Below are 55,926 nucleotides of genomic sequence, written 5' to 3' on the forward strand. Positions count from 1 at the left end.
CGGTGCACCGCGCGGGGCCAACGGCGAAAGCCGAAGGTGAGGTTCGCCAGATGGTTTTCCAGGCTGATGCCCCCGGCGCGCGGGGGATCGACCGGCAGCCCCGCCGGTTTGTCGATGATCAACGCCTCGCCATCGAGGAACAATACCCGTTCATTCAGCATGAGACTGCCCTTGCCATCGCGACCGCGCGGAGGCCAGAGAGAGACACGGATGCAACCACACCTTCCTCTTTCTCTCGCCGCGATCGCACTTGTCGCCGGTGGGCCGGCGCAGGCGCAATTGTGCAATGGCGTCAGTATCACCAAAAGCCCGGACGGCCGTGCGCTCGGCCACTTTCCCTATGGCGATGCTGCTCCCGACGCTCTGATGGCGGTACTGCCGTCGATGGCGATCGGCGCATGCCGGTTGCGGCCCGAAGCCGCCGCCGCGCTGCAGCGCCTGCTGACCGCCGCGGCGGGGGATCCGGCGGTGCAGGGCCGGCTCTACGCCTTTTCCTGCCACCGCTCGCTCGTTCACCAGCAATGGACCTTCTGCCGGACACGCGAAAGCGCCACTGGCGTCGATCGCGCCATCTCCGCCGCGCCGCCCGGGCACAGCGAACATGGCACCGGCTATGCCGTGGATTTCACCGTGCGCCCGGCCGACGGCTGTCCCGATGCCGAGGCGTGCATGGCGGCCAAGCCCGCGTTTCGCTGGCTCGCCGCCAATGCCCCGCGCTTCGGCTTCGAACTGTCCTTCCCCACCAGCAACAAGCAGGGCGTGAAATGGGAGCCGTGGCATTGGCGCTGGGTGGGCACGTCGAGCGCACAGCCCGGCGCTGCGCGCGCGCGCTTCCTGTTCGCCAAGGCGCGGGCGGCCTTTCCCGCCAATCCGGCGATCGACCCGGTGTTGCCGCGCGTCGTACCCCCGGTGGTGGTGCGGACGATCGAGCAGGCGCCCGCTGACGAGAAGGGCAAGAAAAAGCGGCGCCGCAAGGAGCGACGCCGCGACTGATGTCTTCCCCCCGCACGCCAAGGATCGTGCAGGAGGGAAGCTCGTGATCAGGCCTTCAGCTTGGCCGCAACCTCGGCAATGCGCTTGCCCTGGTAGCGCGCGCCGCCCAGGTCGATGTCGCTCGGCTGGCGGCTGCCGTCACCGGCGGCCAGCGTCGTCGCGCCATAGGGCGAACCACCGTGGATCGCCTCCATGTTCATCTGCGCCTGATAGCCATAGTCGAGACCGACCACCGTCATGCCGAAGTGCAGCAGGTTGGTGATGATCGAGAACAGGGTGACTTCCTGGCCGCCATGCTGGGTTGCCGTGGAGGTGAAGGCGCCGCCAACCTTGCCGTTCAGCGCGCCCCTCGCCCACAGGCCGCCGGCCTGGTCGAGGAACGCGGCCATCTGGCTCGGCATGCGGCCAAAGCGGGTCGGCGCGCCAATGATGATCGCGTCATAATCGGCGAGCGCGTTCACGCCCTCGATCTCGGGATGCGAGGTATCGACCTGGAAGCCTGCGGCCTCCGCCACCTCCCTGGGGGCAGTCTCCGGCACGCGGCGCACGTCGACCGTGACGCCCGCCTCGCGCGCGCCCTCGGCCACAGCGTCCGCCATCTTCGCCAGGTGGCCGTAGGACGAATAATATAGCACCAGAACCTTGGTCATCGTGATTGCTCCTTGCTCCCTTTCCGCGCCGGAAAGGCGTTTGATTTGCCGGGCCAGCGGCCCGATTGGGTGTAGAACGACCTATTGCGGCCGGTTGACCCGCCTATTCGGCGTCGACCAGCACCAGTTCGGCATCCTCGCGGGCGACGATCTCGTACGTGCCGCCGCCGAGCGCCGCGCCGTCACGCGCGTCGAACGGCTCACCGTCGATGGTGATCGCGCCGCGCGCCGCCACCAGATAGGCGTGGCGCCCCTCACCCACCGTATAGGTCACCTGCTCGCCGGCGTTCAGCGTCGCGCCCATGACGCGGGCGTCGGCACGGATCGGCAGCGCGTCGGCATCCTCGGCAAAGCCGCTGGCGAGCGTGACGAATCGGCCGGAGCGGTCGCCCTTTGGAAAGGGCTTCGCGCCCCAGCTGGGGCTGCCGCCGGTCGAGCGCGGCTCGATCCAGATCTGGAACAGCGTGGTAGGCTCATTCTCCAGATTATATTCCGCGTGGCGCACGCCGGAGCCCGCGCTCATCACCTGGACGTCGCCGGCGCCGGTGCGGCCGGCATTGCCCATCGAATCCTGATGCGTGATCGCGCCGCTGCGGACGTAGGTGATGATCTCCATGTCGCGGTGCGGATGCGGCGGGAAGCCGGTCTGCGGCGCGATCGTGTCATCGTTCCACACCCGGATTGCGCCCCATCCCATGCGGGCGGGATCGTAGTAGTTGGCGAAGCTGAAGTGATGCCGGGCGTCGAGCCAGCCGTGGTCGGCATGGCCAAGCGATGCAAAAGGCCGGCGTTCGATGCGGGTGCGGATGTCGGTCATGAGAACCTCCGAAGTGTTGCTGCGGAGATAGGATCAACCCTGCATCGCGAAAACAGAAACGATTGAAACGTATTGTTTCCGTAGTGAGGTTGAGGCTATGCGGGGTGACGTTCTTTGGAGACGCCACAGATGCGCTTACCCGACCTCGAGGCCTGGGCCATTTTCGCCACCGTGGCCGAACACCGGTCATTCACCGGAGCAGCCGAGACCCTGGGCCTCAGCAAGGCCACGGTGTCGAAGGCGATCGCGCGGCTGGAAAGTGATCTGGGCCAGTCGTTGTTCCACCGCACCTCGCGCCGCCTGGCGCTGACCGAGGCGGGCCGCCCGCTCGCCGAACGTGCCGCGATGATCCTGGCATCGGCACATGCGGCGGAAGAGGCGGCACGTGACGCGGCGCGCACACCGGTAGGCCGGGTCCGTCTGGCCGCGCCGATGACGTTCGGGGTGAGCAAGGTCGCGCCGCTGCTGTCCGACTTTCTCGCCGCCCACCCCGGCGTCGAGCTGGAGCTTCACCTGTCCGATGCGCGGGTCGATATCGTCGCCGAGGGGTTCGACGTGGCGCTTCGCATCGCCGAACTGCCCGACAGCTCCTTGCGCGCGCGCCGGCTCTGCACGATCCAGTCCTTTCTGGTCGCCGCCCCCGCCTATCTCGAACGGCGCGGGTCCCCCAGCCATCCCGGGCAATTGGGCGAACATGACCTGCTGGGCTATACCAACGTCTCCGGCCCGTGGCGCTTTCGCGGCCCCGGCGGCGCCGAGGTATCGGTGCGCGCGCAAGGACCGCTGGCCGCGAACAGCGGCGAGGCGCTGATGCCGGCGCTGGTCGCAGGCCTCGGCATCGCCCGGCTCCCCGCCTTCATCCTGGGCGATACGATGGCGACCGGGCAGGTCGTCGAGATCCTGCCCCACTGGCGGCCAGCGCCGGTCGGTCTTCACCTCCTGACCCCGCCAAGCCCGCTGCGCCCCGCGCGGGTCGAGGCACTGATCACCTTTCTTGGCGAGCGGCTACGCGACTGATCGAGCCGCGCCCCCCCTGCCCCGGCGCACCGGTCAGAAGCGCGCCATCAGTGTGACGCCATAGGTGCGCGGGTCACCCGGCTGCCCGACGATCAGCCCGGTCGAACCGGACTGAGTGGCGAGCAGCTCGAAATATTTCTCGTCAAAGGCGTTCCGCAGCCAGGCGAACAGGTTCAGCCCATCGTCGGTCTTGAAGCCGAGGCGGAAGTTGGACAGCGAATAGCCGTCGACCCAGGTATAGGCCGAGGGCGAGGGATTGGACGAGAAGCGCGACCGGTAGCTGCCGTCATAGCCGATATAGACCTGCCCATCCCCCCCGGCGATTGCGGTGGGGAATCCGTATTCTGCGCCATAGCTGAACGCCCATTTGGAGACGCCCGGCAGCACCTGCCCCGAAATGTCGCACGACGGCGGGCTGAGCGCGCCCGGGACGCCCGCCGGCCCGGGGCGCTGGCTGCCCGTCGCGGTCGTTCCGCCGGCCAGTTCGGGCGGGCATGGCGCATCGACGAAACGGACATATTTGGCGTCGGTATAGGCGCCGTTGACGTAGAGGTTCAGGCCGTTGAGCGGGCGGAAGGCGCTGTCCACCTCGATCCCGCGCGTGCGCACCTTGCCCGCATTGGCGAGATAGCCGCGCAGCACGCCGACCTGCTGGTTGTTCACCGTCGCCTGATAATCATCGATCTCGGTCCAGAAGGCGGCGACATTGACGGTGGCGCGGCGATCCCAGAACTGGGTCTTCAGCCCCAGCTCGAAATGATTGACCGTTTCCGGATCGATCGTCTGAACCGCCAGGATCGGATTGTTGGCCGCGTCGAGCGGCAGGCCCGACAGGTTGATCCCGCCCGACTTATAGCTGTGCGCATAGGTCGCATAATAATGAATGTCGGGAGTGAAATCGTACGACACGGTGATGTCGCCCGAGATGTTCCAATTGTCGAATTCGGGCTGATAGCTCTGCGGCGCCAACACGCCGCGCTGGTCGTTGGTCAGTACCGGGCTGCCGCTGCCATTGGTGACGGTGGCGACATAATCGCCCTCCTTCTTGTCGTAATTGACGCGCAGGCCCGGCGCGATCTCCAGCCGGTCGGCGGCCTGCCACGTCAGCTTGCCGAACAGCGCGGCCGAGGTGTTCTTGAAGCCGATCGTGTTGCGCGAGGTCAGCCCGTTCAGCACCGCCGGATTGCACGCGGCGGTCGTCGGCGTGGCGCAGCCATTGCGGCCGAAGGGCGGATTGCCGGGATTGAGCAGGAAGCGGCTGGCCGCCGACCCTTGTGACTGAAGCCCCTGCGTGTCGATCGTCTGGTAGAAGTAAAATGCGCCCACCGTATAATCGACCGGCCCCTTCGTATCCGAGGCGTAGCGGATCTCCTGCGTGAACTGGCTCTGCTGCGACGGGTTGGCCGAAACAGGGGTGATCGGCAGCCCGATGAAGTCGCGGTCGTTGGATGGGTTCCAGTGCCAGAAGCGCCACGCGGTGACCGAGGTCAGCGTGCCCGAGCCGAGCGCCCAATTGGCCAGCGCCGATGCGCCGCCAAGCTCCTGCTCGGCGCGCAGATCGGTATCGACGTCGGTCAATCGGTCAAAGGCGTTGGTCGACGGCGGCGCATAGCCGAAGGCGGCGGAGAGGGCGGCGAACTGCCGGCTGACCGGGCGCTGCGTCGTCCCTACCCGCGCATAATATTGCACGCAGCAATTGGGGTTCTGGCGGTTGTAGTCGGCGAACAAGGTGACATCGAGGTCAGGGCTGGCGCGAAACAGCATCTGGCCGCGCAGCCCGACATTGTCCTGGCTGTTCTGCCATTCGCGCTGGAGCGTGTTGTACACCGTGCCGCGCCGCGTGGTGATCGAGCCGGAGATGCGGGCGGCGACCACATCGGCGACGATCGGCCCGGACACCGAGAACTTGCCCTGGAAGAATTCGTAATTGCCGCCGCTCACCTCGACCCGGGCCTCGGGATCGAAGCTGGGCCGGCGGGTGGTGATGTTGATCGCGCCGGCGGTCGTGTTCTTGCCGTACAGCGTCCCCTGCGGGCCGCGCAGGATCTCGATCCGTTCGGTGTCGGTGAAGTCGAACGTCGCAGACGCTATGCGACTGTAATAGACCTGGTCGACATAGATGCCGACGCCCTGCTCGATCCCGTCGTTGGTCAGGCCGAACGGCGCGCCGAGCCCGCGGATGTTGGCCGCCGAGTTGCGCGGATTGGTCGAATAGAATTGCAGCGTGGGCTGAAGCTGGGTCAGGCGATTGACGTTATAGGCGCCCGTTTCCGCCAACGCCTCACCCCCGATCACCGACATGGCGATTGGCACGCTTTGCACCGTTTCGGCGCGGCGCCGCGCGGTGACCACGATGTCGCCGCCGCCCTGCTGCGCGGGGCCGAGCCGCCCAGCCGCCCCCGTCTCCGTCTCCGGCACTGATGCAGGGTCCTGATCCGCGGCCGGCGCCGGTGACTGTCCCTGTGCCGTTTGCGTCACGCTTTCGGATGGAGAAGCGGCCGGAGCGGCCAACAGGATGGCAAGCGTAATCGACATCGACATCGTCCCCTGAACTGTTGATGCAACGTCCATCAACAAAGTGGGGATTGCAATACCCGATCAACTTAGAGGGATTTTGAGAGGCCTCTTGAAATATGTCTTGACCTTACCAGATTTCCTCCGTGCGGCGCCGATGCCGGGCCGTACAGACGGTGGCGCGACGCTGGTCGTGCGCCTCCGCTTTCAACTCGCTCATTGGAGGAATTGAAGATGCGTCTTGACCTTACCCCCTACCGCCGTTCGACCATCGGCTTCGACCGGCTGTTTGACTTGATCGAAACCAACGCCCGCAATGCGAGCGACAATTATCCCCCCTTCAACCTCGAGCGCGTCGCTGATGATCGCTACCGGATCACGCTTGCCGTGGCCGGCTTCTCTCGCGACGAGATCGAGATCACGGCACAGCAGAACCTGCTGCTGGTGTCCGGCAAGAAGGACGACAAGGCCACTGGCCCGAACTTCCTCCATGTCGGCATTGCCACCCGCAGCTTCGAACGCCGGTTCGAACTGGCGGACTTCGTCTTTGTCGAGGACGCTCGGCTGAACGACGGTCTGCTGGTGATCGACCTGGTGCGCGAAGTGCCTGAGGCGATGAAGCCCAAGAGCATCGCCATCAAGACCGGCCAGAAGCCGACGGTCGTCGAGGACAAGTCCGGCGAGACCGCGCAGGCCGCGTAACTGTTCGGCGCCTCTTTGCTCCCTTTCGAGGCGTCGTGGGGCGTCCGGGCCAATCGGCTCGGGCGCCTTCGCTTTGTCGGGATCACGTGGCGCGCGTCGCTTGCGCTCAATCCAGCGGCGCGGCCCAGTGTTGCGGCAGCGCCATGGCGAGCGCGGCAACGTGCATTGCGTGTACGATCGCGCCGCTGCGCGCCTGCGCGATTACCTCCGCCACCGGCCTGATCGACAGGCGTAGCCGCTCGGTCGGCTCGTCCACCGGTTCGGCCAGCCGGCGAACGCCCGTGGCGAGAACGGTGTGGCAGCGGTTCGTCTGAGTCGCGGGATTGGGCGCGAGCGTCGCGGCCAGCCGCCACGCGCCGCCGCCAAAGCCGGTTTCCTCCAGCAATTCGCGCTGGCCAGCGGCGATCGGGTCCGCGTCCTCGGGATCGATCGCGCCGGTCGGCAGCTCGCGCGAGGTGACGCCCCAGCCGTGGCGATATTGATCGACCAGCAGCAGGTCGCCCGCCTCGTCCAGCGCGACCACGATCACCCAATCGGGATATTCGGTGACGAAGAAGGGCGCGATCCGCACCCCCTCCGCCGTCACGCAATCATCGGCGCGCACCCGCAGCCAGCGGTCATCGACCACCAGCCGCGATGCCTCGACCCGCCATGCCGGCAGGTCGCCCTCGCGCGTGTCAGACAAGCCGGCTCTGCTTGACCGCCGCGGCGATGAAGCTGGCGAACAGCGGATGCGGATCGAACGGCTTGGACTTCAGCTCCGGGTGGAACTGGACGCCGACGAACCAGGGGTGGTCGGGCCGCTCGACGATCTCGGGCAAGGTGCCGTCGGGCGACATGCCGGAGAACACCAGGCCGCCCTTTTCCAGCGGTTCCTTATACGCCGTGTTCACTTCGTAACGGTGGCGGTGACGCTCGTAGATCGTCGTGTCGCCATAGATGGAGGCGACGACGCTGTTGCCGGCGAGCTTCGCCTCATAGGCGCCAAGCCGCATCGTGCCGCCCAGATCGCCCTCGGCCTCGCGCTTCTCCAGCCCGTCGCGGCCCATCCATTCGGTGATCAGGCCAACCACCGGCTCGGTCGTGGGGCCGAATTCGGTCGAGGATGCTTCCTTGATCCCGGCCAGATCGCGCGCGCCCTCGACGCACGCCATCTGCATGCCGAAGCAGATGCCGAAATAGGGAATCTCGCGCTCGCGAGCGAAGCGCACGCTGGCGATCTTGCCTTCCGCGCCGCGCTCACCGAAGGCGCCGGGCACCAGGATCGCGTCGCACGGCTCGAGCTGCGCGGCGATTTCCGCGTCGTCATTCTCGAACAGCTCGGCGTCGATCCAGTTGATGTTGACCTTCACCCGGTTGGCGATGCCGCCATGGACCAGCGCCTCGTTAAGCGACTTGTACGCATCCTGCAGGCCGACATATTTGCCGACCACGCCGATCGTGACCTCGCCTTCCGGATTGGTCAGGCGATCGACAATCTCGGTCCAGCGCGACAGGTCCGGCGCGGAGGACGGGGTGATGCCGAAGGCGCGGAGCACCTCGGTATCCAGCCCCTCGCCATGATATTGCAGCGGCACGGCATAGATGCTCTTCGCATCGAGCGCCGGGATGACCGCGGTTTCGGGCACGTTGCAGAACAGCGCGATCTTGGCGCGATCCGACGGCGGCAGCGGCTTTTCACAGCGGCAGACCAGAACGTCGGGCTGCACGCCCAGCGCCGCGAGCTCGCGCACCGAATGCTGCGTCGGCTTCGTCTTCAGCTCTCCGGCGGCGGCGATGTATGGCACCAGCGTGACATGGACGCTGATCGCATTGCCGCGGCCAACCTCGTTCTTCAGCTGGCGAATCGCTTCGATGAACGGCAGCGACTCGATGTCGCCGACCGTCCCGCCGATTTCGCACAGCACGAAATCGAGGTCGTCGGTCTGGTCCTTGGCGAATGCCTTGATCGCATCGGTGACGTGCGGGATCACCTGCACCGTTGCACCCAGATAATCGCCGCGCCGCTCGCGGGCGATGATCTGCTGATAGATGCGGCCGGACGTAACGTTGTCGCTCTGCCGCGCCGCGACGCCGGTAAAGCGTTCATAATGGCCAAGATCGAGGTCGGTCTCCGCCCCGTCGTCGGTGACGTACACCTCGCCATGCTGGTACGGGCTCATCGTGCCCGGATCGACGTTCAGATAGGGATCGAACTTGCGGATCCGCACGCGATAGCCGCGCGCCTGAAGCAATGCGGCGAGGCTCGCCGCCATGAGACCCTTGCCGAGCGAGGAGACCACGCCGCCGGTGATGAAAATAAACCGCGCCATGGGGATATCGACTTAGCCTCGAACAAACATGGGGGACAAGCGCCCGCTTTCACGGACGCGATAAAATTCCGGCGAACCGGGGGGATCAGCGGGCGAGCGGAACGCCGTTGTCGGCCGGGGCCGTCTGGTTCGCCGCCGCTGCCGCCGCCGCGGCTTCTGCCGCCGACAGGCCGGCATCACCCTCGGGCTGCGGCGCCGTCTGGCTGACCGGGGCACGCCGCTCGAGCGAGGTGTCGACGCTGGTGCCGCCACGCGTTGCCGCCAGCACCGCCAGCGCGATCGACATCAGCACGAACAGCGCCGCGAGCACCGAAGTCGCCCGCGTCAGGAAGTCCGCCGCGCCGCGGGCCGACATCAGGCCCGACGGGCTGCCGCCCGTGGTCAGGCCGCCACCTTCCGACCGCTGCATCAGAATCACCGTCACGAGGGCGGCGGCAATGATCGCCTGAACGACGAGAAGGAAGGTGAACATGTCGAATCCGATGTTTGTGCCGGCGCTGGCTGGCCGATGCGCGCACATAGGCGCGGCGCGCCGCGTGATCAACCATTGGTCGATTTCGTGACAGTACTGAAACCAGCCGCGCAGGCAGACGTTATCTGTCGCGAACGGCGCGCATAAGCCGCCTGGTATCCGGATGACGCATGGTGGCAGTTCTCGCGAATTCCGAATTGAGCTCTTGGATGAACACCCTGGTGGACTATGTCCGCTCGGGCGAGCCGGACCTGACGAACCGCCAGATGGCGCTTCTGCTGGTCGTTTATCTGAAACCGGGCCCGCATACCGTGCGCGGCCTGGCGCGGATCCTGAACGTGTCGAAGCCGGTCGTCACTCGCGCCTTGAACAGACTTGGCGCGCTCGGCTATCTGCGCCGCCAACGCGACGACAGCGACAAGCGCAACATCTTTGTCGCACGCACATCCGAAGGGGCAAATTTTCTTGAGGAGTTCGGCCAGTTTCTCGGCGACGGCGATGAGCCAGTCCCCAGCCGCGCCAGCGCAACCGCAGGTGCCAGCGCGTAGATCGTTCGCGCTGGTCGGCCGTTCGCGCACGCTTGATCCGACTCGTTTTGCCGTGCGCAGCGACCTTGCCGACGTGCGGCTCGCCGATCAGGTATTCGCCCCGCATTATGCCGCGCACCAGCCGCGCCGTGCCGCCGTTGCCGCCGATCTGCGCACTGCGCGCGCGGCCGATTCGGGTGTGCTCGCGACCCTCGCGCCAGGCGATGCGTTTGAACTGCTCGACGTCACCGGCGACACGGCATGGGGCATTGCCCCCGCGTCCGGCTTTGTCGGCTATGTTCCGGCCGCGGCGCTCGAGGAGCAGCCATGACTGCAACCGTTTACATCGATGGCGCGGTCGGCACGACGGGGCTTGAGATCCGGGAGCGGCTGGAAGGTCGCAGCGACATCAGGCTGGTCACGCTGGGCGAGGATCAGCGCAAGGACGTCGCCGCGCGGCGCGAAGCGATCAACGACGCCGATGCCGTGATCCTGTGCCTGCCCGATGAGGCGGCGAAGGAAGCGGTTACCTTGGTGGAGAACCCGCGCGTTCGCGTGATCGATGCGTCCAGCGCGCACCGCGTCGCCGACGGCTGGACCTATGGCTTCCCAGAGCTTGGCTTCGACGTTGCCGGCGCGCAGCGCGTGTCAAACCCGGGCTGCTACCCCACCGGCTTCCTCGCGCTTGTCACCCCGCTGGTGCGCGCCGGGCTGATCAAGCCGGACGCTGGCCTCGTCGTGCACGGCACGTCGGGCTATTCGGGCGGCGGCAAGGCGATGATCGCGGAGTTCGAGGCGGGCAATGGCTCGGCCCACCGCGCCTATGCGCTGCACCTCGGGCACAAGCATGTGCCGGAAATGACGCGCCACGCCGCGCTTGCCTGTGCGCCGATCTTCCTGCCGTCGGTCGCGAACATCCACCGCGGCATGGTGATCGAGGTGCCGCTTCACGCGGCGCAGCTCGCCCCCGGCACCACGGTCGCGGCGATCCGCGACGCGCTGGCCGCCACCTTCGACGATACGCCGCTGGTGCGCGTGTCGACCGACGACGTGACGCTGATCCGGATCGAGGATGACGCGGGCACCGACCGCATGACGCTGCACGTGTTCGGCAGCCCCGCGGGGGATCAGTTCCGGCTCGTCGCGACGCTCGACAATCTCGGCAAGGGAGCGTCGGGTGCTGCGGTCCAGAACCTGAACCTGATGATCGGGGCCGACCCGCTGACCGGGCTGGTCTATTAAGCCGCGACCGGCATAAGTCGTCGCGCGTTCCCCGAGGGCGAACGCCGACAGCCAACAGGAGAAGCAAACATGCAGCGCAACCCGGTCGGGAAGCTATTGTTGTTTGGCGCGACGGGCGACCTGGCGCAGCGCATGCTGCTGCCCTCGCTCTACGGCCTCCACGCAGACAAGCTGCTGCCCGATGGGTTGACGATCACCGGCACCGCGCGGTCGGAGCATGACGACGACAGCTTCCGCGAGTTCGCGCGCAAGGCGCTGGACGAATTCGTGCCCAAGGATCGCTGCGATGCGGACACGATCGATACCTTTGTCGCGCGGCTGCAATACCAGCCGCTCGATGCCACCGACACCGACCATTACGGCGCGCTGGCCAAGAAGGTCAGCGACGTGTCGGGCGGGCTCGCCATTTTCCTGTCGACCGCCCCGTCGTTGTTCGAACAGGTGATCCGCGGGCTCGAAGGCGCGGGCCTTGCCGGCGAGACGGTGCGCATCGGGCTGGAAAAGCCGCTGGGCTATGACCTCGCCTCCAGCCGCGAGATCAACGACACCGTCGCCACCGCCTTCCCCGAGGAGCGGATTTTCCGCATCGACCATTATCTGGGCAAGGAAACCGTCCAGAACATCATGGCGCTGCGCTTCGGCAATTCCTTCTTCGAACCGGTGTGGAATGCACGCGGGATCGACAACGTCCAGATCACCGTCAGCGAGACGGTCGGGCTGGAGGATCGCGCCAGCTATTACGATGGCGCCGGCGCGCTGCGCGACATGGTGGCGAACCATATCCTGCAGCTCGTCGCGCTGATCGCGATGGAGCCGCCGGCGCGATATGACGTGGCCGAGATCCGCGACGAAAAGGCCAAGGTGTTCCGATCGCTTCGCCAGCTGAAGCCGGAGGAGGTCCCGCAGAACAGCGTGATCGGCCAGTATCTGGGCGGTGCGATCAACGGCGAGATCGTCAAGGGATATGACGAGGAGCTGGGCAAGGATTCCAACACCGAGACGTTCGTCGCGCTGAAGGCGCATGTCGACAATTGGCGCTGGCAGGGTGTCCCCTTCTACCTGCGCACCGGCAAGCGGATGCCGACCCGGCGCAGCGAGATCGCGATCCAGTTCAAGCCGGTGCCGCATTCGATGTTCGCCGGCCGGGGTGGCCTGCTTCAGCCCAACATGCTGATCATCCGCCTGCAGCCGGAGGAATATATACAGCTGCTGGTGATGGCGAAGGAGCCGGGGCTGGACCGCGAGGGCATCCGCCTGCGCGAAGTGCCGCTGAACCTCAGCCTCGACGCCGAATTCGCCGGCAAGCGCCGCCGCATCGCCTATGAACGCCTGCTGCTGGACCTGATCGAGGGCGACCAGACGCTGTTCGTGCGCCGCGACGAGGTGGAGGCGCAATGGACCTGGATCGACGCCATCCGCGAAGGGTGGAAGGCGAACGACATGAAGCCCAAACATTACGCTGCCGGCACCTGGGGGCCCGCCGCCTCGATCGCGCTGACCGAGCGTGACGGCGTGAGTTGGCAGGACGATTAACAAGCGGGGACCTTGCATGGTCCCTCGGCCGTTCGTCCCCCATCATCGGGGGCACGGTTCCAGAACAGGGTCCGCCCCGTGCGGAACAACGAAAGTGACATCATGAGCGACGAAATCGAATGGTGGGAATATGAGGACGCACAGGAGATGGCGGAGGCGGTAGCCGGCGACATCCAGTTCATCATCGAAAGCGCGATTGACGCACGCGGCGCGGCCGTCGTCGCGCTGTCGGGCGGCAAGACCCCCATCCCGATCTACAAGAAGCTGGCCGAGGCGAAGCTCGACTGGAAGCGCGTGACGATCGTGCCGACCGACGAGCGCATCGTGCCGCTCGGCGATCCGCTCAGCAACGTGACGATGATCGGCAAGACCTTCATCCCCAAGGGCGCGCGCGTGATTCCGATCGTGCCGGGCGCGACGGACGACTACAAGGCCGCCGGCCGCTCGGCGGATGCGCTGATGCAGGACCTGCACTGGCCGCTCGACCTGTGCCTGCTGGGCGTGGGCGGTGACGGGCACACCGCGTCGATCTTCCCCGGCCCCGACTATGACGAGGCACTGAACGGCCCGCGCGAACGCCGCGCGCTAGGCGTCATGCCCGATCCGCTGCCGCCGGAGGCGCCGGTCGCCCGCGTCACGCTGTCGCGCGCGGGAATCATCTCGGCCAAGGCGCTGATGATCGCGGTCACCGGCGCCAGCAAGCGCAAGGTGTTGGAAGACGCAATCGCTCAGGGCGCCGGCTCGGCCTATCCGATCGGCCGCGTGCTGGCCGACGCGGAACTGCCGGTCGACATCCACTGGGCCGAATAGCGCCTGGCGGGCGCTGGCGCGTCATCAGGCTCGTGTGAACGGAAGTAGAGTGCAACAATGCCCCAGCTGAACGCCATCGTATCCGCCGTCACCGATCGCGTGATCGCGCGATCGCGTGACAGCCGCGCGCGCTATCTCGACCTTCTGCTGCGCGAGCGCGACCAGTGGATCGGCCGCCCGGCGCTTGGCTGCGCCAACCTTGCCCATGCCTATGCCGGGACGGAGGAGGACCGCCCCGCCATGCGCACGGGCGAGGGCATGAACATCGGCATCGTCACCGCCTATAACGACATGCTCTCGGCGCACGCGGTCTATTACCGTTATCCCGAGCAGATGAAGGTGTGGGCGCGCGAGGTCGGTGCCACGGCGCAGGTTGCGGGCGGCGTGCCGGCGATGTGCGATGGCGTGACCCAGGGCTATGCCGGCATGGAGTTGTCGCTCTTCAGCCGCGACACGATCGCGCTGTCCACAGCGATCGCGCTCAGCCATGGCACATTCGAGGGCGCGCTGCTGCTCGGCATCTGTGACAAGATCGTGCCCGGCCTGCTGATGGGTGCGCTTCGCTTTGGTCACCTCCCGATGCTGATGGTGCCGGGCGGCCCGATGCCGAGCGGCATTTCCAACAAGAGCAAGGCCGAGGTGCGCGAGCGGTTCGCCGTCGGCGAGGCGGATCGCGAGGAGCTGCTCGACAGCGAGATCGCCGCCTATCACACGCGCGGCACCTGCACCTTCTTCGGCACCGCCAATACCAACCAGATGATGATGGAGGTGATGGGCCTCCACATTCCCAACGCCGCCTTCGTCAATCCGGGCACCAAGCTGCGTCAGGAGCTGACCCGCGCCGCCGTGCATCGCGTGGCCGGGCTTGGCTGGCGCGGCGAGGATTACCGCCCGATCGGCCATTGCGTCGACGAACGCGCGATTGTGAACGCCGCCGTGGGCCTGCTCGCCACCGGCGGTTCGACCAACCACCTGCTCCACCTGCCCGCCATCGCGCGCGCGGCCGGCATCGTCATCGACTGGGAGGACATGGACCGGCTGTCGAGCGAGGTGCCGCTGATCGCGCGCGTCTATCCCAATGGCGCCGCCGACGTGAACGGCTTCGAGGCGGCGGGCGGCATGGCGTTCGTGATCCGGGAGCTGCTCGCCAGCGGCCATCTGCATGGCGACATCCTGACCGCGGGCGGCACGTCGCTGGCCGATTATGCCGCCAAGCCCGTGCTGGAGGATGACCGGCTCGCCTGGCGCGATCCGGGGCCGAGCGGCGACGACACGATCCTGCGCACGCCGGACAAGCCCTTCTCCGCCGACGGCGGCATGCGCATCCTGGCGGGCAACATCGGCCGCGCCTGCATCAAGGTGTCGGCGGTCGACCCTGACCGCTTGATCGTCGAAGCGCCAGCCGCCGTCTTCTGCGACCAGGCAGCGGTGCTCGCCGCCTTCCAGCGTGGCGAACTGGACCGTGACGTGGTGGTGGTCGTCCGCTTCCAGGGGCCGCGCGCCAATGGCATGCCCGAATTGCACAAGCTGACCCCGCCGCTCGGCGTGCTGCAGAACAGGGGCTATCGCGTGGCGCTCGTCACTGACGGGCGCATGTCGGGCGCGTCGGGCAAGGTGCCCGCGGCGATCCATGTGTCGCCGGAGGCGCTGCCGGGGCTGAATGGTGTCAGCGGGCCGATCGCGCTGATCCGCGACGGCGACATCATCCGGGTCGACGCCGTGGCGGGAACGCTGGAGGCGCTGGTCGACCCCGCGGAGTGGACCGCGCGCACCCCGGCCGAGGCGCCGCCCGCGGCCGACGGGTTCGGGCGCGAGCTGTTCGGCATGTTCCGCGGGCTGGCGGACGAAGCGGAAAAGGGCGCGTCCGCCGTGCTGGCAGGTGCCGGGCTGTAAGCCGAAGCCGCGCGCGATGACCGCCGCGCGTCGATGACAGTGTTTTGCGTACGGCGGTGCCGCGCGGCTTGGGAGTTTGAATGATGGACATCGTTTCGGTCGATATCGGCGGCACGCATTCCCGCTTCGCCATCGCGGAAGTGGAAAACGGCCGCGTCGTGTCGCTGGGCGAGCCGATCACGCTGAAGACCGCCGAATATGCCAGCCTTCAGACCGCGTGGCAGATGTTCGAGAAGAAGCTGGACCGTCCGGTGCCGCGCGCGGCGGCGATCGCGGTGGCATCGCCCGTCACCGGCGACATCATCCGGCTGACCAACAACCCCTGGGTGATCCGCCCCTCGCTGATCCCCGAGCGGCTGAACGTCGACAGCTATACGATCATCAACGATTTCGGCGCGATCGGCCATGCGGTGGCGCAGCTTCCGGACGAGAATTTCGATCATCTGTGCGGCCCCGAAATCCCCCTCCCCTCCAGCGGCGTGACCACCGTCTGCGGCCCGGGCACCGGGCTGGGCGTGGCGCAGGTATTCAAGACCGGCGGCAGCTATCACGTGCTGCCGACGGAAGGGGGGCACATCGATTACGCCCCGCTGGACGATATCGAGGACGCGCTGCTCAAGCGGCTGCGGCGCAGCTACACGCGCGTGTCGGCAGAGCGGATCTGCGCGGGCCCGGCGATCGTCGCCATCTATGAGATGCTGGCCGAGATGGAGGGCCGCCCCGTCCGCACGCGCGACGACAAGGCGATCTGGACCGAAGCGCTGGAGGGCACGGACCCGATCGCGCTCGCCGCGCTCGACCGCTTCTGCCTCGCACTCGGCGCGACGGCGGGGGACCTCGCGCTCGCGCATGGCGCTAACGGCGTGGTGATCGGCGGCGGTCTTGGCCTCAGGATCAAGGATCGGCTGCTGCGTTCCGGCTTCGCCCACCGCTTCGTCGCCAAGGGGCGTTTCCAATCGATGATGAGCGGCATTCCGGTGAAGCTCGTCACTCATCCGCAGCCGGGCCTGTTCGGTGCCGCCGCTGCCTTTGCACAGGAACATACGGCATGAGCGAGATCGGCACCATCATGCGGACGAGCGCGGTGATCCCGGTGCTCGTCATCGACGACGCCGCCGCCGCACGGCCGATGGCCGAAGCACTGGTCGCCGGCGGGCTGAAGGTGCTGGAGGTGACGATGCGCACCCCCGCCGCGCTCGATGCTATCCGCGAGATGAAGCAGGTGCCCGGCGCGATCGTCGGCGCCGGCACGGTGGTGACGAACGAACAGTTCGTTCAGGTGATGGATGCCGGCGCCGAATTCATCGTATCGCCCGGCCTGACCGAGCGGCTGGCCGATCCGATCATCGCCAGCGGCGTGCCGTTCCTGCCCGGCATCGCCACCGCGGGCGACATCATGCGCGGGCTCGACCTCGGCCTGACTCACTTCAAGTTCTTCCCGGCCGAGACATCGGGCGGGCTGAAGGCGCTGAAGGCGCTCGCCGCGCCTTTCTACCAATGCCATTTCTGCCCGACCGGCGGGATTACCGAGGAAAGCGCCCCGACCTGGCTCGGGTTCGATCGCGTGCTGTGCGTCGGCGGCAGCTGGGTCGCCAGCGGCACTCCGGCCGAGATCGAGGCAAAGGCCCGCGCCGCCGCCGCGCTGCGCGGCTGACGCCTCTCCCCTCCGCGGGCCGCGCCATTGCGGTGCGCGGCCGGGGCGGCATTCAGTCGGCGGCGTCTGCCTCCGCGATCAGCTTGGTCAGCGGGCGCGCCGCCTGTTCCACCACCGGCGGCGCCTCGATCACCTTACCCGCGGTGTCGATCTTCAACGCCTCGAACCGGCGCGCCTGCGTCAGCACCTGCGATTCCAGGCTGCCGACGAACTGATTGTACGCCGTCATCGCGGTGTCGAGGTTCTTGCCCAGCTTCGCGACATGGCCGCCCATCACCGACAGCCGGGCGTAGAGATTCTTCCCAAGCTGCGCGATCTCACGCGCTTCCTTCGCCAGCATCTCCTGTCGCCACACCGCCGCGACGGTGCGCGAGATGGCGATGAGGTTGGTCGGGGTGGCGAGCAGCACCTTGCGATCGAAAGCATAGTCCCACAGCGACGGATCATGCTCCAGCGCGGCGGACAGGAAATGTTCGCCCGGCACGAACATCACCACATAGTCGGGCGCATCCTCGAACTGGTTCCAATAGGCCTTGGCGCCCAGCCCGTTGACGTGCGCGCGCATCGCGGCGGCATGGGCGGTGAGACCGGCGGTCCGTTCCGCCTCATCCACCGCACCGAACGCATCCTGATAGGCGTTGAGCGACACCTTGGCGTCGATCACCAGCGACTTGCCGCCGGGGATGCGCACGATCACATCGGGGCGGAAGCGCGCCCCTTCGGCGTCGGTTACCGACACTTCGGTCTGGAAATCGGCATGTTCGGACAGGCCACAGCTTTCCAGCACGTTGCGTAGCTGCTGCTCGCCCCAGCGCCCGCGCGCCTTGGGGGCGTTGCGCAAGGCGTTGACCAGCCGCGCCGCCTCGCTGCGCACCGATTCCTGCCCGATGCGCATTTGTTCGATCTGACCGCGAAGCTCGCCAAAGGCGTCGCGGCGCTCGGCCTCGACCTTCGCCACGCCTTCCTCATAGCGTTGCAGCCGGTCGCTCACCGGTTGCAGCATCGCCTTCAGATTCTGCCCGGCGGTTTCCTCTGACTCGCGGAAGCGTTCGTTGGCGCGCTGAAGGAAGCGGTCCTGCGCCTCGGCGAGCAGCTTCTGCCCCACCTGTCCGAATTGCGCGGCGAGTGCGTCCTTTGCCTCGCGAAGCTCGCTCAGCCGCGCGTCGAAACCGCGCGCCTCCGCCTCCAGCCGGGCGATGTCGGCGCGTGCCGCATCGCGATCGTCGCGGATCGCGGCGAGTTCCTGGCGCAGCGCGTCAGCGGCCCGGGCGCGCTCCTCCGCGCTGGCCAGATCGACGATCGCCTTCTTGAATTCCGTGGCGCGGGCATCGCGCTCGGCCCGGAGCGTGGCAGCGGTGCGGCTGGCAAACCACCAGCCCGCGGCCAGCCCAAGCACCAGCGCCACGAAGATGAACAGGACGGCGACAGGCTCCACGCTTCCTCCAATCTGGAACGAAGCGCGAACCTATCCGGCACATCCTGCTGTGGCAAGCCGCCTCAGGCGGCGTTCTTGCGTGCCTTCGCCAGCTTCTTCAGCAGCATGTCGCGCTTCAGGCGCGTGATGTGATCGATGAACAGCACGCCGTTCAGATGATCGATCTCATGCTGCATGCAGGTGGCGAGCAGCCCGTCCATTTCCTCTTCATGGCGGTTGCCATCGACGTCGAGCCACGCGACGCGGCAGCGCGCGGGGCGCTCCACCTCGGCATATTGCTCGGGGATCGACAGGCAGCCTTCCTGATAGCGCGACAGCTCGTCCGACACCCACAGGATCTCGGGATTGATGTATGCCTTGGGATCGCGGACGGTGGCTGGCGCCTCGCCCTCCTCCACCGGCTCGTCGCTCTGCCGGTCCTGCAGGTCGATGACGACCACGCGGCGCAGCACGCCGACCTGGATCGCGGCAAGGCCGATCCCGTGCGCGTCATACATCGTGTCGGTCATGTCGGAGACGAGCTGACGCACCTCGTCATCGATCGTGGCAATGGGTTCGCACATCTGGCGGAGGCGGGGATCGGGAATCTCTACGATAGGAAGAACGGCCATGGCGGGCAGATATTGGCAGCAGTCCGCCGAATCAAGCGAAGGGGGTGCGCCGCGCCGCGATCACGCCACCGGACGGCGCGCGCGCAGCGCCTGCGCCAGCGTTCCTTCGTCGAGATAATCGAGCTCGCCGCCGACCGGAAGGCCGTGCGCCAGCTGAGTCAGCCGGACCGGATAGCGTTCCAGCCGCTCGGCAATGTAATGCGCCGTGGTCTGCCCCTCCAGCGTGGCGTTCATCGCCAGCACCACTTCGTCGATCCCGCCCGCCTCGATCCGGCGGACGAGCTGATCGATCGTCAGATCCTCCGGGCGGACACCCTCCAGCGCGGACAATCGCCCGCCCAGCACGTGGAAGCGCCCCGGAAACAAGCGCGATCGATCGAGCGCCCAGAGGTCCGCCACCTCCTCCACCACGCACAAGGAGCGCGCGTCACGGCGGGGATCGGCGCAGATCGCGCAGGGATCGACGGTATCGACATTGCCGCAGATCGAGCAGGTCGCCAGCCGTTCCTCCACCGCCTGAAGCGCCGACAGCAACGGGATCAGCGCGCCCTCGCGCTTCTTGACGAGGTGAAGCACCGCCCGCCGTGCCGATCGCGGCCCCAGCCCGGGCAGCCGCGCCAACGCGCCCGTTAGCGCCTCGATCTCCTGTGATGCCATCGCGTGAACAGATAGGGGGTTGCGTCCGCGTCCGCCAGCGCGTTGAAGCGCGCCCCATGCGGATCATCTTCATGGGCACGCCCGCGTTCGCCGTGCCGGCGCTGGAAGCGCTGGTTGCCGCCGGTCATCAGGTCGTCGCGGCCTATAGCCAGCCGCCACGGCCCGGCGGGCGGCGCGGGCGCGCCCTGGTCCCCTCCCCCGTTCACGCGGCGGCCGAGGCGCGCGGCATCCCGGTGCATACGCCCGTGTCCCTGCGCAATGCGGAGGAGCAGGCGGCGTTCGCCGCGCTGGAGGCGGACGTGGCCGTGGTCGCGGCCTATGGCCTGATCCTGCCGCAGGCGATCCTCGATGCCCCGCGCTTCGGCTGCCTCAACATCCACGGATCGCTGCTGCCACGCTGGCGCGGCGCGGCGCCGATCCAGCGCGCGATCCTCGCGGGTGACGCAGAGACCGGCGTCGGCATCATGCAGATGGAGGCCGGGCTCGATACCGGCCCGGTCAGGCTGGAAGGTCGTACGCCGATCGCCGGCAAGACCGCGGGAGAGCTGACCGACGAACTGGCGCAGATGGGCGCGCGGCTGATGGTGGAGGTGCTGGCCGATCTCGATGCGCACCCGGCGGTCGCGCAGCCGGCGGACGGCGTCACCTATGCGGCCAAGATCGCCAAGGAGGAGATGCGGCTCGATTTCACGCCCGGTGCCGAGGTGGTCGAACGGCAGGTCCGCGCCTTCAACCCGCCCGGCGCGTGGTTCGAGGTGAATGGCGAGCGGGTTCGGCTGCTGGCGGCCGATGTGATCGCGGATGCCGGCGCCCCGGCGGCGCCCGGCGAGGTAGTCGACGATCGGCTGACGATCGCCTGCGGCAGCGGCGCGCTGCGCCCGACCCGCGTCCAGCGCGCCGGGCGCGGCGTGATGAGCGTCGACGAATTGCTCCGCGGCTTTGCGATCCCCGCCGGCACGCGCCTGTGACCCGCTTCGCGCTGACCGTCGAGTTCGACGGCCGCCCCTTCATGGGTTGGCAACGGCAGGATCACGGCCCCAGCGTGCAGCAGGCGATCGAGGACGCGGCCTTTGCCGTCACCGGCGAGCGCACCACGGTCCATGCCGCCGGGCGCACCGATGCCGGCGTCCACGCCACCGCGATGCGCGCGCATGTCGACATCGCAAAGCCGATCACCGCCTTCCGGCTGGGCGAGGCATTGAACGCCCGGCTTCGCCCCAACCCGGTCGCGATCCTCGCCTGCGAGATCGTGCCCGACGGTTGGCACGCGCGCTTCTCCTGCCTTGGCCGCGCCTATGAATATCGCATCGTCAACCGCCGCGCGCCGCTGACATGGGAAAAGGGGCTGGCGTGGCAGGTCGCCCAGCCGCTCAATGCCGCGGCGATGCACGATGCCGCGCAATTGCTGGTCGGGCGGCACGATTTCACCACCTTCCGCTCGGCGCATTGCCAGTCGGCCAGCCCGGTGAAGTCGATCGACCGGCTCGCCGTCCGGCGGGAGGGCGACCGCATCATGGTGGAGGCGGCGGCGCGATCTTTCCTCCACCATCAGGTGCGCTCGATGGTCGGCTGCCTCGCGCTTGTCGGCCTGGGCCGCTGGTCCGCCGCTGACCTGCGCGACGCGCTGGAGGCGGCGGATCGTGCCCGGCTCGGCCTCAACGCCCCGCCCGACGGGCTGTTCTTCATGGGCGCGCGCTATCCCGCGCGCCCCGAAGCGGCGGCCTAATAGGCGAGCGCGCAGCCGTCGGCGCGCATTTCGCTCGCCGCGCCATAGACCCGCGTCGCACCGTCCATGCGATGCTCGACGCATTGATAGCGGCCGAAGCTGCCGTCGGGATCGCCGATCGACCAGCCCATCTCGGCGAGCTTCTGCCGCGTCGCCAGCGGCACGCCGCTTTCCAGCCGCAACCGCCCCTTGGGCCCGAGCCCCGGATCATCCTCGCCCATCGACTGCGACGATCCTTCATGGTGCCAGCGCGGCGCATCGCCGGCGGATTGCGCCTCCAGGCCGTAATCGACGCGATTGACGATGATCTGCGTCTGCCCCTGCGGCTGCATGTCGCCGCCCATCACGCCGAAGCTCATCCACGGGTCCGCGCCGCGCGTCGCAAAGCCGGGGATGATCGTCTGGAACGGCCGCTTGCCCGGCGCATAGATATTGGGGTGGCCGTCCTTCAGGCTGAACAATTGCCCGCGATCCTGGAACATGAAGCCGAGGCCATCCGCGACCAGCCCCGATCCCATGCCGCGGAAATTGGACTGGATCATCGACACCATCATGCCGTCCGCGTCGGCGCAGGAGAAATAGGTGGTGTCGCCGCGGCTGGGCGCCTGCCCCGGATAGACCGGCGTCAGGATTCGGTCGGGGCGGATCAGCTTGGCGCGCTGCGCGGCATATTCCTTCGACACCAGCCAATCGACCGGCACGTCGGCGAATTTGGGATCGGCATAGAAGCGCGCACGATCCTCATAGGCCAGCCGCTTCGCCTCCGCCTGCAGGTGGATCGACAAGGGCGACTGGAAGCCCGCATCCTTCAGGTCGAAATGCTCGAGGATGTTGAGCATCTGAAGCGTTGCGATGCCTTGGGTATTGGCCCCCAGTGCATGGACCGTCGTGCCGCGATAATCGGTGTGACTGGGCTCGATCCATTCGGAGCGGTGCGCCGCCAGATCCTCATAGCGCAGCCAGCCGCCGATCCGCTTGAAATAGCGGTCCATCGTGCGCGCCAGATCGCCGGCGTAGAAGGCATCGCGCCCGCCGGCAGCGATCGCGCGATAGGTGCGCGCCAGGTCGGGATTGCGGAACACCTGCCCCGCCGCCGGCCCCTTGCCGTCCGCCATGCCCCATGTCTTGAGCGCATTGGCAGTCTCCTCCACCCCGTTCCCAGGGCGGGCGAAGTTCGCCATGCTGCGGCGGATATAATAAGCGATGATGTCGGGCACCGGAGTCCCCGCCTCCGCCATCGCGATCGCCGGTTCGAACAGAACCTTCCACGGCAGCTTGCCGTAGCGTTGGTGCATCGTCCACCAGCCGTCGACCGTTCCCGGCACCGAAACGGTGATCGCGCCCAGCGGCGGCAGCGCGCCGTTCTTCGCACGCCCGCGCACCGTTTCCAGCGACAGGCCGCGCGGGCTGGCGCCCGATCCGGCGAGGCCGACCACCTTCTTCTGCCGGGGATCCCAGATCATCGCATAGACGTCGCCGCCGATCCCGCTGGCGGTCGGCTCGAGCAGGCCGAGGCAGGCGTTCATCGCGATCGCCGCGTCGACCGCCGATCCGCCGCGCTTCAGCATGTCGATGCCGGCTTGCGTGGCGAGCGGATGCGCCGTGCCGGCCGCGCCGTTCAGGCCATAGACGGCGGTACGCGAGGCGAAGCTGGCGCCGACCGGCCGGTCGCCGGCATGGACATCGGGGCGGATGAAGCGATCCTCGCCCGGCTTCCAATATTTCGGCTGATCGCCCGCCTTCGCGGTGGCGGGCTGCGACGCGCCGCCCTGCCCCGGCCCCTCGGTCCCCTGCGACTGACTGGGCGTCCCCTGCTGCGCCCGCGCGAGCGATGGAGCAAGGGCAAGCGCCGGCAGCGTGGCAACAAAGGTTCTACGTCGCATGGAAGGCTCCCCGTTTTCAGCACCTTGTCGCGACAAACGCCGGGCGCCGCAAGCAGCGGCCCCGCCATCAGGGAACGAAAGGGGCCGCTCGGGCACTCCATCGGCGATGACCGTCACCGATCTGGCCACGCGCACCTATAATCACAGCTTCCGGCTGGATCCGATCGTCCGCAGCCTGCTCGACACCGATTTCTACAAGCTTCTGATGCTTCAGCTGATCTGGTCGCGGCACGCGAACACGAACGTCACCTTTTCGCTGATCAACCGCACCCGCACCGTCCGGCTGGCGGAGGTGATCGACGAGGCGGAGCTTCGCGAACAGCTCGATCATGCGCGAACGCTCCGCTTCACCAAGAAGGAGCTGATCTGGCTCGCCGGCAACACCTTCTACGGCGTCGAACGCATGTTCCGGCCCGATTTCATTGCCTGGCTCGCGCGCTATCGCCTCCCCGATTATGAGCTTCGCCGCGTCGACGGCCAGTTCGAGCTGAGCTTCACCGGCCCGTGGATGGACGTGACGCTGTGGGAGATCCCGGCGCTGGCGATCGTCAACGAGCTGCGATCGCGCGCCGCGCTTCGCCATCGCGGCCGCTTCGCGCTCGACGTGCTGTACGCGCGCGCCAAGGCGCGGCTGTGGAGCAAGGTGGAGCGGCTGCGTGACCTTCCCGAGCTTGCGCTGTCCGATTTCGGCACCCGCCGCCGCCATGGCTTCCTGTGGCAGCGCTGGTGCGTCGAGGCGTTGAAGGAGGGGCTTGGCGAAAGGTTGATCGGAACCTCCAACGTGCTCCTTGCGATAGACGCCGACCTGGAGGCGATCGGCACCAATGCGCATGAACTGCCGATGGTCGCCGCAGCCGAGGCGGCGGACGATGCCGCGCTCGCCCACGCCCCCTACCGCGTGCTGGAGGAATGGCAGCGGGATTATGCCGGCAACCTGCTGATCGTCCTCCCCGACACTTATGGCACTGCGGCGTTCCTGCGCGACGCGCCCGACTGGGTTGCCGACTGGACCGGCTTTCGCCCCGACAGCCTGCCACCGATCGAGGCGGGAGAGCAGATCATCCGCTGGTGGCAGGACAAGGGCCGCGACCCGCGCGGCAAGCTGCTGATCTTCTCCGACGGGATGGATGTCGACAGTATCGCGGCGACCTATCGGCATTTCGACGGCCGGGTGCGGATGAGCTTCGGCTGGGGCACCAACCTGACCAATGATTTTCGCGGCTGCGATCCGGAGGGCGACGCGCCGCTTGCCCCGCTCTCGCTCGTCTGCAAGGTGACGCGCGTCAACGGCCGCTCGGCGGTCAAGCTGTCCGACAATCCGGCCAAGGCGACCGGTGATCCGGACGAAATCGCCCGCTACCTGCGCGTATTCGGCGAAGCAGGGCGGGTCGACCAAGCCGTGCGCGTCTGACGCCGGCCGCCAGCGCCCGTGCCTCAGAAGCTGCGCGGCATCCCCAGCACATGTTCGCCGACGAAGCTCAGGATGAGGTTCGAGCTGATCGGGGCGACCTGATACAATCGTGTCTCGCGGAACTTGCGCTCGACATCATAATCCGCCGCAAAGCCGAAGCCGCCATGCGTCTGGAGGCAGGCATTGGCCGCCTTCCACGATGATTCCGCCGCCAGATGCTTGGCCATGTTCGCCTCCGCGCCGCACGGCTGATGCGCGTCGAACAACCGGCACGCCTCGTAGCGCATCAGGTCCGCCGCGCGCACCTCCATATAGGCCTGCGCGATCGGGAACTGAACGCCCTGGTTCTTGGCGATCGGCCGGTCGAACACGATCCGCTCCGACCCGTACTGCACCGCGCGCTCGACGAACCAATAGCCATCGCCGATACATTCCGCCGCGATCAGCGCGCGCTCCGCGTTGAGGCCGTCGAGGATGTAGCGGAACCCCTTGCCCTCCTCGCCGATCAAACTGTCGGCGGGCAGCTCCAGATCGTCGAAGAACACCTCATTGGTCTCGTGGTTGACCATGTTGCGGATCGGCCGGATCTCCATGCCGTTGCCGATCGCCGCCTGCAGATCGACAAGGAAGATCGACAGGCCGTCGGCCTTCTTCTTCACCTCGTCGAGCGGGGTGGTGCGCGCGAGCAGGATCATCAGGTCGGAATGCTGGATCCGGCTGATCCACACCTTCTGCCCGTTGACGACGTACTTGTCGCCGCGGCGCTCGGCGCGGGTCTTCAGCTCGGTGGTGTTGGTGCCGGTGGTCGGTTCGGTCACCGCCATGGATTGCAGGCGAAGCGCGCCGCTCGCGATCTCGGGCAGGAAGCGTTGCTTCTGCGCCTCCGATCCGTGCCGCAGCAGCGTGTTCATATTGTACATCTGGCCGTGGCAGGCGCCCGAATTGCCGCCGGCGCGGTTGATCTCCTCCATGATGATCGATGCTTCGGTCAGGCCAAGCCCAGCCCCGCCATAGCTTTCGGGGATCAGCGCCGCCATCCAGCCCGCCTTGGTCAGCGCGTCGACGAACGCCTCGGGATAGGCGCGCTGGTCATCCACCTCGCGGAAATAGCTGTCGCCGAACTCGCGGACGAGCGCGCGCACGGCGTCGCGGATTTCGGGGAAATCGTTGCGGGCGGCGGGGATCATGCACGGGCCTTTCTGGACGGCGGTGACGGTTTGTGGTCGAGCGCCGCGATCTCGGCGGCAAGCGCGACCAGTGCGGCGGCAAGGTCGGCGAACTCCGCCTCGCTGCGTGATCCGGCAAAGACGGACGCGGAGACGCACAGCGACTGCGCCTCATCCGGCAGGCACACCGCGATCGACGATATGCCGGCATAGCTCAGCCCGTCGTCGACGCCGTAGCCCTGCGATACCGCCGCCGCGACCTGGGCAGCATAATCCTCAAAGGCCACCGCTCGCTGCCAGCGCACCGCCGCGAAACGCCGGGCCAGTTCCTCGCGGCCGACGCGCTGCGCGGCGGCAAGCGCACGGCCTACCGCACCGCTGCCGATCGGCTGGCGCTGTCCCTCTTCCATATGGATCCGTGTCGCTGCGACGCTCTGCCCCAGCGCGACCAGTTGCAGCCGATCCCGCCCGGTGACGCGCCACAAGCCGATCGGCGCGTGCCAGCTACGCGCCGCCCGCTCCAGCAACGGCCGCGCCCGCGCCACCAGCCGCGTCGACCGATCGAGGTCGCTCGCCGCGATCTCCGACCAGGGCGGCGATAGCGCGTACCGCTTGCCCTCGCCCAGCGACAGCACGCCCTCCCCCACCAGCGTGCGCAGCAGGCCAAGGCAGCTCGACGGGCTGATCCCGCAGCTTTGCGCCACTTCGGACAGCGTCAGCGCCCGGCCGTCCGCCAGCGCGCGCATGATGGCAAAGGCCTGAACGACCGAGGGGACTGGCGAACTCATCACCTGATGCATAAACTTCATTGGAGTGAAACTGCAATGCGCCATCTTGAAATGACGTCCCCCGCGCCGTAACCCGTTGGCGATCAGTTTCAGGAGGTGGAGCATGGGCATTCTCGACGGAAAGGTCGTGGCCGTCACCGGCGCAGGCCGCGGCATCGGGCGTGAGATCGCCCTGTTGTGCGCGCGTGAGGGCGCCGCGGTGGTGATCAACGATCCGGGCGTCGGCGGTAGCGGCGAAGGCGGCGAGGCTGGTCCGGCGGAGCAGACCGCGTCGGACATCGTCGCCGCTGGTGGCAAGGCGATTGCGAACCTCGCCAGCGTCGCCGATCCCGCCGCCGCCGCGACGATCGTCGAGGATGCGGTGAAGCAGTTCGGCCGCATCGATGCGGTGGTGAACAACGCCGGCATCCTGCGCGATTCGATCTGGCACAAGATGAGCCACGAGGATTGGCGCGCAGTGATCGACGTTCACCTGAACGGCGCGTTCAACGTGTCCAAGGCCGCCACGCCCTATTTCCGTGAGCAGCAATCAGGCAGCTTCGTCCACTTCACCTCAACCAGCGGCCTGATCGGCAACATCGGCCAGGCGAATTATTCCGCAGCAAAGCTGGGCATCGTCGGCCTGTCGCAGTCGATCGCCCTCGACATGGCACGCGCCGGCGTCCGGTCGAACTGCATCGCGCCGTTCGCGTGGAGCCGCATGACTGCCTCCATCCCGGCCGAAACGCCCGAGGCCAAGGAGCGCGTCGCCCGCCTCCAGACGATGAGCGCGGACAAGATCGCGCCGCTCGTCGCCTTCCTCGCATCCGACCTGTCGAAGGACGTCAGCAACCAGATCTTCGCGGTGCGCAAGAACGAGATCGTGCTCTTCTCCAAGCCGCGCCCGATCCGCTCGATGACCAAGCTTGAGGGCTGGTCGGCGCAGGCGATCGCGGATGAGCTGATCCCCTCCTTCCGCCCCAGCTTCGCGCGGGCCGACGAAGTGTCGGCCAACGTCTTCCCCTACGATCCGATCTGAGGACCATCATCATGTCCACCCTCAACCCCGCGCCGAACAGCGGCCCGAATCCCGGCATGGACGCCGAGACGTTCGACCAGTTCATCGACCAGCTGCGCCGCTATGTGCGCGACCGGCTGATCCCGGCCGAGAAGGAAATCCTCGAGACCGACCGCATCCCGGACGAGATCCTGAACGAGATGCGCGAGATGGGCCTGTTCGGCCTCACCATCCCCGAGGAATATGGCGGCGCGGGGATGAACACCTATCAATATACCCAGACAATCCGCGAGCTGGCCTATGCCATGCCGTGCTTCCGCTCGATCATCTCGATCACCATCGGCATGGTCAATTCGGCGCTGCGCAACGGCGGCACCGAGGAGCAGAAGGCCGAGTGGCTGCCCAAGATGGCGGCGGGCATGATCGTCTCCTTCGGCCTGACCGAGCCCGGTTCGGGCAGCGACAGCGCCGGCATGCAGACGATGGCGGTGCGTACCGGCAACGGCTGGGTGCTGAACGGTACGAAGCGCTACATCACCAATGCGCCCGACGCCGAGATGGCGGTCATCATGGCGCGCACGTCGAAAGAGGCGCTGCCCAAGAACGCGCACGTCTCCGCCTTCATCGTGCCGATGAACACGCCGGGCGTGACGGTCGGCAAGCCCGACAAGAAGATGGGCCAGGCCGGCACGCATATCGCCGATATCATCCTGGAGGACGTTCACCTTCCCGCCGACGCGCTGCTCGGGCTTGAGGAAGGCAAGGGCTTCGTCACCGCGATGAAGAGCCTCGACAACGGCCGTTTGTCGGTCGCTGCGGCCTCGATGGGCTATGCCCGCCGCGCGGTGGATTCGGCGCTTCGCTACGCCACCGAGCGCAAGGCGTTCGGCGAACCGATCGCCAATTTCCAGCTGATCCAGCAGATGCTCGCCGACAGCGATATCGAGATCTACGCGTCCGAGACGATGCTGGCCGATTGCGCCCGCCGCGTCGACGCTGGCGAGCCGGTGCTGCGCAAGGCAGCGGCGACCAAGGTCTTCGCCTCCGAAGCATGCGGCCGGATAGTCGATCGCGTGGTGCAGATCTATGGCGGCGCGGGCTATCTCGCCGAATATGACGCCGAGCGTTTCTTCCGCGATGCGCGCATCTACCGCATCTACGAGGGCACGACCCAGATCCTGCAGCTGCAGATCGCCAAGCACATGCTGCGCGAGTTCAACGCCGGAGTGAATTGAGATGTACAACCTCCTCCCCGGCCTGACCGTGATCGAGGCGTCGTCCTTCGTCGCCTCGCCCACCGCCGGGCTTTATCTGGCGCAGATGGGGGCGGAGGTTATCCGCGTGGACCAGATCGGCGGCGGGCCCGATTTCCGCCGCTGGCCGGTCACGGAAGGCGGCGATTCCCTCTATTGGGAAAATCTCAACCGCGCGAAGAAGAGCCTGGCGCTCGATCTCGGCCGGCCGGAGGGGCGCGAATTGCTCCAGGCGCTGGTCCGCGCGACCGGGCAGTTCGTCACCAACTTCCCGGTGAAGGGCTTCCTCGCGCATGACACGCTGGCGCAGGGGCGTCCCGATCTCATCACCGTACGCGTGATGGGCTGGCCGGACGGCAGCCCGGCGCTCGACTATACCGTCAACAATGCGGTCGGCTATCCAATGCTGACCGGGGCGGGACCGGACCCGGTCAACCACGTCCTCCCCGCCTGGGATCTGCTCACCGGCGCCTATGCCGCCTTCGCGATGATGGCTGCGCTACGCCGGCGCGATACGACCGGCGAAGGTGGCGAGATTCGCATTCCGCTGTCCGACGTCGCGATCGGCACCGTCGCCAATCTCGGCGGCATCGCCGAGGTGATGCACACCGGCACCGACCGCCCACGCCTCGGCAACACGGTCTTCGGCCTGTTCGGGCGCGATTTCACGACGCGCGACGGCAAGCGGACGATGATTGTCGTCGTCACGCATCGCCAATGGGCCAACCTCATCGCCGCGCTGAACCTCGGCGATGCAATCGCGCGTGTGGAGGCGGACCGCGGGGTCAGCTTTGCGCACGACGATGGCCTCCGCTTCACGCATCGCGACGCGCTGTTCCCGCTGTTCGAGGCCGCCATCGCCGCGCGCGACCATGATGATCTCGCCGCCGCTTTCGATGCGGGCGGCATCGTCCACTCTGCTTACGGCACCATGGCGGATGCGGTGCGTGATCCCCGGTTGGTCACCAACAACCCGATCTTCGGCACTACCGATGACCCCAGCGGCACGCGCTACCCCGCGGTCGGCGCCTTCGCGACGCTCCCCGCCGAGGATCGCCGCCCGCCCGCGCCCGCCCCGCGTAACGGCCAGCACAGCGAACAGATACTTGCCGAAACGCTCGGCCTCTCGTCCGGCGAAATCGCGCGCCTGTTCGACACGGGCATCGCCGCCACGACCAAGTAGAGGCCGCGACGGGGGCCGCCGTATCTCTGCGGTCGACCGGTCTTACCGTGTCGTAGCGCGAAAGACCGAAGCAACGCTGCGGTCCATTACGGATCTCGCGTTGACGGGATCTGGCGCAGAAACCAGCGCCCGCGATCGGCGGGCGCTGGTTCCTCCTTCACTTGCCGACGGTCGCCTCGGCCATCGCCGGCGCCGAATGAATGTCCGGCGCGCCGCCCATGTCGCCGCCCTTGGTGCGGCCAGCGCCCGGTCCGGCGCCAAGGTCCGCGCCCGTCGTCGGATCGGCCGTCGGATCGGACATGGTGCGCTCCGCCATCTTGGTGGCGACCTTCTTGTCCTTGGCGGGCAGCGTCACGCTGGCCGTGCCGTCGCCGCCATCGGCCGGCATCACCTGCTGCAGGTCGTCCACCCGCTCCCATTGATCACCGCTGTTCCACGGCCCGGTGGTGTCGCCTTCCCCCTGCGAGGTGTTGACGTACATGTTGGCATATTTCTCCACGCCCGGCAGCTTGCCCGACGGGAAGTTGTTCTCGATCGCGTAGAGCGCCTTCTCGAACGATTTCTGGTGCGCCACTTCGCGCGTCATCAGGAAGCCTAGCGCATCCTTGATTCCGGGATCGTCGGTGATGTTGATCAGCCGCTCATAGACGATCTTCGCGCGCGCCTCGGCGGCAATGTTCGATCGCAGGTCGACGGTCGGCTCGCCGCGCGAATCCACATAGGCCGCGGTCCAAGGCACGCCGGCGGAATCGCACAGGGCGGGGCCGCCGCCGAACAGGATCGATTCCTTCGCGCTAGTCCCGGTCGAGCCGACCAACTGGTACAGCTCGGCCTCCTTCATCTGCCCTTCGGCCAGTTGCGCCTTCACGCCCTTGGTCAGCATGGCGATGATCGAGCCGATGATCTCGAGGTGGCTGAGCTCCTCGGTCGCGATGTCGAGCAGCATGTCCTTGCGGCCGGGATCATCCTCCGCCAGCCCCTGCGTGAAATAGCGCATCGCCGCGGCCAGCTCGCCATCGGCGCCGCCGAACTGCTCCATCATTAATGTTGCAAGTCGCGGGTTCGGCTCGGCGACGCGCACGGTGTATTGCAGGCGCTTGTTATGCATAAACATAGGTTAAACTCCGGCAAAGTAACGACTTTTCGCCCTGCCAGAGCGAACCAGCGACATAAGCGTTCCGCCGCGCTCAAAACATTCCGCAGCATCTATTCCGATCCTTTGCCATCCCTTTCTCCAGGGCATGGCGGCCTTGCGTGCACCAGCGGATGGGTCAATGGAGGTGGCCTATCTCCACAAGAAGAGTTGTTCGTGACCAAGCACTTCCTTCTCGCGCTCATCGCCACGTCCGCCCTCTCTGCCGCCCCGCTCGCGGCTCAGGAAAAATCCGACGCCAAGCAGCCCCCCGCCCGCTCTTATGCCGAGACGGTGAAGGCGGAGGCGGAGGCCGGCTGGGCCAAGGCGCCAGTGGAGGAAACCGAGACCCGCACGCGCGACAGCGTCACGATCAACGGCAAGCGGTACAATTACATCGCCTCCGCCGGCACGCTGACCACCCGCGACAATGAGGGGAAGCCGACCGCCTCGATGTTCTACACCGCCTATACGCTGGACGGGACGAAGCCGGGCACGAAGCGGCCGATCACCTTCCTGTTCAACGGCGGCCCCGGCTCGCCCTCCTTCTGGCTGCGCATGGGATCGTTCGCCCCGATCCGCATCCGCACCACCAATCCCGAATTCGTCCGCCCGGCGCCCTATGACGTCGGCCCCAACCCGGATTCGCTGCTCGACAAGACCGACCTCGTCTTCCTCGACGCGATCGGCTCGGGTTATTCGCGGCCGCTGGGGGATGCGAAGCCCGGCGATTTCTATGGCGTCGATGAGGATGTCGACGTCTTCGCGCGCGCGATCATGCGCTACGTGACCAAATACGGCCGCTGGATGAGCCCCAAGTTCATCCTGGGCGAAAGCTACGGGACGCTGCGCGCCGGCGCGCTGGCGTATCAGTTGCAGGACCGCGGCATGGCGCTGAACGGCGTGATGCTGCTCAGCTCGATCATGAACTACGGCTATCGCCAGCCGGGGCTGGATCAGGTCTATATCAATTACCTGCCCAGCTACGCCGCCACCGCCTGGTATCACAATCGCGTGCAGAACCGCCCCGCCGATGTCGCCACGATCGTCGCCCAGGCGCGCGCCTTTGCCACCGGGCCGTACATGGCCGCGCTCGCCAAGGGGCAGTTGATCTCCCCGCAGGAGCGCGATCAGGTGGCCGAGCAGATGAGCCAGCTGACCGGCCTCAGCGCCGATTTCATCAAGCGGGCGAACCTGCGCGTCGACCTGCCGCGCTTCCAGAAGGAGCTGCTGCGTGGCTCCAACCGCACCGTCGGCCGCTTCGATTCGCGCTACATGGGGATCGATACCGATGCCGTGGGCGAACGTCCGGAAACCGATGCCTCGTCAGACGCGGTGTCGGGGGCATATATCGCCTCGTTCCATGACTATGTGCACTCGACGCTCGGCTACAAGACCGACCTGCCGTATCGCCTGTCGGCGCGCGACGGCGCCGGGTTCAAGTGGAACTGGGCGCACCGGGCACCGGGCGGCGGCTATGGCAGCCAGAACAATCCCAACACCGCGATCGATCTCGCCGCCGCGATGCGCACCAATCCCTATCTCAAGGTGCTGTCGCTGAACGGCTATTACGACATGGCGACGCCGTTCTTCGGCACCGAGAACGATCTCGGCCGGATGATGCTGGAACCCGCGCTTCAGGCCAACCTGAAGTACACTTATTATCCCGCGGGCCACATGACCTATCTGAACCCGGACGCGCTACGCGACATGAAGCGCGATCTGGCGAGCTGGTATGACGAGGCGGTGAGCGACGCGCGCTCCTCCACCCCGCCGGTCCCAGTGTCGGGTCAGGCCGGCACGATGACCGGCAACGCGCCGAACTGAACCTGCCGGATACCCGCTCGCCTCATGGTGAGCGGGCATCCTTGCGGCGTCAGGCGGCCAGTTTCAGCGCACCGACATAGCGGTCGCGCAACTCACGCTTCAGCACCTTGCCGATCGGGCCGCGCGGCAATTCCTCGACGATGCTCACGTCGGCCACGCGCTGCATCTTGCCGACGCGCGCGTTGATCCACTCCTTGATCGCACCCGCGTCAGCACCCGGCGCCACCACGAAGGCGACCGGCGTCTCGCCCCAGGTCTCGCTCGGAACGCCGACCACGCTCGCCTCCTGCACCGCCGGATGGACCACGGCCACGGCCTCGATATCCGAGGGGTAGATGTTGAACCCGCCGGAAATGATCATGTCCTTCTTGCGGTCGACGATCGTCAGGAACCCGTCCTCGTCGATCCGCCCGATGTCGCCGGTGCGCTGCCATACGCTGCCGTCTGGCGCGATCCAGCGGCTGGCGGCGGTTTCCCCGGGCCGATTGTGATAGCCGATCATCATGCCGCCGGACCGGGTGACGATCTCCCCCTGCTCGCCCGGCGCAACGTCGCGATCATCATCATCCAGCAGCCGCACCTCGCCGCCGCCCGGCGCGATCCGGCCGACGGTGTGCAGCTTGTCGGGATGCTCATGCGCGAACAGCACGAAGCTCGCGCCCCCTTCGGTCATGCCATAATATTCGACCAGCCCGCCGGGCCAGCGATCCAGCATCTCGCGCTTCATCGCCGGCGCGAAAGGCGCCGAGGTACAATATTTGACGCGGAACGTGCTGAGGTCGGTACGGTCGAAATCGGGATGCGCCAGCAGCCGGGCGCACATCACGGGCACCAGCATGGCATGGGTCACGCGATGCCGTTCGGCCAGCGCCAGCCATTGGCCGGCGTCGAACTTCGTCATCAGCACGATCGTCCCGCCCGCGCCGATCGTCTGCACCAGCGCCGACAACGTGGTGTTGGAATAAAGCGGCGTCGCCAGCAGCGTCACGGCATCGGGGCCGTACCCGCGGGCGCCGCCACTCTCCAGCATCCGCGCGCGATAGCGGAACGGCTGGACGATTCCCTTGGGTGTGCCGGTGGTGCCGGAGGAATAGATGATCGTCATCGGCGCATCGCTATCCACCGCGACCGGCGCCTCATCGTCCGCATCGGCCGCGCCGTCCTGCGCCAGCCACCGGTCGAACGGCTCGCCCAGCATCACGACCTCAGCCGAAACCTTGAACGGCAGCGCCTCGTCGGTGAACAGCAGCGTCGCGCCGGAATCGCGGATCATCGCCTGCTTGGCACCATCCTCCGCCGACACGGGAATGGCCGCCAATACCATGCCGGCCCGCGCCGCCCCAACCATCAGCGCCAGATAGGCCGGCCCGTTCGCCGCCAGCACCGCAATCGTGTCGCCGGTGCTGGCGCCTGATCGACGAAGCGCGGCCGCAACGCGGGCGCCCAGCCGGTTCATCTCGCCATAGGTCACCCGTGCGTCGTCGCTGATCAGCAGCACGTGATCGCGCGCCTCCTCCGCCCGCCGCGCAATCACGTTCGATAGGGTGGACAGATGTTCGTCGCTCACCGCAGCTTCCTCTCGCCTTTTTCCATCCGGTAAAACCACAGGCGCATTTCGGCTTGCGGCTCCCCTTCGCCTGTTTTAACGACCATAAAGACAAATTGGCAAGGGAGCGGATGCGCATGGCACGCTGCCCGCCCGATGTTGGGAGAGAGACGATGAACCGCGACGATCTGATGTTCCGCGACAATCTGCTTGAGGGTCATCGTATCCTGGTCACCGGCGGCGGCACGGGCCTTGGCAAGGTAATGGCGGAGGCGTTCCTGATCCTCGGCGCCGACGTATTCATCTGCGGGCGTCGTGGCAGCGTGCTCGATCAGACGGCCGATGAATTGATGACCGCGCATGGTGGCAAGATGGTCGGCCTCGCCTGCGACATCCGCGATGAAGCCGCGATCGAGGATATGCTCGATCGTATCTGGAACAATGGCGGCGCGCTCACCGGCCTCGTCAACAATGCCGCGGGCAATTTCGTCAGCCGCACCGAAGATCTCTCGATGCGCGGCTTCGACGCCATTTCCTCCATCGTGTTCCGCGGATCGTTCGCGATGACGCTGGCCTGCGGCAAGCGCTGGATCGACCAGGGCGTCTCCGCCTCCGTGCTGTCGATCCTCGCCACCTGGGTGTGGAACGGCTCTGCCTTCACCGTGCCCAGCGCCATGTCAAAGGCGGGCGTCAATGTAATGTCGCAGAGCCTGGCGGTCGAATGGGCCGATCGCGGCATCCGTCTCAACTGCATCGCACCGGGCACCTTCCCGACCGAGGGCATGTCCGCCCGGCTGCGCCCGACCGATGGTGAACAGGCGTTCCGCGACACGACTGATTACCCGATGGGTCGCGTCGGGCGGATGCCGGAACTGGCCAATCTCGCCGCCTTCCTCATGTCGCCGCAGGCGGAATATGTCAGTGGTCAGACGATCGCGATCGACGGCGCGCGCTATCTCGCGACGGGCGGCAACTTTTCCTCGATGCGGTCGTGGAGCGACGAACAATGGGCCGCGGCGCGCGATTCGATCCGCGCCACCACCGCGAAGGACAAGGCCGCACGAACCGCCTGACCATCGCGGCCGCGCGCAATATTGCCGCGCCGCTGATTACTTTACGGCACGCGAAACTTTTACGCCAACGTTCAGGCTTTGCTTGAACAATCAGAAACCAGCACGTTAAATGGTGCACAAGCGATCGGCGACAGCCGGACGCAGGACGGGAGTGGAAATCATGTTGCAGGGCATTCGGGTGGTCGAACTGGCCAGCTACGTTGCAGCGCCAGGCGCATGCGGGATCCTGGCCGACTGGGGTGCAGAGGTCATCAAGGTGGAGCCGCCCGCCGGCGACCCCTTCCGTCAGTTCTTCGGCTCGATTGGCCTTGAAAACACCGAAAATCGCGTGTTCGACAATGACAATCGCGGCAAGCGCTCGATCGCGCTCGACCTGACGAATGCGGAGGATGCCGAGGTGCTGCGCCGCCTCGTCGCGACCGCCGATGTCTTCGTCACCAACACCCGCCCCGCCAGCCTGGAACGGCTCGGCATCGGCTGGGACCAACTGAAGGCGATCAAGCCCGACCTGATCTTCGCCAATTTCACCGGCTATGGCAGCGAGGGCGCTGAGGCGGACAAACCCGGCTTCGACATCACCGCTTTCTGGGCCCGCTCCGGCCTCTGCTCGCTCACCACGGTGAAGAACGGCGATCCGGCGCAACTACGCACCGGCATCGGCGATCACATGGCCGCGATGGGCCTCGTGGCGGGGATCATGGGGGCGCTGTTCCACCGCGCGCGCACGGGCGAGGGACAGAAACTCGAAACCTCGCTGCTGCGGATGGGCATCTACGCCGCCTCCTGCGAACATGCCATCCAGCTTCAGATGAACAAGCTCGCCTCGACGAAGTCGCGGCCGGAGGCGGTCAATCCGCTCAACAATTTCTTCAAGACCGCGGACGGCCAGTGGTTCGTCATGGTGCCACGCCAGGGCTCGGGCGACTGGCCGCGCATCGCCCGCGCGATCGGCCGCCCGGAATTGCTGGAGGACACGCGCTTCACCGGCGTGCGCGATCGCCGCAGCAATGGGCCCGCGCTGGTCGGCATTCTTGATGAGGCATTCGGCGCGATGACCTGGCCCGAGGTTCAGGTCGCGCTGGAAGCGGAGAAGGTGATCTTCGGGCCGGTGCAGAGCGTGGCGCAGGCCACCCGTGATCCGCAGGCACTCGCCGCCGGCTGTTATGTCGACGTCGCCGGGCCGCAGGGCGAGATCCGCCTCCCCGCCACGCCGATCGATTTCGAATCCCACCGCCCGTCCGCGCGGCTCGCGCCTGCACTGGATGCCGATGGCAATGCAATCCGGGAAGAACTCGGTATCGAGACCGCCAAGACGGCGGCATAACGGTCGTAAAGGCCGATCAAGGGGACAGAATGGCGAAAGCGGTCGAAAGTAGTAGCCCGGGGGCACATAATGGGCGGAGCGAAGGACCGGCGCGGGAGGTGTTGCTACAGGCCGCCAGCGACCTGATGATCGAACTGGGCACGCCGGAAGTATCGCTCCACGCCATTGCACGGCGCGCCGGCGTCACCGCCCCGCTCGTCAAATATTATTTCGGCAGCAAGGAGGGGCTGCTGGTGGCGCTGGTCGAACGCGACACGTCGCGCTCGCTGGCGCAGCTCGACGGGCTGAACGCGATGGCGATCGATCCGCTGGCGAAGCTGAAGATCCATATCGCCGGCATCGTGCGCACCTACAGCCGCTATCCCTATCTCGTCGGGCTCCTGAACCACCTGCTGCGCGAATCCCGGACGGAGGGGTCGGACCAGATCAAGGCCAATTTCGTGATCCCGCTGATCGACGCGCAGCGGCGCATCATCGAGGAAGGCGTCGCCGCCGGCCAGTTCCGCCCGATCGACCCGGACAAGCTCTACTTCATCATCGTCGGCGCCTGCCAATATCTGTTCTCCTCGCGCGTCGCCTTTGCCGAGATCATGGACGGCAAGCTCAGCGACGAGGCGTTCGCGCATGATTTCCCGTCCGCGGTGCTCGACGTGATCCTGAACGGGCTTCGCGCCTGATCCCTGGGGGGTTGATCGCGGGGCGCAGGTCACGGCCAGCGCTCCGCGATTGACCCGTCGGCGCCACGCCGCTAGACGCCGCCCCGCGGCGACCACGTTCCCGCCCCGCCAAGGGTGTCAAGTCCGGGACGGCCCGGCAGTCCTGAATGGAGGCTGCTGTGGCGTGGATCTATCTTGTTGTTGCCGGTATTCTCGAAGTGGTCTGGAGCTTCTTCATGAAGCAGTCCGACGGCTTCACCAAATGGCAGCCGACGCTGATCACCTTCGCGACCATGTTCGTCAGCTTCGGCCTGTTGTCGCTGTCGATGCGCACCCTGCCGCTTGGCACCGCCTATTCGATCTGGACCGGGATCGGCGCGGTTGGCGCCTTTGTCGCGGGCGTGCTGCTGCTCGGCGAACAGGCCAGCCCGATGCGAATCCTGGCCGCCGCGATGATCGTCGGCGGCCTTGTCCTGATGAAATTGTCCTCCCCCGCCTGACACCTGCCTGGCTGCCGCTTGATCGCGGCGGCGCGGGACTTCATCCTCTCACCCGTCGATCGCGAACGGTTGGAGGCCCCGATGAAGGTTCATCGCTACGCGCTGGATGTCGAATGGACCGGCAATCGCGGGGAAGGCACCCGGACGATCGCTGGCTACAGCCGCGATCATCGCATCACTGCGCCCGGCAAGCCGCCGATCCATGGCTCCTCCGACCCCGCCTTTCGCGGCGATCCGACACGCTGGAACCCGGAGGAGCTGCTGCTCGCCTCGATCTGCGCCTGTCACAAGCTCTGGTACCTTGGCCTGTGCGCGCAGGCGGGGGTCACCGTGCTCGCCTATCGCGATGGCGCGGAAGGGATGATGGAAGAGGAGCCGAACGGCGCCGGGCAGTTCACCGCGGTAACGCTCTCCCCGACCGTGACGATCACCGCGAGTTCGGACCCGGCGCTGGCCGCCGCGCTGCACGAACGCGCCCATGCCATGTGCTTCATAGCCCGGTCTGTCGCTTTCCCGATCCACTACACGCCCGTCATCGAAGTGGCGCCCGCGACCTAGCCGCTGCCTGCGGGGCACCCCGATTGCTTTTTGCGGAACAAACCATGTATCTCTGCCGGTTCATCGATAGGCCTACGCCGAATGTCGCGATCAGAAGAGCTTAGCCGCGAGCAATTGCTCGACCGACAGACATTCCAGCTTCGGCTGCTGGACCAGTTGCACGACCAGAGCGATCCCCAGCAGATCGTCGCGACGGCCGTCGCCGCGCTGGGCCAGAAGCTGGGCGTGGGCCGCTGCGGCTATGCGACGGTGTGCGATGACGGCGCGACGCTTCAGATCGAGGCCGACTGGTCCCCCGCCCTCTCGGAACTCACGGGCCGGATACCGGGCGCGAAGCTGATCAGTGCGCCGTCGCTGGCGCTGCTGCGCGCTGGCGAGACGCTGATCATCCCCGATGTCACCGCCGACCCGCAATCCGAGGGTGACATCCCCGGTGGCGCCCAGGCGATGATCGTCTTCCCGCTGCTTCGCTACGGCAGGCTCGACGCCTTGGTGTATGTGCAGGAGCCCGCGTCCCGCGCCTGGACCGCGCAGGAGGTGACGCTGGTTCAGGACGTCGCGCTGCGCGTGCGTGACGCCTTCGACCGCGCGCGTGCGGAGGGGCAGCTGCGCGCCAGCGAGCAACGCTATCGCGAATTGTTCAACGCGATCGACATCGGCTTTTGCGTCATCAAGGTGCGCCTCGATCCCGATGGCCGGGCCAGCGATTATTGCATTCTCGAGGTGAACGATGCGTTCGCCGCGCAGACCGGCATTGCCGATGCACGTGGCCGCTGGATGCGCGACATCGCGCCCGATCACGAACAGCATTGGTTCGACCTATACGGCCGGGTCACCAAGACCGGCATTCCCGAGCAGGTGGAACTGCCCGCCACGACCCGCGACGGGCGCTGGCTGATGGTGAACGCCTACCCGCTCGACGCGCCCGAGGAGCATCATGTCGCGGTGCTCTTTTCCGACCTCACCCAGCGCAAGCGCACCGAACGCGCGCTGGAACGCAGCCGGGAGGAACTGGAGGCCGCCGCCGCCGCCGCTGATCTCGGCCGCTATGATTATCGGCCGCGCGAAGGACGCCTGACATGGGATGATCGCTGCCGCGCCTTGTTCGGCCTCTCGCCCGGCGTCCCGGTCAGCTACGACGGATCCTTCATGGCCGGCGTCCACCCGGATGATCTGGCGGGGGCGGTCGCCGCGGTGAACGCCGCGCTCGACCCCGCCGGGCCGGGCCGGTTCGCGGCGGAATATCGCACGATCGGCATCGAGGATGGCGTGCTGCGCTACGTCAGCGCGCATGGCCTCGCCTTCTTCGAAAATGGCGTTGCCACCCGCCTCATCGGCACGGTGCAGGACGTGACCCGCGACCGCGAGGCGACCGCCGCGCTGCGCGAGGTGAGCGAACGCCTGCGCCTCGCCAGCCGGGCGACCAACGACGCGATCTGGGACTGGGATCTGCGAACCGATCACGTGACCTGGAACGAGGCGCTGTACGCGGTCTACGGCCACCCGCCGTCAGAAACGGAGGAGACCAGCCAGTGGTGGCTGGACCACATTCATCCCGACGACCGCGCCCGGGTCTATGCCAGCATCCATCTGGTGATCGACAGCCAGGGCACCGACTGGTCGGACGAATATCGCTTCCAGCGGCAGGATGGCAGCTACGCCGACGTGCTCGACCGCGGCTATCTGATCCGCGACGGCGATGGCGCGCCGATCCGCATGGTCGGCGCGCTCCTCGACGTGACGGCGCGCAAGGCGACCGAGCGCCTGTTGGAGCAGGAACACCAGCGGCTCGTGCACGAGATCGAGGAGACCACGGCGGAGCGTGACCGCGCCGAGGAGGCGCTGCGCCAGTCGCAGAAGATGGAGGCGGTCGGCCAACTCACCGGCGGCCTGGCGCATGATTTCAACAATCTGCTGACCGGCATTTCGGGCGCGCTGGAGATGATGCAGGTGCGCATCACGCAGGGCCGGGTTGCGGAGCTGGAGAAATATTCCGTCGCGGCGCAGGGTGCGGTTCGCCGCGCCGCGGCGCTCACCCACCGGCTGCTCGCCTTTTCGCGCCGGCAGACGCTCGATCCCCGCCCGACCGACGTCAACCGGCTGATCTTCGATGTCGAGGAACTGATCCGCCGCACGGTCGGCCCGCATGTCGAGGTTGAAACCGCCGGCAAGACCGGCCTGTGGACGACCTTGGTCGATCCGAACCAGCTCGAAAACGCGATCATCAACCTGTGCATCAATGCGCGTGACGCCATGCCCGACGGTGGGCGGATCACGATCGACACCGCCAATTGCCGCCTCGACGATCGTGACGCACGGGAGCGTGATCTCGCGCCGGGCGAATATGTGTCCATTTCGGTCACGGATACCGGCACCGGCATGCCGCCCGATGTGGTGTCACGCGCCTTCGACCCCTTCTTCACCACCAAGCCGATCGGCGAGGGAACGGGCCTTGGCCTGTCGATGATCTACGGTTTCGCGCGCCAGTCGGGCGGCCATGTCCGGATCGACACCGAACTAGGCGCGGGCACGACGATGTGCATCTACCTGCCGCGCCATATGGAGGCGCCGGACGTCGAGGCGGCGCAGGCCGGAACCGGATCGTCGATGCTGGAACAGGATGCGCAGGCGGATGCCGGCTGCATCCTCGTTGTCGATGACGAACCCACCGTGCGCATGCTGGTCGTCGAGGTGGCCGAGGATCTCGGCTACGACGTGCTGGAAGCGTTCGACGGCCAGAGCGCGATGCGCATCCTGCAGGCGCATCCGGGCATCGACCTGCTGATCACCGATGTCGGGCTGCCCGGCGGCATGAACGGGCGCCAGATCGCCGACGCGGCGCTCAGCCTGCGGCCCACGCTGAGGGTGCTGTTCATCACCGGCTATGCCGAAAATGCCGTGATCGGCAGCGATCAGCTCGCGCCCAACATGGCACTGGTGACGAAGCCATTCGCGATGGATGCGCTCGCCGCCCGGATCCGCGAGATCATGGACTGATCACCCCGCCGACGCGCACGCGGGCAGCATCGCCGCGCGTCGGCCGGGATTGCCGTCAATCCTTCTTGGCGGTCAGATGCTTGCTGAGATGCTTGTTCATCTCGAACATGCTCGCCGATTTCTTGCCGAAGATCTTCTCCAGCTTGTCGTCGGCGTTAATCTGCCGCCGGTCCTTGGCGTCCTGCAGGTCGTTCTTCTTGATATAGTCCCAGACCTTGCTGACCACTTCGCTGCGGGGCAGGTCGTTCTTGCCGACGATCTCGGCCAGTTCGGCGGACGGGGTCACGGGCGCGGTGATGCCGCCGCGCGCGCCGCCGGCCGACTTCCCGGTCGACTTGACCTTCTTCTCGGCCGCCTTGGTTTCGTCCTTGCCGCGTTTTTCCGCCGTACGGGCCATGATATTCATCCTCCTCTGCCACCCACCGCGCACTGGGCGGCGGAGCCACCGTCCTTAAGCGCCATCGCCCTTCATGGTTCCCTGTGGCTGGCGAGCGGCAGCCCCGGCGTGGCTGGCGGGCGGCAGGATGATGCGCATCCTCGCTGCGGTCGCGGGAACGCCGCGCCGCGCCGCCCGTTCGGTGAACCTCACTACAGCGGATGCAACCACCCGACATGCGCCCCCGATCCGAAGCGGAGATTGCCGTAATGACTCCGCGCGCCGACGTGCCCGCCCCGACGCTCAGCATCGCGGAGGCGAGCGCGGCGGTGGCGGAGCTTCTGGCTGACGCGAACGTCATCGTCGCCGTCGCCGACGAGACCCGCGCGCTGGCATTGACGCGGATGGTCGCGGCGCTCGTCCCGGATGCGACCACCATGTTCTGCCCCGGCAGTGACGCGCTCCCCGGCGACAATGCCCCTGCCTCCCCCGCCAATGTCGGGCAGCGCGTGTCCGCGCTCCGTGCCATACGCCGGGCGCTGGAGGCGGAGGCGCCCGGCCGGATCGCGCTGATCACGTCGGGTGAGGCGCTCGCCCGCGCCTATCCGGCGCCTGCCGCCTTCGACGCCGAGCCCCCTTCCGTCGCCGTCGGTCAGCCATGCGATCTGGCGCAGTTGCACGACGACCTGCTGTCGCTCGGCTATGTCGCCGACGAACGCGTTGACGAGCCCGGCGAAGTCGCGCTGCGCGGCCAGGTGCTCGATGTCTTTCCCGCCGACAGCGACCTGCCGCTCAGGATCGAGGTCGTCGACGGCGTGATCGCCGGCATCCGCGGCTACGACCCGGCGGACCAGCGCAGCACCGACGAAATGGAACGCCACGAACTCGGCCGCGTGATGGAGCCGCCGCTCGACGGCGATCGCACGACGCTGCTCGATCACCTTCCCGGCGCGCTGGTGGTCGTCACCGCCGCGGCCGACGAGCGTCGCCGCCGCCTGCTGCTGCTCAGCGCGGATACGGCCAAGCGCGGCAGCCGCCGTGCTCCCGCCGACATGATCGCCGATGCCGCCTGGCAGAAGGCGCTGGCCGCCCGCGACACCGCATCGCTCGACCGCGCCGGAGAGCCCCCCGCCCGCTTCGTCGAACAGCGCGCGCCGCTCGCCGCTTTCGCCCGCGCCGCGCAGGCGGCCATCGCGGATGGCGAGCGCGTCGTCCTCATCGGTGGCGAGCGGGACGTTCGTTTCCTCACCCGCCGCATCGAACAGCGGCTGAAGCTGACGGCCGAGGCGGTGGCGGATTGGGCCGGTGTCGGCGCCGCCGCGCCGGGCACCCTGCTGACCCTCACCGGCCCCGCCGACCAGGGCTTCCGCCGCGACGGCGTGCTCGCCATCGCCGCCGCCGACCTGATCGGCAGCCGGGCGGAGCGCGAGGACGGCAGCGCGCACCGCGTCGACCTGTCGCTGGTCCACAGCGCCGAGATCCGCGTCGGCGACACCGTCATCCATGAGGATCACGGCATTGGCGTCGTCGACGGGATCGAGCCGCTGCCCGCCGGCGAGGGGGTCGGCGGCGACACGATCAAGCTCACCTACGCCAAGGACGCCGTCCGCCTCGTTCCCGTCGCGGAGGCTGACCGCCTGTGGCGCTACGGCGCGGAGGACGACGCCGTCACGCTCGACACGCTCGACGGAAAGAGCTGGCACGACCGCCGCGGAGAGATTGCGGCCGCCATCGCCGAAACCGCGCGCGGGCTGACCGAACTCGCGGAGAAGCGCGCCACCCGCACCGCCCCCGTGCTTGATCCCCCCGTCGCCGCCTATGAGCGGTTCGCCGCGGGCTTCCCCTTTTCCGAAACACCCGATCAGCTCGCCGCGATCGAGGCGGTACGCAACGACCTTTCCTCCGGCCGCCCGATGGACCGGCTGGTCATCGGCGACGTCGGCTTCGGCAAGACCGAAGTCGCGCTGCGCGCCGCCGCGCTCGCCGCGCTCGCCGGCAAGCAGGTCGCGATCGCCGCCCCCACCACCGTTCTCGCGCGCCAGCACCTCGAAAGCTTCACGGCACGGTTCGAAGGCACCGACGTGGTCGTCGCCGGCCTGTCGCGCCTCACCAGCGCGGCCGACAAGCGCCGCGTGAAGGCGGGGCTCGCCGACGGCAGTATCCATATCGTCATCGGCACCGGCGCGGTCGCCGGCAAGGGCGTCGCCTACAAGGATCTCGCGCTCGTCATTATCGACGAGGAACAGCGTTTCGGCACCGCCGACAAGAACAAGCTACAGGCATTATCCGCCGGGCATGTGCTGACGCTGTCCGCCACCCCCATCCCGCGCACGCTTCAGGCGGCGCTCGTCGGCCTGCGGCAATTGTCCGTCATTGCGACGCCCCCCGCGCGGCGCCAGCCGATCCGCACCGCCGTCTCCGCCTTCGCGCCCGAAACATTGCGCGCCGCCCTGCTGCGTGAGCGCGCGCGCGGCGGGCAGAGCTTCGTCGTGGTCCCGCGCATCGCCGACATGGCGCCGCTCGCGGAGAAGCTCGCCACGCTCGTTCCCGAGCTCGAGATCCTGCACGCGCATGGCAAGATGCCGGCCGCCGATATCGACGACACGATGGTCCGCTTCGGCCATGGCGACGGCGACGTGCTGCTCGCCACCAACATCATCGAGGCCGGGCTGGACGTGCCGCGCGCCAACACCATGGCGATCATCCACGCCGACCGGTTCGGCCTGTCGCAGCTTCACCAGTTGCGCGGCCGCGTCGGGCGCGGGCATCGCCGCGGTCAGGTACTGCTGTTCACCGATGCCGATGACGCGATCGCCCCGCGCACGCTGAAGCGGCTGCGCACGCTGGAGGCGTTCGACCGGCTCGGCGCCGGCTTCGCGATCAGCGCGCGCGATCTCGACATGCGCGGCGCCGGCGACCTGCTCGGCGACACACAGGCCGGGCACATGCGGCTCATCGGTGTCGAACTCTATCAGCAGTTGCTCGAGGACGCGCTGCGCACCGCACGCGGCGAGACGGTGGAGCGCTGGACGCCGGACCTCCGCCTCGGCATCGACGGCCGCCTGCCTGCCGAGTGGATCCCCGACGAGGATCTGCGCATCTCGCTCTACGCGCGCCTCGGCCGGCTGCGCAACGATGCCGATCTCGACGCCTTCGAGGCGGAGCTGGAGGATCGCTTCGGCGAATTGCCGGAGGAAGCTGCGCTGCTCCTGTCGATTGCGCGGGTGCGGGAGCGCGCTCGCGCACTGGGCATCGCCCGGATCGACGCTGGCCCAGCCGCCATCGCCCTCACCCCCCGACGCGACGCACCGCCCGCGCTGGGCGAGATCGACGGCCTTGTCGAAAAGGATGGCCGCCTCCTCCTCAAGGAGCCGCATGAGGATGCGGCCGAGCGGCTGGAGCGGCTGGCGGCCCTGCTCGCCTGACCGCTGGCGAGGCGGCCGGTCCGGCGATCAGGCGGCGGCGGCGCGCGTCGGCCGCCGCCGGTCGAGCAGCAGCGACACCGCCCAGATCGCCAGCCCGCCCAGCGCCAGCGCCATCCCGACCCACCCGGTCGAGGTCCAGCCAAGCCCGGCGCTGATCGCCATCCCGCCCAGCCACGGCCCCAGCGCATTGGCGACGTTGAACGCGCTGTGGTTGAGCGCCGCCGCGAGCATCTGCGCCTCGCCCGCCACGTCCATCAGCCGCGTCTGGAGCACGCTGCCCAGCCCGCCGCCCATGCCGATCAGCACCACCACCCCCAGGATTGACCAGCTCTGCTGCGCCGCCATCGGGTAGAGCGACAGCGACAGGGCGCTGAACGCCAGCGTCAGCCCCGCGGTGGTCATCAGCGCGCGGTCGGCGCCCCAGGCGCACAGGATCGTGCCCAGCGTCATGCCGACGCCAAATAGCGCCAGCGCCGCCGGGATCAGGCCCGGCGCCCCCGTGACCGCGGTCATGGTGGAGGCAAGGTAGGTATAGACGCAGAACAACCCGCCAAAGCCGATCGCCCCGGTGGCGAGCGTCAACCACACCCGCCCGTTGCGCAGCGCGCCCAGCTCCCGCATCGGATTGGCACTGCGATCGGCCGGGGTGCGCGGCGCAAAGGCGAACAGCATCACCGCGGTCGCCACCGCCAGCAGCGCGACGATACCAAAGCCCCAGCGCCAGCCGAGCGCCTGACCGACGACATTGGCGAAGGGCACACCAGCGACCGTCGCCAGCGTCAGCCCCAGCATCATGCGCGATATCGCCTGGCTGCGCCGCTCGTGCGGCACCATGCCCGCAGCGACCAGCGCGCCGACCCCGAAAAAGGCGCCATGCGGCAATCCGCTGAGGAAACGGAACACCAGCATCCAGCCAAGGTCGGGCGCCAGCGCCGACAGCCCGTTGGCCAGCGCGAAGAAGCTCATCAGCGCGATCAGCAAGGTACGCCGCGCCATGCGCGCGCCCAGCACCGCCAGCAGCGGCGCACCGACGACAACGCCCAGCGCATATGTGCTGATGACATGCCCCGCTGTCGGCTCGTCAATCCCCAGCCCGCCGGCGAGCTGCGGCAGCAGGCTCATCGAGGCGAATTCGGTGGTGCCGATTGCGAAGCCGCCCATCGCGAGCGCCAGCAACGCGATGGGAACGTTGACGTGATGCCCGGCGGCGGCATTGGCAGGATGCGACATCCTCAGGCCCCGCACGCGGCGCAATGGCAAATGGCAATGGACACGCGGGCCCGTGACGGCGGCTGCATGCTGTTCTCCGATGGGGATGTTGGCCGGGCTTCGCCAGGCGTCGGGCACTTCACCGTGCGTCTGCCGCCCGATTATCGTCATGCTGCATTGCAAAATCAACGCCGTCTGCCGGATCGCCATGGCTCATGCCGCCTCGGCAATTCCCCGCGCCTGTGGAACGCTCGCCTGTCCAACCGGTTCGTCTGACACACAGGGACGGGATTGATGACGACGATCGATGGGGATGGGCACCGGCAGCCGACCGGACAGGATCACGGACATGCAGCAACGCGCCCCTGGGCGATCCCCGCGGGCGGCTGGAAAGACGTTGCGCTGCGCAGCTGGAAGGAATCCGGGCAGGACAATATCAGCCTGATCGCGTCGGGCGTCGCCTTCTGCGCCATCCTCGCCATGGTGCCGATGCTGGGCGCGGTGGTGCTCAGTTACGGTCTGATCGCGACCCCCGACACTGTGCTCGCCAATGTCCGCTCGCTCACCTCGGTCATGCCGGCGGAGGCTGCCCGGCTGATCGGCGAGCAGCTTGCCAATATCGTCAGCACGTCGGACGGGAAAAAGGGCTTTGGCCTCCTCATCGCGCTGGCGATCGCGCTCTATGGCGCCATGAAGGGCGCGACCGCGATCATCACCGCGCTCAACGTCGCTTATGATGAGGAGGAGACGCGCGGCTTCATCCACCTCAACCTCGTGGCGCTCGGCATCACTGCCTGCGCCGTGCTGGTCGCGGTGCTCGCCATCTTCTCGATTACCGCCATGGCGGCTGTCGAAACACTGTTTCCCGAGCTTCCCGGCCCCCTCGCCTTCCTCGCGCGGCTGATACCCTATTTGCTGATGGCGGTGGTCGGCTCGGCAGCCGCCGCCAGCCTGTATCGGTTCGCGCCCAACCGCAGCCACGCGCGGTGGATCTGGCTCACACCAGGTTCGGTCCTCGCCGCTTTGTGCTGGGTGCTGATGACCTTTGGCTTTGGCATCTATGTCGCCAATTTCGGCAGCTATGACGCAACCTATGGCTCGCTCGGCGCCGCGGTGGTGACGCTCACCTGGCTGTATCTGTCGGCCTATGTCCTGCTGCTCGGCGCGGAGTTCAATTGCGAGCTTGAACGCCAGACGGCGCGCGACACCACCACTGGTCCAGAACAGCCGCTCGGCAGCCGCGGCGCGTTCGCCGCCGATACCGTTGCCGAGGGGCCGGAGGCGCAATCCGCCCCCGGGCTCGCCGCCCACCAGCAGCCCGCGCCCCCTCCCGCCGCAGCGACGCCGGCCCGCGCCGCCCCACCCGCGGCGGGCATGCGCCAGAGCCTGCTCACCGCGGAGGGCACCAACCGTGCCCTGCGCATCGCGCGGGTTGGAAAGGCCGGCCTTCTCCCCACCGCGCTTGCCACCTGCGGCCTCGCGCTGATCGGGCGGCGTGACAAGGCGGCACTGGGCGTCACGCTCCTCGCCACCTCCGGCGGGTTGCGGTGGATCACGCGGCCCAAGGCAAAGCCGGCCGCGCGGCGCAGCGCACGACGCTGACCCCGCCGGGCTGAGCCCACCGGGCGCCCCGCGGGCTCATCCCTTGCGCAATTCCTCGGGCTTGTGGATCGCCTCCTTGCCCGACTTGTCGCTCTTCACGCGATATTGCGGGTCCTTTTTGGTCGCCTTGGCGACATGTCCACCGGCTTTGCCGGTCGATGTCTCCTTGCGCACGACCTTGCCGTGCGTCTCGCCCTGCGGCGTGTCCCATTTCACGTGATCGCCGGACGTGAAGGTCTTGTCGGTCATGCGCCGCTCCTTGGCAGTGGTGAGCGGCAAACGCGCCGCCGGGCATCCGTCTCCCGCATGCGTGCGGGCGCTGCGCCGTTTTCGACAGCCGTGAACCGAATGCCTGACCAAAGGTTTTCCCCTGCGACCGGGGCGCCCGCCCCCTTTTGCCCGATCGAGGAGTGCGTCGACCATGGATCAAACCGCGACATTGGACCGCACCATCGCCCGAAAGGTCGCCGCCCGGCCGATCGGCACCGTCCCGATCCACCTGACGATCAACGGCACGCCGCATGATCTGGCGGTCGAACCCTGGACGACGCTGCTCGATCTAATGCGCGAAACGCTCGCCCTGACCGGCTCCAAGAAGGGCTGCGACCACGGCCAGTGCGGCGCCTGCACCATGCTGGTCGACGGCAAACGGATCAATTCCTGCCTCAAGCTCGCCGTCACCCTCGACGGCAGCGAGATCACCACGATCGAGGGTATGGGCAGCGCCGACCGCCTCCACCCGCTGCAGGCCGCCTTTATCGAGCGGGACGCCTTTCAGTGCGGCTATTGCACGCCAGGCCAGATCTGTTCGGCGCAGGGCCTCATCAACGAAGGGCAGGCGCGCAGCCGCGACGATGTGCGCGAGTTGATGAGCGGCAACATCTGCCGCTGCGGCGCCTACACCAACATCGCCGACGCGGTGCTCGACGTGCTCGGGCAGGAGAAGCAGGCATGATCCGCTTCGACTATGCCCGGCCCACGGCGGTCGCGGAGGCGGTGCGCGCCGCGGGGGACCAGCACGCCGCGTTCCTCGCCGGCGGCACCAACCTCGTCGATCTGATGAAGGAGAATGTCGCCCGGCCGCTCCACGTCATCGACATCAATCGCCTGCCGCTGGATCAGATCGAGGAACGGGAGGACGGCGGCCTGCGCCTCGGCGCGCTCGTCACCAATGCCGACACCGCCTACGACCTGCGCGTGCGGCAGCATTATCCCCTGCTGTCCTCCGCGATCCTCGCCGGCGCCTCGCCGCAGTTGCGCAACGCCGCCACCAACGGCGGCAACCTCAACCAGCGCACCCGCTGCTATTATTTCTACGACGTCGACACGCCCTGCAACAAGCGCAACCCCGGCGAGGGCTGCGGCGCGATTGGCGGGGTGAACCGGATCCACGCGATCCTCGGCGCCAGCCCGCAGTGCATCGCCACCCACCCCTCCGACATGTGCGTCGCGCTCGCCGCGCTGGAGGCGCAGGTACAGGTGACCGGCCCCGACGGCAGCCGCACCATCCCCTTCGCCGACTACCACCGCCTGCCCGACGACGAGCCGTGGCGCGACAACACGCTACGCCCCGGCGAACTGGTGACTGCGATCGACCTTCCGGCCGAGCGCTTCACGCACAATTACACCTACCTCAAGCTGCGCGATCGCCTGTCCTACGCCTTTGCGCTCGTTTCGGTCGCGGTGGCGATGCGGCTGGAGGACAATGGCCGCATCGGCGACGTGCGCATCGCGCTCGGCGGCGTCGCGCACAAGCCCTGGCGCCGGCGCGAGGCGGAAGAGGCGATCCGCAATGAGCCGCCGGGCGAAAAGGCGTTCGACACCGCCGCCCGCGCATTGCTCGCCGGCGCCCGCGGCCAGGGCGACAATGACTTCAAGATCGATCTCGCCCGCCGTGCGATCATGCGCGCGCTCGCCCAGGCCGCGGCCGGCACGCCGCAGTCGCAGATCGACAAGCGCATCGCCTGAGGAGCCGATACGATGACCAGCAACGCATCCCCCGCTCCCGCCGCCCCGGTCGGCATCGGCACCGCCCTGTCGCGCGTCGACGGCCTCGCCAAGGTGACCGGCACGGCCAAATATGCCGCCGAATATCACGTCCCCGGCCTGCTCTACGGCGTTGCCGTCTCGTCGCGCATCGCCAAGGGGCGGATCACCGCGATCGACGAGGAGGCGGCACGCGCCGTCCCCGGCGTGGTCGACATCATCACCCACAATAACCGCCCCAGACAGGCATGGCTCGACCGCAACTGGAAGGATGAACTCGCCATTCCGGGCGACCCGTTCAAGGCGCTGCACGATGCCGAAATCCTCTTCGCCGGCCAGCCGATCGCCGTGGTCGTCGCGGAAAGCTTCGAGGCGGCGCGATATGCCGCCAGCCTCGTCGACGTCTCCTATGAGGAACGGGCGCACAACGTGGATTTCGAGGCCTCGCTTGCGGAGAAATTCCTCCCGCTCCCGCTGCGCCGGCGCAATTCCTTCCACCCGCCCAAGAACCATGGCGACGCGCAGGCCGCCTATGATGCCGCCCCGCTGAAGCACGCCGCGACCTATCATCTCGCGACCGAGCATCACAATCCGATGGAGATGCACGCCTCGACGGTCGAATGGCACGGTGACGGCACGATCACCGTCTATGACAAGACGCAAGGGTCGCAGGGCGTCCAGGCCTATCTCGCCAGCGCCTTCGGCCTCGGCAAGAAGAACGTCCGCGTCGTCAACGCTTATGTCGGCGGCGGCTTCGGCTCCGGCCTCCGCCCGCAATGGCAGGTGCAGCTCGCCACCATGGCCGCGATCCACCTCGAACGATCGGTTCGCGTGGTCATGACGCGCGCGCAGATGTTCACCCACGCGCATCGCCCCGAATGCACCTATTCGATCCGGCTCGGCACAGATACCGATGGCAAGCTCAGCGCCGTGCTCGGCGACGCCACCACCTCCACCTCGCGCTTTGAAAGCAACATGGAGGATATCGTGACCTGGGGCATGATGAACTACGCCAGCCCCAACATCCACGGCGAATATACCATCGCCCCGCGCGACACCTACACCTCCGCCGACATGCGCGCGCCGGGCGCGGCGACCGGCATGACCCTGTTCGAGATCGCGGTGGACGAAATGGCCTATCGCGCGAAGGTCGATCCGCTCGAATTCCGCCTCCTCAACTATTCCGACATCGACAATATGAATCGCACGCCCTTCACGTCGAAGGCGCTGCGCGAGGCCTATCGCGAGGGCGCGGCACGGTTCGGCTGGGAACGCCGGTCGCCAGAGCCCCGCTCGATGCGCGACGGCCGCGAACTGATCGGCTGGGGCGTCGCGACCGGCATGTGGGACGCGCAATTCTCCAAGACCGCCGCCTCGGCAAAACTGAGCGCCAACGGCGATCTCGAGGTCGCAAGCGCCACGTCGGACATTGGCACCGGCACCTATACCGTCATGGCGCAGGTCGCCGCCGACACGCTGGGCCTGCCGCCCGAGCGGATCACCGCCCGGCTGGGCGACAGCGACCTGCCGACCGCCCCCGTCCAGGGCGGCTCGTGGGCCGCGGCCTCGACCGGTGCCGCCGTCCAGCTGGCGTGCGAGGCCGTGGCAAAGCAATTGTTCAAGGCGGCGCACAAGCTGAAGGACAGCCCCTTCGCCAACGCCTCCTTCGATGACGTGATCTGCGCCGACGGCGAGCTTCGCCTGCGCGACGGCAGCGCCGCCATGCCCTTTACGGAGATCATGCGCGCCGCTGGGCTCCCCTCGATCGAGGTCGAGGAAACCGCGACTCCGGGCGTCGGCGACATGATCTCCATGGCGCGCAAGTCACGCAACACGCACAGCGCGATCTTCTGTGAGGTGCGCGTGGACGAGGAACTCAACCAGGTCCGCGTCACCCGCGTCGTCAACGCCGTCGCGGCCGGGCGCATCATCAATCCCAAGACCGCGCGCAGCCAGATCCTGGGCGGCGTCGTCATGGCGATCGGCATGGCGCTGCATGAGGAAACCTTCGCCGACCGCCAGTTCGGCCGGTGGATGAACCACAATCTCGCCGAATATCACGTGCCCGCCCATGCCGACGTCCATGACATTGACGTGATCTTCGTCGACGAACCCGATCCCGAGGTGACGCCGCTCGGCGTGAAGGGGCTTGGCGAAATCGGCATCGTCGGCACCGCCGCGGCAATCGCCAACGCCATCTATCACGCCACCGGCAAGCGCATCCGCTCGCTCCCGATCACGATCGACAAATTGCTCGCCGCTGACGCCGACTGACAACCGCAAGCGGGCCTGACCCATCCGTCGGGCCCGCTCCTGCGCTGGTGCGACCACATCCCGCCCATCACCGTGAAAGATCCTCGGCTGGACCGCAGCGCCCCGGGCAGCAGTCGCGCGTGTTCGCCTCATGCCGCAGGCGCTGCCGGGGGATATGCTCGCACTCCCGCTATGCGCGGCAGTCGCCGCGGCTTAGCCCCACCCTCTGGCCGATCATGACGGTAGCAACCCTTTGGTAGCCGCCGCCGAGCGCCCCATGGTTCTCGCGCGTCGCGAAACGACCGCCGCGGGCATCGCTCTTCTGGTCCGCCATCAGGATTATCGCATGGGCGCAGCACAAATTGTCGGACAGGGATGATCTACCGTCGCTGACTTAGATCTATGTGAAGGCGCGGCAGGCGCAGCAAAGGAAAGCCCCGTGGCCGGATGACGGCTTTTCGGGGCTTCGTTGTGGGTGGCGGCTGGAAGTGGCCGCTGACATTGTTTGGTCGGGGATGGTGTTTTCCTGTATATTTTCACGATGCGCCACTATCCCGACCTCATACACCGGTTCACCCGATCGCGTGAAACAGAGACGGTGAAGCTATTCACCTCGTCGGGGCATCCCTGGATGGGCCTCACGGCTCTGATAACCTACCGATTACCTGCCCTTATTGTAGCCGCCGTTTTGGCCGCCAGATACGCGCCGTTTTAAGCGCGGCGTGCTGCCGGCATGGTGCATACCCTACAGGGCGCACGCTGAAGTCGACAAGGAGACTGTCGATAAGCGGCGGCGCAGATACGAAATCACTTCTTCGGACCCTCTTTCCACGCGAAGGCCATGCTTGTCACATCAGTCGGCGTATGTGGTCTTACTACCCTTGTTGATCGACTTGTTGGGACAGCTTTCGGGGAAGGCGACGCGGTTGTGTTCCTTGCTCGCGTCAATGGCTTCCAATCAACAATCGTTGAGGGTCATCCCGCTCATGCGACACCTCCGAGCGCTATCACCAGCTTCCGCACGGTCTCAGCCTTCTTGCTCTCGAAGCTGAACGTGTAGATGCGATCATGGCAATCGAAGCTAATGCTAGCGGTTCCTTGATAGCCGCCGTCGAGGGCCCGTACGCCGTGGCATCGCTGATGGGATCAACGCAGGCGCACGCGCGCCGGCTTGACCCAAGGAAGTGCCCATGGAACATTATGCGAACATCGCGAATCGGCAGGCGGCTTGGCGCGACGCGGCGCCCGGCGCGGCGGTGTCTAGATGTGGGGCTGCAAGGATGCGCCAATTACCAGATATTGCATTTTAGCCGTGGCACTGCGGGGCGAAGAACGGTATCAAGTCCGTCCGATCCGGGGCTCGCTCACGGATCATGAGAGTCGCGGTACCGTTCGGCAAGAGGCGTGCGGCGGATGGATCAGATCATGGGCCGGAGGGCAGCTTTGCAACGCGTCGCAGCGCGGCCCTTCACGGGTCATCATGATCGTACAACAAGCGATCAAAAGGGGCGCCTCCGGCCTCCCGGAACCGCCCCTTTTCATGCCGTCGCTCGGCCGTCTGGCGCTACGCCTCGCGGGGGCAGCGCCCGGTTCGCCCCGCGCCGTGGCGCGGGAACAGCGTCATTCCGCTTCTTCGAACATGTCCACGGCGTTCTGCGCGGTCGCCGACAGGCGAACCGTGTCGCCTTCGATCGCCGCCACCAGGCCCGCCGGCAGATAGTGGTGCTTGGCGCCGGTCCCGTCCTGCGTTGCCGGGCTGTCCTGCTTGGTCAGCTTGATCCGCTCGCCGTCGACGTGATCCACCGTACCGACGTGAACGCCGTCCGCGCCGATGACCTTCATATGCTCCTTGATGTTGCTGTGATCGTGCATCGTGGATCTCCTCTTGGGGTCGGCAACACAACGACACATCGCCGCTTTGGATGCATCGCGCGGGTGGCGGCATGATCGCGCGCTGGTCCCTTGTCGCGCTTGCCCTGTTCCTGGCGGGCTGCGCCACGCAGGCGCCGTCCGCGGTGGCGCACACGCCCGATACGCCCGGCTTCCTGCTCGGCCTGTGGCAAGGCTTCATCTTCCCGGCCGCCTGGGTGCTCAGCCTGTTCATGCCGGACGTCGCCATCTATGCCGTGCCCAACAATGGCGGCTGGTATGATTTCGGCTATTTCGTCGGCATCGTGTTCCTCGGCGTCGGCGCGCGCAGCACCCGCACCGTCCATGTCACCCGCCGGGTGCGGCGATGAACTGGCAGGTCCCCGTCATGTATGCGGTCGCGCTGGCGCTCGCGATCGTCGGCACGGCGCTGCTGGTCGCCCTCGCCCGTCCGCGCACCGCCGGTCAGGTCTATGCCTTCCGCATGGTCGGCATCATGGCCCTCGCTGGCGCCGCCGTCCTCGCGATGAGCGCCACCGCCATGTGGCAGTGGAGCATGGAGGCATGACCCCCCATCTATCCCTCACACGCGCAATCTTTATGAACTTTCACAATTTCCGGTCGGAGTAACCCATGCCCCTCCTCCAAGCCTCCAAGCAGTACAAGCCATTCGAATACCCCTGGGCGTTCGAGTACTGGAAGCGTCAGCAGCAGCTCCACTGGCTGCCTGAGGAAGTGCCGCTGGGGGAGGATTGTCGTGACTGGGCGCAGAAGCTGACCGATCACGAACGCAACCTGCTGACCCAGATCTTCCGCTTCTTCACCCAGGCGGACGTCGAGGTGCAGGATTGCTACCACGAAAAGTACGGCCGCGTGTTCAAGCCGACCGAGGTCAAGATGATGCTGACCGCGTTCAGCAACATGGAGACGGTGCATATCGCGGCGTACAGCCACCTGCTCGACACGATCGGCATGCCGGAAAGCGAATATGGCGCCTTCCTCGAATATGCCGAGCTGAAGGACAAGCACGACTATCTGCAGCAGTTCGGCGTCGACAATGACGAGGATATTGCGCGCACGCTGGCGATGTTCGGCGGCTTCACCGAGGGCGTGCAGCTCTTCGCCAGCTTCGCGATGCTGATGAACTTCCCGCGCTTCAACAAGATGAAGGGCATGGGGCAGATCGTCAGCTGGTCGGTGCGCGATGAAAGCCTCCACTGCGAAGGCATCATCAAGCTGTTCCACGCCTTCGTGAAGGAGCGCAACTGCCTGACCAAGGCGGTGAAGGACGATATCGCCGATCAGTGCCAGACGACGATCCGGCTGGAGGATGCGTTCATCGATCTC

General features: G+C 67.2%; 52 protein-coding genes (2 of these 52 cut by a window edge). 33 read left to right on the forward strand and 19 right to left on the reverse strand.

All coding sequences use genetic code 11. The annotated features are described in order from the left end of the window. Window positions 1–161: the start of an RluA family pseudouridine synthase gene (locus tag L8F96_RS09675; protein ID WP_046411298.1), read on the reverse strand. The gene continues 490 nt to the left of window position 1, outside the view; only the first 161 of its 651 coding nucleotides appear in the window; its start codon is at window positions 159–161; its stop codon lies off the left edge, out of view. A gap of 49 nt (window positions 162–210) precedes the next feature. Between L8F96_RS09675 and L8F96_RS09680 the strand changes: the two genes are divergently transcribed. Then, the gene (locus L8F96_RS09680) at window positions 211–993 is read left to right on the forward strand and encodes a M15 family metallopeptidase (protein WP_334655876.1); all 783 of its coding nucleotides are present in this window, start codon (window positions 211–213) and stop codon (window positions 991–993) included. A gap of 47 nt (window positions 994–1,040) precedes the next feature. Here the strand turns inward: L8F96_RS09680 and wrbA are convergent, their stop codons facing one another. Together wrbA and L8F96_RS09690 are read right to left on the reverse strand one after the other, a co-directional pair. Continuing rightward, window positions 1,041–1,643: an NAD(P)H:quinone oxidoreductase gene (gene wrbA / locus L8F96_RS09685; protein ID WP_046411301.1), complete on the reverse strand. Its 603-nt coding sequence runs from the start codon at window positions 1,641–1,643 to the stop codon at window positions 1,041–1,043. A 103-nt stretch (window positions 1,644–1,746) separates the two neighbouring features. Further along, complete coding sequence (locus L8F96_RS09690) at window positions 1,747–2,460, reverse strand: pirin family protein (protein WP_046411302.1); 714 nt, start codon at window positions 2,458–2,460, stop codon at window positions 1,747–1,749. Window positions 2,461–2,589: 129 nt separating this feature from the next. On the opposite strand from L8F96_RS09690, the gene L8F96_RS09695 reads away from it, so the two are divergent. Beyond that, the gene (locus tag L8F96_RS09695; RefSeq protein ID WP_334655877.1) at window positions 2,590–3,477 is read left to right on the forward strand and encodes a LysR family transcriptional regulator; all 888 of its coding nucleotides are present in this window, start codon (window positions 2,590–2,592) and stop codon (window positions 3,475–3,477) included. 33 nt (window positions 3,478–3,510) lie between these two features. Here L8F96_RS09695 and L8F96_RS09700 read toward each other — a convergent pair whose 3' ends face one another. Further along, window positions 3,511–6,012, reverse strand: a complete 2,502-nt coding sequence (locus tag L8F96_RS09700) for a TonB-dependent receptor (protein WP_334655878.1) — start codon at window positions 6,010–6,012, stop codon at window positions 3,511–3,513. 213 nt (window positions 6,013–6,225) lie between these two features. Between L8F96_RS09700 and L8F96_RS09705 the strand changes: the two genes are divergently transcribed. Continuing rightward, the gene (locus L8F96_RS09705; RefSeq protein WP_046411925.1) at window positions 6,226–6,693 is read left to right on the forward strand and encodes an Hsp20 family protein; all 468 of its coding nucleotides are present in this window, start codon (window positions 6,226–6,228) and stop codon (window positions 6,691–6,693) included. Window positions 6,694–6,799: 106 nt separating this feature from the next. Here L8F96_RS09705 and L8F96_RS09710 read toward each other — a convergent pair whose 3' ends face one another. From L8F96_RS09710 to secG, 3 genes are all read right to left on the reverse strand, one after another. Then, entirely contained in the window at window positions 6,800–7,378 is a 579-nt protein-coding gene (locus L8F96_RS09710; RefSeq protein ID WP_296218133.1) for an NUDIX hydrolase, read from the reverse strand. Beyond that, the gene (locus L8F96_RS09715; RefSeq protein ID WP_125944708.1) at window positions 7,371–9,005 is read right to left on the reverse strand and encodes a CTP synthase; all 1,635 of its coding nucleotides are present in this window, start codon (window positions 9,003–9,005) and stop codon (window positions 7,371–7,373) included. The genes L8F96_RS09710 and L8F96_RS09715 overlap by 8 nt, the downstream gene beginning before the upstream one ends. An 85-nt stretch (window positions 9,006–9,090) precedes the next feature. After that, window positions 9,091–9,477, reverse strand: a complete 387-nt coding sequence (gene secG, locus L8F96_RS09720; RefSeq protein ID WP_046411928.1) for a preprotein translocase subunit SecG — start codon at window positions 9,475–9,477, stop codon at window positions 9,091–9,093. Between the two features lie 209 nt (window positions 9,478–9,686). Here secG and L8F96_RS09725 point away from each other — a divergent pair, with 209 nt between their 5' ends. From L8F96_RS09725 to eda, 8 genes are all read left to right on the forward strand, one after another. Next, complete coding sequence (locus tag L8F96_RS09725) at window positions 9,687–10,025, forward strand: MarR family transcriptional regulator (protein ID WP_046411308.1); 339 nt, start codon at window positions 9,687–9,689, stop codon at window positions 10,023–10,025. After that, window positions 10,012–10,335: an SH3 domain-containing protein gene (locus L8F96_RS09730; protein ID WP_231622013.1), complete on the forward strand. Its 324-nt coding sequence runs from the start codon at window positions 10,012–10,014 to the stop codon at window positions 10,333–10,335. The genes L8F96_RS09725 and L8F96_RS09730 overlap by 14 nt, the downstream gene beginning before the upstream one ends. Next, window positions 10,332–11,246, forward strand: coding sequence for an N-acetyl-gamma-glutamyl-phosphate reductase (gene argC, locus L8F96_RS09735; RefSeq protein WP_334655879.1), 915 nt, complete (start codon window positions 10,332–10,334; stop codon window positions 11,244–11,246). The genes L8F96_RS09730 and argC overlap by 4 nt, the downstream gene beginning before the upstream one ends. A gap of 69 nt (window positions 11,247–11,315) precedes the next feature. Further along, a complete protein-coding gene (zwf, locus tag L8F96_RS09740; RefSeq protein ID WP_334655880.1) occupies window positions 11,316–12,779 on the forward strand; it encodes a glucose-6-phosphate dehydrogenase in 1,464 nt (487 codons plus the stop codon). Window positions 12,780–12,881: 102 nt separating this feature from the next. Continuing rightward, entirely contained in the window at window positions 12,882–13,589 is a 708-nt protein-coding gene (gene pgl, locus L8F96_RS09745) for a 6-phosphogluconolactonase (protein ID WP_334655881.1), read from the forward strand. 57 nt (window positions 13,590–13,646) lie between these two features. Then, window positions 13,647–15,482 carry a phosphogluconate dehydratase gene (gene edd / locus L8F96_RS09750; protein WP_334655882.1) on the forward strand — a complete coding sequence of 612 codons (1,836 nt, stop codon included), beginning with the start codon at window positions 13,647–13,649 and terminating at the stop codon, window positions 15,480–15,482. A gap of 83 nt (window positions 15,483–15,565) precedes the next feature. Then, complete coding sequence (gene glk, locus L8F96_RS09755) at window positions 15,566–16,534, forward strand: glucokinase (protein ID WP_334655918.1); 969 nt, start codon at window positions 15,566–15,568, stop codon at window positions 16,532–16,534. Next, window positions 16,531–17,136 carry a bifunctional 4-hydroxy-2-oxoglutarate aldolase/2-dehydro-3-deoxy-phosphogluconate aldolase gene (gene eda / locus L8F96_RS09760; protein WP_334655883.1) on the forward strand — a complete coding sequence of 202 codons (606 nt, stop codon included), beginning with the start codon at window positions 16,531–16,533 and terminating at the stop codon, window positions 17,134–17,136. Before glk ends, eda begins: the two co-directional genes overlap by 4 nt. A gap of 52 nt (window positions 17,137–17,188) precedes the next feature. Here the strand turns inward: eda and L8F96_RS09765 are convergent, their stop codons facing one another. The 3 genes from L8F96_RS09765 to recR all read right to left on the reverse strand — a co-directional run bounded on the left by L8F96_RS09765 (window position 17,189) and on the right by recR (window position 19,839). Next, window positions 17,189–18,571, reverse strand: a complete 1,383-nt coding sequence (locus L8F96_RS09765; RefSeq protein WP_334655884.1) for a DNA recombination protein RmuC — start codon at window positions 18,569–18,571, stop codon at window positions 17,189–17,191. Between the two features lie 62 nt (window positions 18,572–18,633). After that, window positions 18,634–19,182, reverse strand: coding sequence for a peptide deformylase (gene def / locus L8F96_RS09770; RefSeq protein ID WP_125944715.1), 549 nt, complete (start codon window positions 19,180–19,182; stop codon window positions 18,634–18,636). Between the two features lie 60 nt (window positions 19,183–19,242). Continuing rightward, on the reverse strand, window positions 19,243–19,839 hold the full coding sequence (recR, locus tag L8F96_RS09775) for a recombination mediator RecR (RefSeq protein ID WP_046411322.1): 597 nt from the start codon (window positions 19,837–19,839) through the stop codon (window positions 19,243–19,245). A 56-nt stretch (window positions 19,840–19,895) separates the two neighbouring features. On the opposite strand from recR, the gene fmt reads away from it, so the two are divergent. Further along, window positions 19,896–20,807 carry a methionyl-tRNA formyltransferase gene (fmt, locus tag L8F96_RS09780; RefSeq protein WP_334655885.1) on the forward strand — a complete coding sequence of 304 codons (912 nt, stop codon included), beginning with the start codon at window positions 19,896–19,898 and terminating at the stop codon, window positions 20,805–20,807. Further along, the gene (gene truA / locus L8F96_RS09785; RefSeq protein ID WP_046411326.1) at window positions 20,804–21,565 is read left to right on the forward strand and encodes a tRNA pseudouridine(38-40) synthase TruA; all 762 of its coding nucleotides are present in this window, start codon (window positions 20,804–20,806) and stop codon (window positions 21,563–21,565) included. The genes fmt and truA overlap by 4 nt, the downstream gene beginning before the upstream one ends. Here truA and L8F96_RS09790 read toward each other — a convergent pair. After that, a complete protein-coding gene (locus tag L8F96_RS09790) occupies window positions 21,562–23,448 on the reverse strand; it encodes a gamma-glutamyltransferase family protein (RefSeq protein ID WP_334655886.1) in 1,887 nt (628 codons plus the stop codon). The genes truA and L8F96_RS09790 overlap by 4 nt on opposite strands. A gap of 106 nt (window positions 23,449–23,554) precedes the next feature. Here L8F96_RS09790 and pncB point away from each other — a divergent pair, with 106 nt between their 5' ends. Next, a complete protein-coding gene (gene pncB, locus L8F96_RS09795; RefSeq protein ID WP_334655887.1) occupies window positions 23,555–24,859 on the forward strand; it encodes a nicotinate phosphoribosyltransferase in 1,305 nt (434 codons plus the stop codon). 23 nt (window positions 24,860–24,882) lie between these two features. Here pncB and L8F96_RS09800 read toward each other — a convergent pair whose 3' ends face one another. Beyond that, window positions 24,883–26,046, reverse strand: a complete 1,164-nt coding sequence (locus tag L8F96_RS09800; protein ID WP_334655888.1) for an acyl-CoA dehydrogenase family protein — start codon at window positions 26,044–26,046, stop codon at window positions 24,883–24,885. After that, the gene (locus tag L8F96_RS09805; RefSeq protein ID WP_197075583.1) at window positions 26,043–26,813 is read right to left on the reverse strand and encodes an IclR family transcriptional regulator domain-containing protein; all 771 of its coding nucleotides are present in this window, start codon (window positions 26,811–26,813) and stop codon (window positions 26,043–26,045) included. Before L8F96_RS09805 ends, L8F96_RS09800 begins: the two co-directional genes overlap by 4 nt. Window positions 26,814–26,916: 103 nt before the next feature. On the opposite strand from L8F96_RS09805, the gene L8F96_RS09810 reads away from it, so the two are divergent. The 3 genes from L8F96_RS09810 to L8F96_RS09820 are packed head-to-tail and all read left to right on the forward strand — an operon-like array spanning window position 26,917 to window position 30,246. After that, window positions 26,917–27,831 carry an SDR family NAD(P)-dependent oxidoreductase gene (locus L8F96_RS09810; protein ID WP_046411334.1) on the forward strand — a complete coding sequence of 305 codons (915 nt, stop codon included), beginning with the start codon at window positions 26,917–26,919 and terminating at the stop codon, window positions 27,829–27,831. Window positions 27,832–27,842: 11 nt separating this feature from the next. After that, window positions 27,843–29,045, forward strand: a complete 1,203-nt coding sequence (locus L8F96_RS09815; protein ID WP_231622014.1) for an acyl-CoA dehydrogenase family protein — start codon at window positions 27,843–27,845, stop codon at window positions 29,043–29,045. A 1-nt stretch (window position 29,046) separates the two neighbouring features. Beyond that, window positions 29,047–30,246: a CoA transferase gene (locus L8F96_RS09820; protein ID WP_145119619.1), complete on the forward strand. Its 1,200-nt coding sequence runs from the start codon at window positions 29,047–29,049 to the stop codon at window positions 30,244–30,246. Window positions 30,247–30,403: 157 nt separating this feature from the next. Here L8F96_RS09820 and L8F96_RS09825 read toward each other — a convergent pair whose 3' ends face one another. Further along, window positions 30,404–31,354 (reverse strand): manganese catalase family protein, encoded by a 951-nt coding sequence (locus tag L8F96_RS09825; RefSeq protein ID WP_245995358.1) that lies wholly within the window; start codon window positions 31,352–31,354, stop codon window positions 30,404–30,406. Between the two features lie 201 nt (window positions 31,355–31,555). On the opposite strand from L8F96_RS09825, the gene L8F96_RS09830 reads away from it, so the two are divergent. Then, window positions 31,556–33,205, forward strand: a complete 1,650-nt coding sequence (locus L8F96_RS09830) for a S10 family peptidase (RefSeq protein ID WP_334655889.1) — start codon at window positions 31,556–31,558, stop codon at window positions 33,203–33,205. 49 nt (window positions 33,206–33,254) lie between these two features. Here L8F96_RS09830 and L8F96_RS09835 read toward each other — a convergent pair whose 3' ends face one another. Beyond that, complete coding sequence (locus tag L8F96_RS09835) at window positions 33,255–34,772, reverse strand: class I adenylate-forming enzyme family protein (protein ID WP_334655890.1); 1,518 nt, start codon at window positions 34,770–34,772, stop codon at window positions 33,255–33,257. A gap of 152 nt (window positions 34,773–34,924) precedes the next feature. Between L8F96_RS09835 and L8F96_RS09840 the strand changes: the two genes are divergently transcribed. The 6 genes from L8F96_RS09840 to L8F96_RS09865 all read left to right on the forward strand — a co-directional run bounded on the left by L8F96_RS09840 (window position 34,925) and on the right by L8F96_RS09865 (window position 41,859). Beyond that, complete coding sequence (locus L8F96_RS09840; RefSeq protein ID WP_125944724.1) at window positions 34,925–35,824, forward strand: SDR family oxidoreductase; 900 nt, start codon at window positions 34,925–34,927, stop codon at window positions 35,822–35,824. A 160-nt stretch (window positions 35,825–35,984) separates the two neighbouring features. Next, the gene (locus L8F96_RS09845) at window positions 35,985–37,148 is read left to right on the forward strand and encodes a CaiB/BaiF CoA transferase family protein (protein ID WP_301089624.1); all 1,164 of its coding nucleotides are present in this window, start codon (window positions 35,985–35,987) and stop codon (window positions 37,146–37,148) included. Between the two features lie 29 nt (window positions 37,149–37,177). Further along, the gene (locus L8F96_RS09850) at window positions 37,178–37,825 is read left to right on the forward strand and encodes a TetR family transcriptional regulator (protein ID WP_136451394.1); all 648 of its coding nucleotides are present in this window, start codon (window positions 37,178–37,180) and stop codon (window positions 37,823–37,825) included. A gap of 158 nt (window positions 37,826–37,983) precedes the next feature. After that, window positions 37,984–38,304, forward strand: coding sequence for a DMT family transporter (locus L8F96_RS09855; protein WP_046411939.1), 321 nt, complete (start codon window positions 37,984–37,986; stop codon window positions 38,302–38,304). Window positions 38,305–38,385: 81 nt separating this feature from the next. Continuing rightward, window positions 38,386–38,862, forward strand: coding sequence for an OsmC family protein (locus L8F96_RS09860; RefSeq protein ID WP_334655891.1), 477 nt, complete (start codon window positions 38,386–38,388; stop codon window positions 38,860–38,862). An 81-nt stretch (window positions 38,863–38,943) separates the two neighbouring features. After that, the gene (locus L8F96_RS09865; protein ID WP_334655892.1) at window positions 38,944–41,859 is read left to right on the forward strand and encodes a PAS domain-containing protein; all 2,916 of its coding nucleotides are present in this window, start codon (window positions 38,944–38,946) and stop codon (window positions 41,857–41,859) included. 55 nt (window positions 41,860–41,914) lie between these two features. On the opposite strand, the gene L8F96_RS09870 is transcribed toward L8F96_RS09865, so the two are convergent. Beyond that, window positions 41,915–42,256 carry an SWIB/MDM2 domain-containing protein gene (locus L8F96_RS09870; RefSeq protein WP_125944728.1) on the reverse strand — a complete coding sequence of 114 codons (342 nt, stop codon included), beginning with the start codon at window positions 42,254–42,256 and terminating at the stop codon, window positions 41,915–41,917. 248 nt (window positions 42,257–42,504) lie between these two features. On the opposite strand from L8F96_RS09870, the gene L8F96_RS09875 reads away from it, so the two are divergent. After that, entirely contained in the window at window positions 42,505–45,660 is a 3,156-nt protein-coding gene (locus L8F96_RS09875; protein WP_334655893.1) for a TRCF domain-containing protein, read from the forward strand. Window positions 45,661–45,687: 27 nt separating this feature from the next. On the opposite strand, the gene L8F96_RS09880 is transcribed toward L8F96_RS09875, so the two are convergent. Next, a complete protein-coding gene (locus L8F96_RS09880; RefSeq protein WP_334655894.1) occupies window positions 45,688–46,890 on the reverse strand; it encodes an MFS transporter in 1,203 nt (400 codons plus the stop codon). 36 nt (window positions 46,891–46,926) lie between these two features. Between L8F96_RS09880 and L8F96_RS09885 the strand changes: the two genes are divergently transcribed. Further along, window positions 46,927–47,145: a hypothetical protein gene (locus L8F96_RS09885; protein WP_296220720.1), complete on the forward strand. Its 219-nt coding sequence runs from the start codon at window positions 46,927–46,929 to the stop codon at window positions 47,143–47,145. 18 nt (window positions 47,146–47,163) lie between these two features. Then, a complete protein-coding gene (locus tag L8F96_RS09890) occupies window positions 47,164–48,471 on the forward strand; it encodes a YihY/virulence factor BrkB family protein (protein ID WP_334655895.1) in 1,308 nt (435 codons plus the stop codon). Between the two features lie 36 nt (window positions 48,472–48,507). Here the strand turns inward: L8F96_RS09890 and L8F96_RS09895 are convergent, their stop codons facing one another. Next, complete coding sequence (locus L8F96_RS09895) at window positions 48,508–48,720, reverse strand: hypervirulence associated TUDOR domain-containing protein (protein WP_334655896.1); 213 nt, start codon at window positions 48,718–48,720, stop codon at window positions 48,508–48,510. 172 nt (window positions 48,721–48,892) lie between these two features. On the opposite strand from L8F96_RS09895, the gene L8F96_RS09900 reads away from it, so the two are divergent. The 3 genes from L8F96_RS09900 to L8F96_RS09910 are packed head-to-tail and all read left to right on the forward strand — an operon-like array spanning window position 48,893 to window position 52,731. Next, the gene (locus tag L8F96_RS09900) at window positions 48,893–49,426 is read left to right on the forward strand and encodes a (2Fe-2S)-binding protein (RefSeq protein WP_334655897.1); all 534 of its coding nucleotides are present in this window, start codon (window positions 48,893–48,895) and stop codon (window positions 49,424–49,426) included. Next, on the forward strand, window positions 49,423–50,439 hold the full coding sequence (locus tag L8F96_RS09905) for an FAD binding domain-containing protein (RefSeq protein ID WP_046411349.1): 1,017 nt from the start codon (window positions 49,423–49,425) through the stop codon (window positions 50,437–50,439). The genes L8F96_RS09900 and L8F96_RS09905 overlap by 4 nt, the downstream gene beginning before the upstream one ends. 12 nt (window positions 50,440–50,451) lie before the next feature. Continuing rightward, on the forward strand, window positions 50,452–52,731 hold the full coding sequence (locus tag L8F96_RS09910; protein WP_334655898.1) for a xanthine dehydrogenase family protein molybdopterin-binding subunit: 2,280 nt from the start codon (window positions 50,452–50,454) through the stop codon (window positions 52,729–52,731). Between the two features lie 1,599 nt (window positions 52,732–54,330). Here L8F96_RS09910 and L8F96_RS09915 read toward each other — a convergent pair. Continuing rightward, on the reverse strand, window positions 54,331–54,582 hold the full coding sequence (locus L8F96_RS09915) for a DUF2171 domain-containing protein (protein ID WP_046411353.1): 252 nt from the start codon (window positions 54,580–54,582) through the stop codon (window positions 54,331–54,333). 71 nt (window positions 54,583–54,653) lie between these two features. Here L8F96_RS09915 and L8F96_RS09920 point away from each other — a divergent pair, with 71 nt between their 5' ends. From L8F96_RS09920 to L8F96_RS09930, 3 genes are all read left to right on the forward strand, one after another. Continuing rightward, entirely contained in the window at window positions 54,654–54,950 is a 297-nt protein-coding gene (locus tag L8F96_RS09920; protein ID WP_334655899.1) for a hypothetical protein, read from the forward strand. Further along, window positions 54,947–55,147: a hypothetical protein gene (locus L8F96_RS09925; RefSeq protein WP_046411355.1), complete on the forward strand. Its 201-nt coding sequence runs from the start codon at window positions 54,947–54,949 to the stop codon at window positions 55,145–55,147. The genes L8F96_RS09920 and L8F96_RS09925 overlap by 4 nt, the downstream gene beginning before the upstream one ends. Window positions 55,148–55,212: 65 nt before the next feature. Beyond that, a protein-coding gene (locus tag L8F96_RS09930) for a ribonucleotide-diphosphate reductase subunit beta (RefSeq protein ID WP_046411357.1) crosses the window boundary here: on the forward strand, window positions 55,213–55,926 show its 5' portion. 342 nt of this gene lie beyond the right edge of the window; 714 of the gene's 1,056 nt are visible here — the first part of the coding sequence; the start codon lies at window positions 55,213–55,215; its stop codon lies beyond the right edge, outside the window.

This window comes from Sphingomonas panaciterrae (assembly GCF_036890205.1).
Taxonomy (GTDB): Bacteria; Pseudomonadota; Alphaproteobacteria; order Sphingomonadales; family Sphingomonadaceae; genus Sphingomonas; species Sphingomonas panaciterrae.

What these genes read in the sequence shown, in the direction of transcription:
- fmt (WP_334655885.1), top strand. Translation starts at nt 19,896, where the DNA reads ATGCGGATCATCTTCATGGGCACGCCCGCGTTCGCCGTGCCGGCGCTG.
- L8F96_RS09815 (WP_231622014.1), top strand. Translation starts at nt 27,843, where the DNA reads ATGTCCACCCTCAACCCCGCGCCGAACAGCGGCCCGAATCCCGGCATG.
- L8F96_RS09840 (WP_125944724.1), top strand. Translation starts at nt 34,925, where the DNA reads ATGAACCGCGACGATCTGATGTTCCGCGACAATCTGCTTGAGGGTCAT.
- L8F96_RS09910 (WP_334655898.1), top strand. Translation starts at nt 50,452, where the DNA reads ATGACCAGCAACGCATCCCCCGCTCCCGCCGCCCCGGTCGGCATCGGC.
- L8F96_RS09870 (WP_125944728.1), bottom strand. Translation starts at nt 42,256, where the DNA reads ATGGCCCGTACGGCGGAAAAACGCGGCAAGGACGAAACCAAGGCGGCC.
- L8F96_RS09800 (WP_334655888.1), bottom strand. Translation starts at nt 26,046, where the DNA reads ATGATCCCCGCCGCCCGCAACGATTTCCCCGAAATCCGCGACGCCGTG.
- L8F96_RS09695 (WP_334655877.1), top strand. Translation starts at nt 2,590, where the DNA reads ATGCGCTTACCCGACCTCGAGGCCTGGGCCATTTTCGCCACCGTGGCC.
- glk (WP_334655918.1), top strand. Translation starts at nt 15,566, where the DNA reads ATGGACATCGTTTCGGTCGATATCGGCGGCACGCATTCCCGCTTCGCC.
- L8F96_RS09890 (WP_334655895.1), top strand. Translation starts at nt 47,164, where the DNA reads ATGACGACGATCGATGGGGATGGGCACCGGCAGCCGACCGGACAGGAT.
- argC (WP_334655879.1), top strand. Translation starts at nt 10,332, where the DNA reads ATGACTGCAACCGTTTACATCGATGGCGCGGTCGGCACGACGGGGCTT.
- L8F96_RS09725 (WP_046411308.1), top strand. Translation starts at nt 9,687, where the DNA reads ATGAACACCCTGGTGGACTATGTCCGCTCGGGCGAGCCGGACCTGACG.
- L8F96_RS09850 (WP_136451394.1), top strand. Translation starts at nt 37,178, where the DNA reads ATGGCGAAAGCGGTCGAAAGTAGTAGCCCGGGGGCACATAATGGGCGG.
- L8F96_RS09865 (WP_334655892.1), top strand. Translation starts at nt 38,944, where the DNA reads ATGTCGCGATCAGAAGAGCTTAGCCGCGAGCAATTGCTCGACCGACAG.
- L8F96_RS09700 (WP_334655878.1), bottom strand. Translation starts at nt 6,012, where the DNA reads ATGTCGATTACGCTTGCCATCCTGTTGGCCGCTCCGGCCGCTTCTCCA.
- wrbA (WP_046411301.1), bottom strand. Translation starts at nt 1,643, where the DNA reads ATGACCAAGGTTCTGGTGCTATATTATTCGTCCTACGGCCACCTGGCG.
- secG (WP_046411928.1), bottom strand. Translation starts at nt 9,477, where the DNA reads ATGTTCACCTTCCTTCTCGTCGTTCAGGCGATCATTGCCGCCGCCCTC.
- zwf (WP_334655880.1), top strand. Translation starts at nt 11,316, where the DNA reads ATGCAGCGCAACCCGGTCGGGAAGCTATTGTTGTTTGGCGCGACGGGC.
- eda (WP_334655883.1), top strand. Translation starts at nt 16,531, where the DNA reads ATGAGCGAGATCGGCACCATCATGCGGACGAGCGCGGTGATCCCGGTG.
- L8F96_RS09905 (WP_046411349.1), top strand. Translation starts at nt 49,423, where the DNA reads ATGATCCGCTTCGACTATGCCCGGCCCACGGCGGTCGCGGAGGCGGTG.
- recR (WP_046411322.1), bottom strand. Translation starts at nt 19,839, where the DNA reads ATGGCATCACAGGAGATCGAGGCGCTAACGGGCGCGTTGGCGCGGCTG.
- pncB (WP_334655887.1), top strand. Translation starts at nt 23,555, where the DNA reads ATGACCGTCACCGATCTGGCCACGCGCACCTATAATCACAGCTTCCGG.
- L8F96_RS09900 (WP_334655897.1), top strand. Translation starts at nt 48,893, where the DNA reads ATGGATCAAACCGCGACATTGGACCGCACCATCGCCCGAAAGGTCGCC.
- L8F96_RS09920 (WP_334655899.1), top strand. Translation starts at nt 54,654, where the DNA reads ATGATCGCGCGCTGGTCCCTTGTCGCGCTTGCCCTGTTCCTGGCGGGC.
- L8F96_RS09845 (WP_301089624.1), top strand. Translation starts at nt 35,985, where the DNA reads ATGTTGCAGGGCATTCGGGTGGTCGAACTGGCCAGCTACGTTGCAGCG.
- pgl (WP_334655881.1), top strand. Translation starts at nt 12,882, where the DNA reads ATGAGCGACGAAATCGAATGGTGGGAATATGAGGACGCACAGGAGATG.
- L8F96_RS09895 (WP_334655896.1), bottom strand. Translation starts at nt 48,720, where the DNA reads ATGACCGACAAGACCTTCACGTCCGGCGATCACGTGAAATGGGACACG.
- L8F96_RS09915 (WP_046411353.1), bottom strand. Translation starts at nt 54,582, where the DNA reads ATGCACGATCACAGCAACATCAAGGAGCATATGAAGGTCATCGGCGCG.
- L8F96_RS09690 (WP_046411302.1), bottom strand. Translation starts at nt 2,460, where the DNA reads ATGACCGACATCCGCACCCGCATCGAACGCCGGCCTTTTGCATCGCTT.
- L8F96_RS09820 (WP_145119619.1), top strand. Translation starts at nt 29,047, where the DNA reads ATGTACAACCTCCTCCCCGGCCTGACCGTGATCGAGGCGTCGTCCTTC.
- edd (WP_334655882.1), top strand. Translation starts at nt 13,647, where the DNA reads ATGCCCCAGCTGAACGCCATCGTATCCGCCGTCACCGATCGCGTGATC.
- def (WP_125944715.1), bottom strand. Translation starts at nt 19,182, where the DNA reads ATGGCCGTTCTTCCTATCGTAGAGATTCCCGATCCCCGCCTCCGCCAG.
- L8F96_RS09860 (WP_334655891.1), top strand. Translation starts at nt 38,386, where the DNA reads ATGAAGGTTCATCGCTACGCGCTGGATGTCGAATGGACCGGCAATCGC.
- L8F96_RS09925 (WP_046411355.1), top strand. Translation starts at nt 54,947, where the DNA reads ATGAACTGGCAGGTCCCCGTCATGTATGCGGTCGCGCTGGCGCTCGCG.
- L8F96_RS09715 (WP_125944708.1), bottom strand. Translation starts at nt 9,005, where the DNA reads ATGGCGCGGTTTATTTTCATCACCGGCGGCGTGGTCTCCTCGCTCGGC.
- L8F96_RS09680 (WP_334655876.1), top strand. Translation starts at nt 211, where the DNA reads ATGCAACCACACCTTCCTCTTTCTCTCGCCGCGATCGCACTTGTCGCC.
- L8F96_RS09805 (WP_197075583.1), bottom strand. Translation starts at nt 26,813, where the DNA reads ATGAGTTCGCCAGTCCCCTCGGTCGTTCAGGCCTTTGCCATCATGCGC.
- L8F96_RS09790 (WP_334655886.1), bottom strand. Translation starts at nt 23,448, where the DNA reads ATGCGACGTAGAACCTTTGTTGCCACGCTGCCGGCGCTTGCCCTTGCT.
- L8F96_RS09880 (WP_334655894.1), bottom strand. Translation starts at nt 46,890, where the DNA reads ATGTCGCATCCTGCCAATGCCGCCGCCGGGCATCACGTCAACGTTCCC.
- L8F96_RS09885 (WP_296220720.1), top strand. Translation starts at nt 46,927, where the DNA reads ATGGACACGCGGGCCCGTGACGGCGGCTGCATGCTGTTCTCCGATGGG.
- L8F96_RS09825 (WP_245995358.1), bottom strand. Translation starts at nt 31,354, where the DNA reads ATGCATAACAAGCGCCTGCAATACACCGTGCGCGTCGCCGAGCCGAAC.
- L8F96_RS09875 (WP_334655893.1), top strand. Translation starts at nt 42,505, where the DNA reads ATGACTCCGCGCGCCGACGTGCCCGCCCCGACGCTCAGCATCGCGGAG.
- L8F96_RS09705 (WP_046411925.1), top strand. Translation starts at nt 6,226, where the DNA reads ATGCGTCTTGACCTTACCCCCTACCGCCGTTCGACCATCGGCTTCGAC.
- L8F96_RS09810 (WP_046411334.1), top strand. Translation starts at nt 26,917, where the DNA reads ATGGGCATTCTCGACGGAAAGGTCGTGGCCGTCACCGGCGCAGGCCGC.